Source organism: Bradyrhizobium sp. Mp27 (genome assembly GCF_029953005.1).
GTDB lineage: Bacteria > Pseudomonadota > Alphaproteobacteria > Rhizobiales > Xanthobacteraceae > Bradyrhizobium > Bradyrhizobium barranii.
Genome location: NZ_JASAUS010000006.1, coordinates 110,937 through 167,075, shown reverse-complemented (window position 1 = coordinate 167,075; position 56,139 = coordinate 110,937). Strand labels below are relative to the sequence as shown.

At 65.0% G+C, this 56,139-nt stretch carries 50 protein-coding genes and 3 pseudogenes (2 of these 53 running past the window's edge); 22 read left to right on the top strand and 31 right to left on the bottom strand.

Translation table 11 applies throughout. The annotated features are described in order from the left end of the window. Positions 1-488 carry the 3' portion of an MBL fold metallo-hydrolase gene (locus QJT78_RS06690; RefSeq protein ID WP_028147527.1) on the top strand. It extends 310 nt beyond the left edge of the window, so the window shows 488 of its 798 coding nt (coding positions 311-798); its start codon lies off the left edge, out of view; the stop codon is at positions 486-488. A 15-nt stretch (positions 489-503) separates the two neighbouring features. On the opposite strand, the gene QJT78_RS06685 is transcribed toward QJT78_RS06690, so the two are convergent. The 7 genes and pseudogenes from QJT78_RS06685 to QJT78_RS06655 all read right to left on the bottom strand — a co-directional run bounded on the left by QJT78_RS06685 (position 504) and on the right by QJT78_RS06655 (position 8,077). Next, entirely contained in the window at positions 504-2,153 is a 1,650-nt protein-coding gene (locus tag QJT78_RS06685; RefSeq protein ID WP_028147528.1) for an acyl-CoA synthetase, read from the bottom strand. A 22-nt stretch (positions 2,154-2,175) separates the two neighbouring features. After that, positions 2,176-4,065 (bottom strand): TRAP transporter large permease subunit, encoded by a 1,890-nt coding sequence (locus QJT78_RS06680; RefSeq protein WP_028147529.1) that lies wholly within the window; start codon positions 4,063-4,065, stop codon positions 2,176-2,178. Positions 4,066-4,080: 15 nt separating this feature from the next. Beyond that, a pseudogene (locus QJT78_RS06675) lies at positions 4,081-5,098 on the bottom strand (TRAP transporter substrate-binding protein). 505 nt (positions 5,099-5,603) lie between these two features. Then, positions 5,604-6,143, bottom strand: coding sequence for a DUF4863 family protein (locus QJT78_RS06670; RefSeq protein ID WP_028147531.1), 540 nt, complete (start codon positions 6,141-6,143; stop codon positions 5,604-5,606). Continuing rightward, complete coding sequence (locus QJT78_RS06665; RefSeq protein ID WP_253578962.1) at positions 6,122-6,628, bottom strand: nitroreductase family protein; 507 nt, start codon at positions 6,626-6,628, stop codon at positions 6,122-6,124. Before QJT78_RS06665 ends, QJT78_RS06670 begins: the two co-directional genes overlap by 22 nt. Positions 6,629-6,683: 55 nt before the next feature. Then, positions 6,684-6,872, bottom strand: a pseudogene (locus tag QJT78_RS06660) (nitroreductase family protein); the annotation flags it as partial. Continuing rightward, positions 6,869-8,077 carry an ABC transporter substrate-binding protein gene (locus QJT78_RS06655; RefSeq protein ID WP_038942890.1) on the bottom strand — a complete coding sequence of 403 codons (1,209 nt, stop codon included), beginning with the start codon at positions 8,075-8,077 and terminating at the stop codon, positions 6,869-6,871. The pseudogene QJT78_RS06660 and the gene QJT78_RS06655, both read right to left, overlap by 4 nt. Positions 8,078-8,305: 228 nt before the next feature. Between QJT78_RS06655 and QJT78_RS06650 the strand changes: the two genes are divergently transcribed. Next, positions 8,306-9,283: a LysR family transcriptional regulator gene (locus QJT78_RS06650; protein ID WP_281460197.1), complete on the top strand. Its 978-nt coding sequence runs from the start codon at positions 8,306-8,308 to the stop codon at positions 9,281-9,283. Between the two features lie 139 nt (positions 9,284-9,422). Further along, positions 9,423-10,622: a Xaa-Pro peptidase family protein gene (locus tag QJT78_RS06645; RefSeq protein ID WP_028147534.1), complete on the top strand. Its 1,200-nt coding sequence runs from the start codon at positions 9,423-9,425 to the stop codon at positions 10,620-10,622. A 240-nt stretch (positions 10,623-10,862) separates the two neighbouring features. Here the strand turns inward: QJT78_RS06645 and QJT78_RS06640 are convergent, their stop codons facing one another. Both QJT78_RS06640 and QJT78_RS06635 read right to left on the bottom strand, forming a co-directional pair. Further along, positions 10,863-11,147, bottom strand: a complete 285-nt coding sequence (locus tag QJT78_RS06640; RefSeq protein ID WP_240537560.1) for a helix-turn-helix domain-containing protein — start codon at positions 11,145-11,147, stop codon at positions 10,863-10,865. Beyond that, positions 11,116-11,688: a hypothetical protein gene (locus QJT78_RS06635; RefSeq protein ID WP_240537561.1), complete on the bottom strand. Its 573-nt coding sequence runs from the start codon at positions 11,686-11,688 to the stop codon at positions 11,116-11,118. Before QJT78_RS06635 ends, QJT78_RS06640 begins: the two co-directional genes overlap by 32 nt. 307 nt (positions 11,689-11,995) lie before the next feature. Between QJT78_RS06635 and QJT78_RS06630 the strand changes: the two genes are divergently transcribed. From QJT78_RS06630 to QJT78_RS06610, 5 genes are all read left to right on the top strand, one after another. After that, complete coding sequence (locus QJT78_RS06630) at positions 11,996-13,216, top strand: amino acid ABC transporter substrate-binding protein (protein ID WP_038942891.1); 1,221 nt, start codon at positions 11,996-11,998, stop codon at positions 13,214-13,216. Between the two features lie 63 nt (positions 13,217-13,279). Then, entirely contained in the window at positions 13,280-14,155 is an 876-nt protein-coding gene (locus tag QJT78_RS06625; RefSeq protein ID WP_028147536.1) for a branched-chain amino acid ABC transporter permease, read from the top strand. Further along, entirely contained in the window at positions 14,152-15,834 is a 1,683-nt protein-coding gene (locus tag QJT78_RS06620) for a branched-chain amino acid ABC transporter ATP-binding protein/permease (protein WP_028147537.1), read from the top strand. Before QJT78_RS06625 ends, QJT78_RS06620 begins: the two co-directional genes overlap by 4 nt. Then, positions 15,827-16,570, top strand: a complete 744-nt coding sequence (locus QJT78_RS06615; protein WP_028147538.1) for an ABC transporter ATP-binding protein — start codon at positions 15,827-15,829, stop codon at positions 16,568-16,570. Before QJT78_RS06620 ends, QJT78_RS06615 begins: the two co-directional genes overlap by 8 nt. Before the next feature lie 26 nt (positions 16,571-16,596). Next, on the top strand, positions 16,597-18,048 hold the full coding sequence (locus QJT78_RS06610; RefSeq protein WP_038942893.1) for an aldehyde dehydrogenase: 1,452 nt from the start codon (positions 16,597-16,599) through the stop codon (positions 18,046-18,048). A 72-nt stretch (positions 18,049-18,120) separates the two neighbouring features. Here the strand turns inward: QJT78_RS06610 and QJT78_RS06605 are convergent, their stop codons facing one another. Then, positions 18,121-18,936 (bottom strand): hypothetical protein, encoded by an 816-nt coding sequence (locus tag QJT78_RS06605; RefSeq protein ID WP_028147539.1) that lies wholly within the window; start codon positions 18,934-18,936, stop codon positions 18,121-18,123. 290 nt (positions 18,937-19,226) lie between these two features. On the opposite strand from QJT78_RS06605, the gene QJT78_RS53130 reads away from it, so the two are divergent. Beyond that, complete coding sequence (locus tag QJT78_RS53130) at positions 19,227-19,748, top strand: ClpX C4-type zinc finger protein (RefSeq protein WP_080586548.1); 522 nt, start codon at positions 19,227-19,229, stop codon at positions 19,746-19,748. A gap of 146 nt (positions 19,749-19,894) precedes the next feature. On the opposite strand, the gene fsrB is transcribed toward QJT78_RS53130, so the two are convergent. The 6 genes from fsrB to QJT78_RS06565 all read right to left on the bottom strand — a co-directional run bounded on the left by fsrB (position 19,895) and on the right by QJT78_RS06565 (position 29,254). After that, on the bottom strand, positions 19,895-21,187 hold the full coding sequence (gene fsrB, locus QJT78_RS06590; RefSeq protein WP_028147541.1) for a siderophore utilization protein FsrB: 1,293 nt from the start codon (positions 21,185-21,187) through the stop codon (positions 19,895-19,897). Positions 21,188-21,248: 61 nt separating this feature from the next. Further along, positions 21,249-23,240, bottom strand: a complete 1,992-nt coding sequence (locus QJT78_RS06585) for a TonB-dependent siderophore receptor (protein WP_038975473.1) — start codon at positions 23,238-23,240, stop codon at positions 21,249-21,251. A gap of 657 nt (positions 23,241-23,897) precedes the next feature. Next, entirely contained in the window at positions 23,898-25,298 is a 1,401-nt protein-coding gene (locus QJT78_RS06580; RefSeq protein WP_038942895.1) for a hypothetical protein, read from the bottom strand. A gap of 81 nt (positions 25,299-25,379) precedes the next feature. Next, complete coding sequence (locus QJT78_RS06575; RefSeq protein WP_028147544.1) at positions 25,380-25,838, bottom strand: hypothetical protein; 459 nt, start codon at positions 25,836-25,838, stop codon at positions 25,380-25,382. A 203-nt stretch (positions 25,839-26,041) separates the two neighbouring features. Continuing rightward, positions 26,042-28,042, bottom strand: a complete 2,001-nt coding sequence (locus tag QJT78_RS06570; protein WP_038942896.1) for a primary-amine oxidase — start codon at positions 28,040-28,042, stop codon at positions 26,042-26,044. 15 nt (positions 28,043-28,057) lie between these two features. Beyond that, positions 28,058-29,254: a serine hydrolase gene (locus tag QJT78_RS06565; RefSeq protein WP_028147546.1), complete on the bottom strand. Its 1,197-nt coding sequence runs from the start codon at positions 29,252-29,254 to the stop codon at positions 28,058-28,060. A 178-nt stretch (positions 29,255-29,432) separates the two neighbouring features. Between QJT78_RS06565 and QJT78_RS06560 the strand changes: the two genes are divergently transcribed. Beyond that, positions 29,433-30,422: a helix-turn-helix domain-containing protein gene (locus QJT78_RS06560; RefSeq protein ID WP_028147547.1), complete on the top strand. Its 990-nt coding sequence runs from the start codon at positions 29,433-29,435 to the stop codon at positions 30,420-30,422. 175 nt (positions 30,423-30,597) lie between these two features. On the opposite strand, the gene QJT78_RS06555 is transcribed toward QJT78_RS06560, so the two are convergent. The 5 genes from QJT78_RS06555 to QJT78_RS06535 form a co-directional block, all read right to left on the bottom strand. Beyond that, positions 30,598-31,371: a MetQ/NlpA family ABC transporter substrate-binding protein gene (locus QJT78_RS06555; protein ID WP_028147548.1), complete on the bottom strand. Its 774-nt coding sequence runs from the start codon at positions 31,369-31,371 to the stop codon at positions 30,598-30,600. Between the two features lie 28 nt (positions 31,372-31,399). After that, positions 31,400-32,065 (bottom strand): methionine ABC transporter permease, encoded by a 666-nt coding sequence (locus tag QJT78_RS06550; protein ID WP_028147549.1) that lies wholly within the window; start codon positions 32,063-32,065, stop codon positions 31,400-31,402. Continuing rightward, positions 32,055-33,194, bottom strand: a complete 1,140-nt coding sequence (locus QJT78_RS06545; protein ID WP_038942897.1) for a methionine ABC transporter ATP-binding protein — start codon at positions 33,192-33,194, stop codon at positions 32,055-32,057. Before QJT78_RS06545 ends, QJT78_RS06550 begins: the two co-directional genes overlap by 11 nt. Before the next feature lie 231 nt (positions 33,195-33,425). Further along, the gene (locus tag QJT78_RS06540; RefSeq protein ID WP_028147550.1) at positions 33,426-34,898 is read right to left on the bottom strand and encodes a DASS family sodium-coupled anion symporter; all 1,473 of its coding nucleotides are present in this window, start codon (positions 34,896-34,898) and stop codon (positions 33,426-33,428) included. Between the two features lie 128 nt (positions 34,899-35,026). Beyond that, positions 35,027-35,833 carry an enoyl-CoA hydratase/isomerase family protein gene (locus tag QJT78_RS06535; protein WP_028147551.1) on the bottom strand — a complete coding sequence of 269 codons (807 nt, stop codon included), beginning with the start codon at positions 35,831-35,833 and terminating at the stop codon, positions 35,027-35,029. 120 nt (positions 35,834-35,953) lie between these two features. Here QJT78_RS06535 and nthA point away from each other — a divergent pair, with 120 nt between their 5' ends. Genes nthA through QJT78_RS06520 form a run of 3 tightly spaced genes read left to right on the top strand, consistent with a single transcriptional unit; the run spans position 35,954 to position 37,610 of the window. Beyond that, positions 35,954-36,577 carry a nitrile hydratase subunit alpha gene (nthA, locus tag QJT78_RS06530; RefSeq protein WP_028147552.1) on the top strand — a complete coding sequence of 208 codons (624 nt, stop codon included), beginning with the start codon at positions 35,954-35,956 and terminating at the stop codon, positions 36,575-36,577. After that, positions 36,574-37,233: a nitrile hydratase subunit beta gene (nthB, locus tag QJT78_RS06525; RefSeq protein ID WP_028147553.1), complete on the top strand. Its 660-nt coding sequence runs from the start codon at positions 36,574-36,576 to the stop codon at positions 37,231-37,233. The genes nthA and nthB overlap by 4 nt, the downstream gene beginning before the upstream one ends. After that, on the top strand, positions 37,233-37,610 hold the full coding sequence (locus tag QJT78_RS06520; protein ID WP_212480353.1) for a nitrile hydratase accessory protein: 378 nt from the start codon (positions 37,233-37,235) through the stop codon (positions 37,608-37,610). Before nthB ends, QJT78_RS06520 begins: the two co-directional genes overlap by 1 nt. Before the next feature lie 243 nt (positions 37,611-37,853). On the opposite strand, the gene queC is transcribed toward QJT78_RS06520, so the two are convergent. Further along, entirely contained in the window at positions 37,854-38,570 is a 717-nt protein-coding gene (queC, locus tag QJT78_RS06515; RefSeq protein WP_038942900.1) for a 7-cyano-7-deazaguanine synthase QueC, read from the bottom strand. Between the two features lie 137 nt (positions 38,571-38,707). On the opposite strand from queC, the gene mazG reads away from it, so the two are divergent. Both mazG and QJT78_RS06505 read left to right on the top strand, forming a co-directional pair. Beyond that, the gene (gene mazG / locus QJT78_RS06510) at positions 38,708-39,562 is read left to right on the top strand and encodes a nucleoside triphosphate pyrophosphohydrolase (RefSeq protein WP_028147556.1); all 855 of its coding nucleotides are present in this window, start codon (positions 38,708-38,710) and stop codon (positions 39,560-39,562) included. Positions 39,563-39,755: 193 nt separating this feature from the next. Then, positions 39,756-40,778: a DUF2278 family protein gene (locus tag QJT78_RS06505; RefSeq protein WP_028147557.1), complete on the top strand. Its 1,023-nt coding sequence runs from the start codon at positions 39,756-39,758 to the stop codon at positions 40,776-40,778. 178 nt (positions 40,779-40,956) lie between these two features. Here the strand turns inward: QJT78_RS06505 and hflX are convergent, their stop codons facing one another. The 4 genes from hflX to QJT78_RS06485 all read right to left on the bottom strand — a co-directional run bounded on the left by hflX (position 40,957) and on the right by QJT78_RS06485 (position 46,623). Beyond that, a complete protein-coding gene (gene hflX / locus QJT78_RS06500; protein WP_028147558.1) occupies positions 40,957-42,339 on the bottom strand; it encodes a GTPase HflX in 1,383 nt (460 codons plus the stop codon). Positions 42,340-42,350: 11 nt separating this feature from the next. After that, a complete protein-coding gene (gene hfq / locus QJT78_RS06495) occupies positions 42,351-42,599 on the bottom strand; it encodes an RNA chaperone Hfq (protein WP_007591126.1) in 249 nt (82 codons plus the stop codon). A gap of 248 nt (positions 42,600-42,847) precedes the next feature. Continuing rightward, on the bottom strand, positions 42,848-44,218 hold the full coding sequence (locus tag QJT78_RS06490; RefSeq protein WP_014495332.1) for a sigma-54 dependent transcriptional regulator: 1,371 nt from the start codon (positions 44,216-44,218) through the stop codon (positions 42,848-42,850). A gap of 17 nt (positions 44,219-44,235) precedes the next feature. Continuing rightward, a complete protein-coding gene (locus QJT78_RS06485; protein ID WP_038942901.1) occupies positions 44,236-46,623 on the bottom strand; it encodes a PAS domain-containing sensor histidine kinase in 2,388 nt (795 codons plus the stop codon). 45 nt (positions 46,624-46,668) lie between these two features. Between QJT78_RS06485 and QJT78_RS06480 the strand changes: the two genes are divergently transcribed. After that, complete coding sequence (locus QJT78_RS06480; RefSeq protein ID WP_212480355.1) at positions 46,669-46,953, top strand: histidine kinase; 285 nt, start codon at positions 46,669-46,671, stop codon at positions 46,951-46,953. Positions 46,954-47,120: 167 nt separating this feature from the next. On the opposite strand, the gene ntrC is transcribed toward QJT78_RS06480, so the two are convergent. Genes ntrC through dusB form a run of 3 tightly spaced genes read right to left on the bottom strand, consistent with a single transcriptional unit; the run spans position 47,121 to position 50,746 of the window. Then, positions 47,121-48,563, bottom strand: coding sequence for a nitrogen regulation protein NR(I) (gene ntrC, locus QJT78_RS06475; protein WP_028147560.1), 1,443 nt, complete (start codon positions 48,561-48,563; stop codon positions 47,121-47,123). Between the two features lie 9 nt (positions 48,564-48,572). Beyond that, positions 48,573-49,748 carry a nitrogen regulation protein NR(II) gene (locus QJT78_RS06470; protein WP_028147561.1) on the bottom strand — a complete coding sequence of 392 codons (1,176 nt, stop codon included), beginning with the start codon at positions 49,746-49,748 and terminating at the stop codon, positions 48,573-48,575. Continuing rightward, a complete protein-coding gene (dusB, locus tag QJT78_RS06465; protein ID WP_028147562.1) occupies positions 49,745-50,746 on the bottom strand; it encodes a tRNA dihydrouridine synthase DusB in 1,002 nt (333 codons plus the stop codon). The genes QJT78_RS06470 and dusB overlap by 4 nt, the downstream gene beginning before the upstream one ends. A 282-nt stretch (positions 50,747-51,028) precedes the next feature. Between dusB and QJT78_RS06460 the strand changes: the two genes are divergently transcribed. Together QJT78_RS06460 and QJT78_RS06455 are read left to right on the top strand one after the other, a co-directional pair. Then, positions 51,029-52,210 (top strand): bifunctional 2-C-methyl-D-erythritol 4-phosphate cytidylyltransferase/2-C-methyl-D-erythritol 2,4-cyclodiphosphate synthase, encoded by a 1,182-nt coding sequence (locus QJT78_RS06460; protein WP_028147563.1) that lies wholly within the window; start codon positions 51,029-51,031, stop codon positions 52,208-52,210. A 3-nt stretch (positions 52,211-52,213) separates the two neighbouring features. Further along, entirely contained in the window at positions 52,214-52,825 is a 612-nt protein-coding gene (locus tag QJT78_RS06455) for a CinA family protein (protein ID WP_028147564.1), read from the top strand. A gap of 69 nt (positions 52,826-52,894) precedes the next feature. On the opposite strand, the pseudogene QJT78_RS06450 reads toward QJT78_RS06455, so the two are convergent. Both QJT78_RS06450 and QJT78_RS06445 read right to left on the bottom strand, forming a co-directional pair. After that, a pseudogene (locus QJT78_RS06450) lies at positions 52,895-52,996 on the bottom strand (mechanosensitive ion channel domain-containing protein); the annotation flags it as partial. Beyond that, entirely contained in the window at positions 52,997-53,176 is a 180-nt protein-coding gene (locus QJT78_RS06445; RefSeq protein WP_028147565.1) for a hypothetical protein, read from the bottom strand. It abuts the pseudogene before it with no gap. 478 nt (positions 53,177-53,654) lie between these two features. Here QJT78_RS06445 and QJT78_RS06440 point away from each other — a divergent pair, with 478 nt between their 5' ends. The 4 genes in view from QJT78_RS06440 to QJT78_RS06425 are tightly spaced (at most 19 nt apart) and all read left to right on the top strand, a layout consistent with a single transcriptional unit that may run on beyond the window. Further along, entirely contained in the window at positions 53,655-54,362 is a 708-nt protein-coding gene (locus QJT78_RS06440) for a c-type cytochrome (protein WP_028147566.1), read from the top strand. An 8-nt stretch (positions 54,363-54,370) separates the two neighbouring features. Continuing rightward, positions 54,371-55,627, top strand: a complete 1,257-nt coding sequence (locus QJT78_RS06435; protein WP_085965752.1) for a cytochrome c — start codon at positions 54,371-54,373, stop codon at positions 55,625-55,627. A gap of 19 nt (positions 55,628-55,646) precedes the next feature. After that, positions 55,647-55,823: a hypothetical protein gene (locus QJT78_RS06430; RefSeq protein WP_028147568.1), complete on the top strand. Its 177-nt coding sequence runs from the start codon at positions 55,647-55,649 to the stop codon at positions 55,821-55,823. After that, positions 55,820-56,139, top strand: the 5' portion of a protein-coding gene (locus tag QJT78_RS06425) for a cytochrome c oxidase subunit II (RefSeq protein WP_028147569.1). It continues 244 nt past the right edge of the window; 320 of the gene's 564 nt are visible here — the first part of the coding sequence; its start codon is at positions 55,820-55,822; its stop codon lies off the right edge, out of view. Before QJT78_RS06430 ends, QJT78_RS06425 begins: the two co-directional genes overlap by 4 nt.

Sequence of the window (56,139 nt, the reverse complement as noted above, 5' to 3'; positions counted from 1 at the left end):
CGGTCCATTTCAATCAGTCGACCGCGAAAGACATCATGGCGCGGTTCTCCTATTGCTTCATCTCGCCCGAGGGCAGTGACTACCCGCCGATCCTGCACCGGCATTCGATCGAGGCCGGCGAAAGCCGGACCATCAGCGGCAAGGGCGGCGACGTGACCATGACCGCCTTCCTGGTCCAGCACGGCCAGATCCCGGCGCTCGGCTATCGTATCGGCAATGCCGCCTACACGCCCGACCTCAACGACATCCCGCGCGAGAGCTGGGGCGCGCTGGAGAATCTCGATCTCTGGATCGTCGACGGCTTGCGCTACACCCAGCATTCCAGCCATTTCAGCATCAACGATGCGCTGTCCTGGATCGAGCGCTTCAAGCCCAAGCGCGCCGTCATCACCAATATGACGGCGGATGTCGATTACGAGGTGATCAGGCAGAAACTGCCCGCGGGCGTGGTGCCGGCTTACGACGGCATGCGGCTCGACACGCACTGACCGCGCCGGCTCGGTTCAGGCCGAGATCGCCTTCGACGAGCCGACGTCGTTACGCAGCAGGAATTTCTGGATCTTGCCCGTGGACGTCTTCGGGATCGGGCCGAAGATGACCGCCTTCGGCGTCTTGAAGCCGCTCATATGCGTGCGGCAGAAGGCGATGATCTCGGCTTCGGTCGCGCTGGCGCCGTCCTTCAGTTCGACGAAGGCGCAGGGCACCTCGCCCCATTTCGGATCGGGCTTTGCGACGACGGCTGCGAACAGCACGGCCGGATGCTTGTAGAGGATGTCCTCGACCTCGACGGAGGAAATGTTCTCGCCGCCGGAAATGATGATGTCCTTGGAGCGATCCTTGATGATGACGTAACCGTGCTCGTCGAGCACGCCGAGGTCGCCGGTGTGAAACCAGCCGCCCTCGAAAGCTTCCTTCGTCGCCTTCTCGTTCTTGAGGTAGCCCTTCATCACGATGTTGCCGCGGAACATGACCTCGCCGATGGTCTCGCCGTCGCGGGGCACCTCCTGCATCGTCTGCGGATTGATGACGGTGACGCCTTCCTCGAGCGGGTAGGGCACGCCCTGCCGCCGCTTCATGCTGGCGCGCTCGGCTGCGGGCAGATCGTCCCAGCCGGGTTGCTCGGCGCAGACGGAGGCGGGGCCGTAGACCTCGGTCAGGCCGTAGACGTGCGTGAGCCTGATGCCGATGCTCTCCGCGCCTTCGAGCACCGCGACCGGCGGTGCGGCGCCGGCGATCAGGCCGACGACGCGGCGCGCGGCACTGCCCTTCGGCGCATCGGGTGCGTTGATCAGCGTGTTGTAGACGATCGGCGCGCCGCACATGTGGGTGACGCCGTGCTGCTTGATCAGCTCGAAGATTTTTGTGGGCTCGACCTTGCGCAGGCAGACATTGATACCGGCGGCCGCCGCGATGGTCCATGGGAAGCACCAGCCGTTGCAGTGGAACATCGGCAGCGTCCAGAGATAGACTGGATGCTGGCCGAGCTGGCCGGCGAGGATGTTGCTGACGGCGTTGAGATAGGCGCCGCGATGATGGGTGACGACGCCCTTGGGATTGCCCGTGGTGCCCGAAGTATAGCTCAGCGCGATGGCGTCCCATTCGTCGCCCGGCGGGATCGCCGCGAAGTCCGGATCGCCTTGCGCAACCGCCGCCTCATACTCGATCTCGCCGATGCGCTTGCCGCCCTTGAAAGCGGCGTCGTCGACGTCGACGACGAGCGGCTTCGGCCCCTTCATCTGCGCGAGCGCGTCGGTGATGACGGTCGAAAACTCCGGATCGACCAGGATGATCCTGGCGCCGCCATGATCGAGCTGAAACGCGATCGAAGGCGCATCGAGACGGATGTTGAGCGCATTGAGGACGGCGCCGGTCATGGGGACGGCGAAGTGCACCTCGTTCATCGCCGGAATGTTCGGCAGCATCGCCGCGACGGTATCGCCGACGCCGATGCCCTTGCCGCCGAGCCAGGACGCAAAGCGCTTGCAGCGCTCATGCGTCTCGCGCCATGTAAAGCTGCGGCCCTCATAGACCGCGCTGACGTGGTTGGGATAGACGGCGGCGCTGCGCGCGAGGAAGCTCAGCGGGCTCAGGGGGACGTAGTTGGCGGGGGTCTTGTCGAGGCCGATATTGTATTGGTTCTGCCGCTCACTCATCGACACCCTCCTCAAAAGCGTCTCAAAGGAATCCGATCGAGATCCAGGGGAAGATCGCGACGATGATCAATCCCACCAGCAGCGCCAGCAGATAGCCCCAGATCGGCCTGATGCCTTCGGCCGGGTCGACGCGTCCGATGGCGCAGGCGGCATAATAGCCGACCCCGAAGGGCGGGGCGAATAGTCCGATACCCATGGCGAGAATGATCACCATGGCATAGTGCACCTCGTGCACGCCGACGGCACGGGCGATCGGAAACAGCAGCGGCCCGAACAGCACGATTGCCGGAATGCCCTCGAGCACGCTGCCGAGGATGGTGAAGGCCAGGATAGACACGGCGATGAAGGTCGCAGGCCCCCCGGGCAATCCGGTCATGGCTGAAGCCAGCGAGCGCGAGAAGCCGGATTGGGTGAGCCCCCAGGCCATGCCGGTCGCCGTGCCGATGATCAGGAGGATCGCGCCGGACAGTGCCGCGGTCTCGACCAGCATGGGAAACAGCCGCCGCCAGTCGAAGCGGCGGTAGACGAGGAGGCCGACCAGGGTGCCATAGACGATGCCGATGGTGGAGACTTCGGTCGCGGTCGCAATGCCCTCGACCACGGCGTAGCGGATCACGAAGGGCAGCGCGAGCGCGGGCAGGGCGATGATGAAGGTCTTGCCGATCTCGCCACCTGTGGCGCGGCGGACATGGCTCATGTCCTCGTGGCGGTAGCGCCACCACACCAGCATGCAGAGCGTGATGGCGAGCACGACGCCGGGCAGCAGGCCGCCGGTGAAGAGGGCGGCGATCGAGACGCCCGTGACCGAGCCGATCGTGATCAGCACGAGGCTCGGCGGAATGGTCTCGGTTTGGGCGCCCGTAGCCGCAAGAAGCGCCACGAGGTCGCCGGGCTTGGCGCCGCGCTGCTTCATTTCCGGGAACAGCACGGGCGCCACCGCCGCCATGTCGGCCGCCTTGGCACCGGAGATGCCGGAGACGAGGTACATCGCGCCGACCAGCACGTAATGCAGGCCGCCGCGGACATGGCCGAGCAGGCTCGCCAGGAACGCGACCATGGCCCGCGCCATGCCGGTCATCTCGATCAGGAGCCCCAGGAACACGAACAGCGGCACCGAGAGCAGGATGAGGTGGCTCATGCCCTCGTCCATCCGCCCGACCAGCACCATCACCGGCGTCCGCGTGGTCAGCGCCAGATAGCCGAAGATCGCGAGGCCAAACCCGAACGCAATGGGAACGCCGGCAAAGACGCAGAAGCCGGCTACGCCGACGAAGAAGATGACGAGGTTGAGGTTGCCGAGCGGCCGCAGATAAGGCTGCGCCAGCCAGAACAGACCGACGATGACGGCAACTGATACCACCGCCGTCAGCACCATGCGGTAATCGGCGGCGCGCAGCAGCCGCAGCAGCCCGAACACCGCCATCAGGCAGATGCCGGCCGGCAACGCCGTGGCGCGCCACATGTTCGAGATCTGGAGCGCCGGCGTGGTGATGAAGCTTTCCTCAAAGGCGTATTCGGCGGATGGCCAGACGATCAGCGCCAGGAAGGCCAGCGCCGCACAGGTCGCGACCACGTCCAGATAGGCGCGCATGGCCGGCCGCGCGCTTGCGACGAGCGCCGTCATGCGCATGTGCTCGGAGCGGCGGAATGCGACCGCCGCGCCCAGCATGGCGAGCCACAGGAACAGGATCGAGGCGAGCTCATCCGACCAGATCAGCGGCCGGTGCACGACATAGCGTGCGACCACGCCGGCAAACAGGATCACGATCTCGGCGACGACCAGGATTGCCGCGGGGATCTCGACGGCGAGGCCGAGGAGGCGCTCCAGCGAGGCCAGCACAGAGGATCGGCGAGGGGGCTGAACAGCCACCTCGCCCACCACTTCGGTCGCCTCAACCTCGACATGAGCCATGACGGCCCCAACGCGTTACGACAGCTTGCCGACGGCCTTTTCCAGGAGATCCCAGGCCTGGTCGCCATACTTGCCCTTCCACTCGGCATAGAAGCCGGCGGAGCGCAGCTTGTCGCGGAACGGCGCCACCGCAGGCTGGTTGAAGGTCAGGCCCTTGCCCGCGAGCTCCTGCTGGAGGTTCGCATTGAGCTTGGCGGTATCCGCACGCTCCTTAACGGCGGCGGCGTTGATGTTCTTGGCGACGATGGTGCGCACATCCTCCGGCAGCGCGCTCCAGGCGCGGCGGTTGGCCAGGAACCAGAAGCCGTCCCACATGTGGTTGGTCAGTGAGCAGTATTTCTGCACCTCGTACAGCTTGGCGGTCGAGATGATCGCCAGCGGGTTCTCCTGGCCCTCGACGATCTTGGTCTGGAGCGCGGAATAGACCTCGGCGAAATTGATCGAGGCGGGCGCGGCGTCGAACGCCTTGAACATCGAGGTCCACAGCGGCGACACCGGCACGCGGATCTTGAAGCCCTTGAGGTCGTCGGGACCGTTGATCGGCTTGCTCGACGACGTGGTCTGGCGGAACCCGTTGTCCCAGATCTTGTCCATGACCTCGAGGCCGGCCTTCTTGATCTCGCCGCGGACATGGGCGCCGAGGTCGCCGTCCATGGCCTTCCAGACCGTGCCGTAGTCCGGGAACGCGAAGCCGATGCCGTTGATGGACGCGGCCGGCACAAGGGTCGACAGGATCAGGCCTGACAGCGTGAAGAATTCGACGCCGCCGGACCGGATCTGGCTCAGCATGTCAGTGTCCGACCCGAGCTGGTTGTTCGGGAAGATCTGAAGGTCGAACTTGCCGTTGGTCTCGGCCTTGATCGCCGCCGCCATCTCCTTGGCGCGCACGTAGCGGATGGGTATCAGGCAGGTTGTTGGCGTACTTGTAGGTGAACTCGGCGCTCTGGGCGCGGGCCACATGGGGCGCACCGAGGCCGCCCAGGACCGCGGTCGCGGCGGAGGCCTTGAGAAGCGTGCGTCGGGAAAAACTCATGGGTCTGCTTCCTCGGAAGTTTGTTGTTGTTCTGAGATGCAAACCTATACGGACGGAAGGCCTGAAGGTCATCTGCGATCTCGCGAGGTCTCGCTTATTGCAGCCGGACACCGTCGCGGCAATATCGGCTTTCGGCAGATGGGCCGGATTCAAAATCTGAAAAACAACCCCATGCACAGTAGCCGTCAAGAGCCGAGAGGCCGGTCGCGGTGTAGACCGAAAACGAACGGCAAGCGAAGGCGCGGTGTCAGGAATTCGATCTAAATATCTGATCTAATTGTATATAAATATATTCCATAATATACCTTATGCGAATTGTGGATATGGCGGTCCAGACTGGCTGCCGCCTGGCGCATGGTCGCCGCAATCCCTCCCCACCGTTCATGAGTGAGCCGCCTTGCTGGCCGTGGCGTCGCGGCGCATCGCCGCGCGCGGACTCAGCTGTGCAGTCTTTTGAACGGGTGACGCTCGCGCACGGCGTCACCCGAGATGGTCCAGCCGGCGATTAGGACGGCGCGGCGAAGTCGTAGGAGATGCGTCCGGCGGGCAGATAGAACAGCGCGATGACAGCGCCGCCGCGGACCTCGGGATAGTGCCGGCTGCCGGGATCGGGCGCGGTCCAGCCGGGCCCTTGCCAGCCCTGCAGGCCCTTGAGCTCGGCGCCCTTGTCTAGCGGCACGACCAGGTTCAGTTCCCCATAGGGGTGACCGTGATATTGCCCGCGGAGCACGTCGTGGTCGTCCTCGTCCTTGAAGCGGCGCGGATCGGTGCTGTTCATGTAGACGGCCGTGATGCTGAACTGGAATGTCTCGGGCATCGGCTCCAGGATGCGGCTGCGCCGGTAGTTCGGACCGTCGACCTCCTGGTTGGCCGCCCAGCCTTCCTCGACGCCGCGCTTAATCAGCCGCGCCAGGTCCTGGTAGAGCTGGCTGCCCTCGCCGTATGTTTGGTTGAGCCACCGCTCCATCTCCGCACCGGGCGTCATGTCCTTGACCTCGCGGAGAAACGGAATGCTGCACTGAATCAATTCGTCTCGGCTTCCCATGGTGTTGTCCTTTCCATTTGGGTTGCACTTTGTTCTTCAAAGCCCGCGAACGAGGCGAAGTCCGCGATGTCCGCGCGCGGCATTAGCCTGCCCGCGATTTGGTCCCTGGCACGGCCGATCGAAATGCCGCACACGACCATTTGCTCCGCCGGGATCGACAGCAGCGGACGCAGGATCCGGTGGTATTTCGAGAACGTCTCCTGCGGACATGACTGGAGCCCATGGCCTGCCGCAGCCAGCAGCACGTTCTGGATGAACATGCCGAGGTCGAGCCAGCTGCCGACCTCCAGGCGCCGGTGGATCGTGACGATCAGGCCGACGGGCGCGCCGAAGAACGCATAGTTCTTGGCGGTTTGTCCGCTCCTGGCTTCGATATCGGTTTGGGCGATGCCGAGCGAGCCGTAGAACAACCGGCCGAACTCCTGTCGTCGTTGCAGGTAGGGTTCGGGCAGGTCGCTGGCCGTAATAGCGGTATTCCGACACATGCGCGTCGCGGGCCGTTTCGTGCGCCTCGCGCAGTGCCGTCGACACGCTGTCCTTGGCGGCGCCTGCCAGCACGTAGACGTGCCAGGGCTGGATGTTGGCGCCGCTTGGCGCAAACCGTGCCACGCGCAGAATCTGCTCGATGGTCCCTCGCCCGACCGGCGCGCTTGAGAAGTCGCGGCATGCAAAGCGACCTGCGATGATCTCGTCGATGCCGCTCTGCACGGCTGCGCCCTCGCCGATCATGGCTGCTTCAGGAGCGGACATCCGCCTTGCTCCATCGGCCGGAAGGCTTCCTCGCCAGGAATCGTCGCCAGCAGCTCGTAATAGTCGAACTTGTATTTGGACTGCTCGGGCGACTTGACGCGAAACAGATACATGTCGCGGACCAGCCGGCCGTCGTCGCGGATCCGGCCATTTTTCGTCATGAGATCGTTCACGGGCATGGCGCGCATCTTGGCGGCAACGGTCGGACCATCCAGCGTGCCTGCCGCCTGGACGGCTTTGAGGTAGTGCATCACCGCGCCATAGGTGCCGGCGTGGATCATGGTCGGGACCTTCTGGGTCTTGGCGATGAAGCGCTTCGACCATGCCCGAGTGTCCTCGTTCTGGTCCCAATAGAACGCCGAGCTCAGCATCAGGCCCTGGGCGCTCTGGAGCCCGAGACTGTGAATGTCGGCAATGAAGACGAGCAGCCCAACCAGCTTCTGCCGCTGCGTGATGCCGAATTCGCCGGCCTGCTTGACGACGTTGATGAAGTCGCCGCCGGTGTCGGCGAGCGCGATCACGTCCGCCTTCGAGGACTGTGCCTGGAGCAGGAAGGACGAAAAATCCGGCGTATTGAGCGGATGTTTCACGGCGCCGATCACCTTGCCACCCATGGCATCGACGACCTTGCGGCTATCAGCCTCGAGCTGGGCGCCGAGGGAATAGTCGACCGAGATGAAGTACCAGGAGTTTGCGCCGAGACGCGACATCGCGCGCGTCGATCCCTGCGACAGCGCATAGGTATCGTAGGTCCAGTGAATTCCGGTCGGCGAGCATTCGTCGCCAGTCAGGTGCGACGTGGCGGCGCCGGTGGCGAGGAAGAGCTTCTTCTTGTCGCGCGTGATGCCCTGCACCGCCAGCGCGACCGCAGAATTGGGCACGTCGAGGATGACCTCGACGTTTTCATTTTCGAGCCAGCGCCGCGCGATGGTCGCTCCCACATCGGCCTTGTTCTGGTGGTCTCCCGCGACGATCTGGATGCTGCGTCCCAGCACCTGACCGCCAAAATCGTCGACCGCCATTTGCGCCGCGACCACCGAGCCCTGGCCGCCATTGTCGGCGTAGAGCGAGGACATGTCGGTGAGGACGCCGAGCTTGACCGGACCATCCTGCGCAAGGGCCGGCGCCGAGAACAGCGCCAGTACCAGTGCGAAAGCTCCGATCGACATCCCGCAGGATTTCATTGCCCGTCTCCTCCAAATTCGGCGTCGGGATCATGACGGGATCGCGCGAATGCGGAAGTGAAACTCTTGCAGAGTGATCCTGAACCGCCTTCAGATTGGTGGCGCGAACGGCCGGGCGTCGCGGTCCGGGCGCCCTGCTCGGTTGCGTCGGCCGCGCGCATGGCCTTAACTGGAAACGATCGCAGGTACGCAACGGGCGCGCGATCCGCCTGCGACGGTGTTCTGAACGTGGCTGTTTCCTTCAAGACCCTGGACCTGAACCTGCTCAAGGTCTTCGACGCCGTCATGGAGGAGCGCAGCGTGCTGCGGGCGAGCCAGCGGGTTGCGCTCAGTCAATCCGCCGTGAGCCATTCGCTCGCCCGGCTCCGCGAGATGCTGGAAGACGATCTGTTCGTGCGCACGGCGACCGGCATGCAGCCGACAGCGCGCGCGTTGACGATGGCACCACAGGTTCGCGAAGCCCTACGATCTCTCGAGGCGGCGGTCGAGCAGCCGCGCTTCGTTCCGGCGGCCTCGACCCGACAGTTCACCCTGGCCGCCAACGACTTCACCACGATGGTGCTGGCGTCACCGCTCCTGAAGATCCTCAGGCTTGAGGCGCCGGCGATCGACCTGATCATCAAGCCGGTGACACGGATCGACCTTGCCGAGCAGATTGACCTTGGTCGCATCGACGTTGCGATCGGCGTCTTCTCGGATCCGCCGAGCCGCTTCCGCACGTCGCTGTTGTTCGAATATGACGATGTGCTGATCGTGGGCGGAAAGCGCAAGCTCGGCCCGATCGACAACGCGGCCCTGGCGCGCATGCCGCTGGTCGTTGTCTCCTTCGGCGGCGAGCAGGAGGGCGCAATCGGAGGCTTCATCTCTGAGCGCGGCCTCGCCCGGCGATCGGAGATGTATGACCGCGCGGCGCTCGAACGGGCATTGTCCGAAAGCGACCGGCCGCCGCGCATAGCTGTTTCGCTGCCGCATTTCCTTGCGCTGCCCGCCCTGCTCGCGGACTCTGAACTCGCGGCCATCGTTCCGCGTCCATTGGCGCGGGCGTTCGAACGTGAGCATGCCATCACCGCGTACGAGCTGCCTTACGCCACACCCCCGGTCGAGGTCCGGCTGCTGTGGCACGAACGTATCGAGGGCGAGCCATCGCATGACTGGCTTCACGATATTCTTCGGCGCGCGACCGCGGATCTCAGGCGTGGACGCTAGCTGGAGACGCTCTCAGTTCCATTTTCCATCGGGTCGTTCGGTTGGGGCGCGCGAGTGGAGGTTGTGCTAGACTAGGCGCCGCAGTCCTGAAGAGGTCAACGATACAAGGCGGTCTCAACCGCCGCTCAAGGAGCCCGTCATGCAGGAGAACGTCACCCGCGCGAACAGCTCGCGCGCCATTCCGTTCGACGCCGCCAAGCTCGACCGTCTCATGGAGGCCGCCGGCCTCGACGTGCTGGTCGTGACCTCCAAGCACAATGTGCAGTACTTGCTCGGCGCCGAGCGCGCGATCTTCTTCGACTACATGGACGCCATGGGCGTCAGCCGCTATCTGCCGGTCCTGGTCTATCCCAAGGGCGCACCTGATAAGGCGGTCTATATCGGCCACCGTCTGGAGACCCATCAACGCGCCGTGGCTCAGCCATGGGTACCGCAGGTCCGGACCGAGTCCAACGGCTCGGTGGATGCCGTGACGCGGGCCGTGGGCCTGATCCGGGATGCCGGCGTGCCCTTGAAGCGGGTCGGCGTCGAGATGGCGTTCCTGCCGATGGATGCAGGAAGGGCGCTCGCTGACGCCCTGCCCGGCGCCGAGCTCAAGGACGCGCTGCTGGTGCTGGAGCGGCTGCGGGCGGTCAAGTCGGCGGATGAGCTTGCCAAGCTCAAGACGGCGTCCGAGCTCGTCATTGCATCAATGCTGGAGGTGATCGCCGCGCACGGCCCGGGCACCACCAAGCAGCAATTGTCGGACAGCTTGCGTGTCGCCGAGGCCAATCGCGGCCTGACTTTCGAATATTGCCTGCTCGCCTGCGGCCGCAGCCACAACAGGGCACCGTCATCGCAGCGCTGGGAGCAAGGCGACGTGCTGTCGCTCGACTCCGGCGGCAATTATCACGGCTATATCGGCGACCTCGCCCGAATGGCCGTGCTGGGCGAGCCCGATGCCGAACTGAGAGACTGTCTGGCCGAGATCGAAGCCGTGCAGCGCGCCGCGTTCGCCGCGGTCCGGCCGGGCGCCCTGGGCGGCGACATCTACGTCGCGGCCGAACGGCAGCTTGCCCAGATCGCCCAGCGCGACTGCACGGATTTCCTGGCCCATGGCATGGGCCTTGTCAGCCACGAGGCCCCTCGCCTGACCGCCAAGGGACCGGTCCCCTACGACGACACCGACGCCCGGCTGCCGCTCGAAACAGGCATGGTGGTCTCGATCGAGACCACCATGAAGCATCCGAAGCGCGGCTTCATCAAGCTCGAGGACACGGTCGTGGTGACGCAGACGGGGTACGAGATCTTTGGCGAAGGTGGCCGTGGGTGGAATCGCGGCGGCAGCGCTTTGACCTGATAGCGTTGGTACCCCTCATGGTGAGGAGCGCGGAACGTTTGTCTGCGGCCACGCCGCGTCGCTGCCTGCCGGTTTCTCTTTCGTGTATATCTCGGTCTAGATCGACTTTTCGCATTGCCGCACGATACGTCAACGTCGCGCTGTAAAGCACAACCCCTGCGCCAATCGTCTCACCGCGGCGAGGAAGAACACCTTCGGCTGATCCCGATCCGAACCCGATCCACTCTGTCCGAGCGGCGTTTACGGCCAGTCGGAAAAATTCAGCGCCGGCCTCGATTGTCCGGCTCTCGCGCGGACCGCAACGCGGCGGCGCCACACGCCGGGCGCCTCGCCGGTATGCTTGCGAAAGAAGCGGCTGAAATACGCGGTGTCCTTGAAGCCAAGCGCGAATGCGATCTGCTTGACGGCAACGGCGCCGGCCTCGAGCCGTGTTGCGGCTTCCTTGACGACGCGCTGCTGGATCAACTCGCTCGGTGAGCGCTTCAGCTCGCGACTACAGAGTGCGTGCAGGCGATCCGGCGTCATGCCGAGGAGCTTGGCATAATCGCCGAACGCGTAGATGCTGCTGATAGCGTTCCTCGAGCAGCCTGCGGAAGCGGCTCAGAATCTCGGCACTGCTGCCCTCCTCGTCCCGGTCGCTGTCGCCGGCGAACAGGCGCCAAAAGCGCAGCACGCACAGCGTCAGCTCGGCCGACATGATCGATGCCGCACCGCTCCGTGCGGGCGAGGCGATCTCGGCGGCGATCGCCGCGATCGAACGCGCCATCGTGGTCACGAGATCAGGTTCGACGGGAAGCGCCATGATGCCGCCGGCACCTTCGAGCGCGAGATAGGCAGCCTCCGCCGACGGCGGCAGGTAGCGATGCCACACGCCGGCGCGCAGTTGCAGCAGCTCGGCGGTCGCCCCCGCCGACACCTCCAGATACTCGGCGGATCCCGCCGGAATCCAGACCATCGCGGGGCCGACTAGCGTCATCGCCTTGCCGGCATGGCCAAGCTCGGCGGCGGCGGCGCCGTGGAGACACAGCAGATGAATGAACGGCCGGGCGGCTTTGGACGTCAGCATCCAGCGCCGCCCAGCGTAATGCGATCCGATCAGCGCGGCGCCAACTGGCGCGGCGCCGCTCGCTGTGGCGGCGGGCGCCGGATTGGCGCCCGCGACGCCTCGACGCACTTGCCCGTCGCGACCAGAAACGTCCAATCTTTCGCCGGATTTGTCCATTGTGCGAACAAACCTTGGGGTGCTTGCTAGGTCAAGTCCTGATCGCGGCCGGCTCAACCAAGCCTGCCGAAAAGAAATCGGGACCAAGAGGAAACGACCCACTCACATCGTTGCGAACAATCGCTTGAGTGAAACACGAGGGAGGATCGACATGTTTTCGGCGAACCGTCGAACGTTTTTGCGCGTCACCAGCCTGGCCGCCTTGGCTGCGGCGCTGGGGACCTTTGCGTCCACGGCCGATGCGCAGGAGAAGATCCGGATCGGCTATGCCATCTCCAAGACCGGTCCCTATGCTGGCGGCGCCGGTATCACCACCCTGCCCAACTATGAGCTGTGGGTGAAGGACGTGAATGCCACCGGCGGCATCAAGCTCGGCGACAAGAAGCTCCCGATCGAGATTGTCGAATACGACGATCGCAGCAGCTCGGAAGAAGCGGTCAAGGCGATCGAGCGTCTCGCCAACCAGGACAAGGTCGATTTCATTCTTCCTCCCTGGAGCACGGGCCTCAACCTTGCGGTCGGCCCGACGCTGAACCGTCTCGGCTACCCGCACCTTGCGGTCACGTCGGTGACCGACAAGGCGCCGGAGCTTGCCAAGCGCTGGTCGAACGCGACGTTCTGGCTTGCCACCTCTGCACAGATCTCCGAGGGGCTGGCCGATCTGCTCGGCAAGCTGAAGAGCGAGGGGAAGATTGGCGCGAACGTTGCGATGGTCAGCGTCGCCGATCAGTTCGGCATCGAGCTCTCGGCCGCCGGACGTGAAGCCTTCAAGAAACATGGCTTCACGCTGGCCTATGACAAGACCTATCCGATGGGCGCGCAGGATCTTCAGCCGCTGCTGAAGGATGCGATCGCGTCGAATCCGGATGCGTTCGTCGCCTTCAGCTACCCGCCCGATACGATCGCGCTGACCGAGCAGGCGCAGCTCCTGAAGTTCAATCCGAAGATATTCTACGTCGGTGTCGGCACCGCCTTCCCGCTCTACAAGGGCAAGTTTGCCGCCAACAGCGACGGCGTAATGGGGATCGGCGGCTGGAACGCGGACTCGGCCCAGCTCAAGGACTATCTGGCGCGCCACAAGGCGGCCACCGGCAAAGAGCCGGATCGCTGGGCGAGCTCGATCACCTATGCGAGTCTGCAGGTGCTCCAGCAGGCGATCGAAAAGGTCGGCAAGGTGGACCGTGCCGCGGTTGCGGCCGAAATCCGCTCGGGCACGTTCGACACCATCATCGGCAAGGTCAAGCTGAAGGATGGGCTGCTTCAGGAGGTGTGGAGCGTCGGCCAATGGCAGAACGGCGAGTTCTACGCGCTCGCGCCTGCCTCGCTTCCGGGCGCGCGGGCGCCGGTCGTGCCCAAGGCGCAGTGGCAGTAGGCTTGGTTGGCAGGCCTTGCGCTGCAAGGCCTGCCTGCCGTCCGGTCCAGGGGACGTCGTTTCATGCTGCTTGTCGACATCGTCCTGCCGGGCCTCGTGCTTGGCGGCATGTATGCGCTGATCGCGCTCGGCCTGACGCTACAATATGGCGTGGCGCGGATTATGAACCTCTCCTATGGGGAGTCGCTGGTCGCGGCCGCCTTCGGCGCGTTCTCTCTCTATAGCGGTCTCGGCCTCAGCCCGTTGGCCGCGCTGCTGCTCGCGGTTCCGGTCGCGATGATGCTGAACTGGCTGCTCTATCGTTTCCTGCTGGAACGGCTGATGCGGCGGGGCAAGGACCGGGGCGCACAGGAGATCGACAGCATCCTCGTCACCTTCGGCGTGCTGTTCGTGATCCAGGGCGCCATGCTGGTTGCCTTCGGCGGCCAGTATTACAGCTATAGCTATCTCTCGATTCCCGTGGTCGTGCTGGGATCGACCCTCGCGGTCAATCGGCTCGTCGCGTTGCTGTTTGCGGCCTTGGTCGGCGGCGCCGTGTATCTCGCCCTCACCCGTACGCGGATCGGCACCGCCGTCCGCGCCGTCGCGGTCGATGCCAATGCCGCGCGCCTTGTCGGGATCGATGTGGCGGCCCTGTCAGGGCTGGCGTTCGCCTTCGGCGGCGGCCTCGTCGCCGTCGGCGGCGTGCTGGTCAGCATGTTCCTCACCTTCAACGCCGCGATGGGCGTGGTCTTCACCATGAAGGCGCTGGTCGTCGTCATCATGGGCGGCGTCGGTAACGTCATGGGTGCGCTGGTCGCCGGACTGCTGCTCGGCGTGGTCGAAACGGCAGTGGCGCGGCTGGTCGATCCCGGCCTGACGCTCGCCGCAACTTACGCGCTGTTTCTCGGCGTGCTCCTGATCAAGCCGACCGGTCTGTTCGGGAGAGCCGCGTCATGACGGCGCCTGTCCGGACATTGCTGTGGTGCGCCGGCCTTGCTTTGGCCGCGGCGATTGTCGCCTATCCGCTCTATGCCAACGGCTATTATCTCGCGCTCGGCATCAGCGTCCTCTATTTCACGATTCTGGCGACCGCTTGGGCGATGTTCTCGGGCCCGACCCGCTACATCTCGCTCGCGACAGTCGCGTTCTTCGGCCTCGGCGCCTACACCGCCGCGGTGCTCGGCGAGACGATGCCCTGGCCCGTCGTGCTGCTGGCCGCGGCCGGCGTGGGCGCACTCACCGCCGCCATCACCGGGCTTTCGACGCTGCGGCTATCAGGCATCTATTTCGTGATCTTCTCCTTCGGGCTTGCCGAGCTGATCCGGCAGCTGGTGATCTGGTACGAGGTCAACATCCACAAATCGGTCGGCCGCTATCTCTTCAGCGCCGTGACGCAGGACATTCTCTACTGGCAGCTCCTTGGCCTTGCCGCACTCGTCTTCCTGGTGGGCTGGCTGCTCGGGCGCTCGCGTTATGGGTTGGCCTTGCGCGCCATCGGCGCCGACGAGACCGCAGCGAGTCATTCCGGCATCGATGCCACGCGGGTCAAGCTCGGCGTGTTCATTCTGAGCGCGACATTCATGGCGATGACCGGTGCGGTGATGGCGCCGCGCTGGACCTATATCGATCCAGCGATCGCCTTCAATCCGACGATCTCGTTCCAGGTCGTGATCATGGCCCTGCTGGGCGGCGCAGGCTCGCTGTTCGGCCCCGTGCTCGGCGTCATTCCGCTGGTCCTGCTGTTCGAGGTCCTGACCGCGACGCTGCCCAACCATTTCAGCATCGTGCTCGGCATCATCTTCGTCCTCATCGTCATGGTGCTGCCGAACGGTGTGATCGGCCTGTTCGGCGCCGGACGCTGGCGCGTCTCGGCGGAGCGTCGCGCCGCCGCGTCCGCCCGCACGATGGATGCCCCGCTCCTCGGGGTCGAAGGCGTCAGCAAATCGTTCAGTGGATTGCGCGCGGTCGATGGCGTCAGCTTCACGGTGGCGCCGGGCGAGATCGTCGGCATCATCGGGCCCAACGGCTCCGGCAAGACGACGCTCCTGAACACGCTGTCCGGCGCCTTGCGGCCGTCGTCCGGCACGATCCGCCTTGGCGGCACCGTGCTCAACGGCCTGCGCGCACATCAGATCGCGCGGCTAGGCCTCGCCCGTACCTTCCAGCTGGTGCGCGTGATGCCTGATCTCACCGTCGCCGAGCACGTTGCAGCCGCCCGCCTGTTCTCGGCCGCGCCTGCATCCACAAGCGGTTCGGATCCGACGGGACGTGAGCTGCTCGATCTGGTCGGACTCGGCGCGATGCACGAAGCGCCCGCGGGCGAGCTGACCTATATCGACCAGAAGCGGCTGGAGCTTGCCCGCGCGCTGGCGCTTCAGCCACGCCTCGTGCTGCTCGACGAATGGCTGGCAGGTCTCAATCCGAGCGAGCTCGAAACCGGCATCGCCCTGATCGCAAAGCTGCGCGACCGGGGCCTCACCATCATCATGGTCGAGCACGTCATGGATGCGATCCGGGCGCTGTGCGGCCATTGCATCGTCATGAACGCCGGCAGCGTGATCGCGCGCGGCGCGCCGGACGAGGTGTTGTCCGATCCAAAGGTCGTTGCCGCCTATCTCGGGGGTGAGGATGCTTGAAGTCGCCGCCCTCTCCCACTTCTATGGCAAGCACCAGGCTTTGGCCGACGTCGCGCTCGGCATCAATCAGGGCGAGATCGTCGCGATCCTCGGCGCCAACGGGGCCGGCAAGTCGACCCTGCTCAAGAGCATCGCCGGCCTGGTCAGGCCCGCGCCGGGCGCAGTGATCCGGTTCGATGGGCAGAGCATTTTCGAGCTGCCGGCTCATCTGATTGTGGAGCGCGGCATCGCCCTGGTGCCTGAGGGACGCGGCGTCTTCGGCGACCTGACCGTTGCCGAGAATTTGCAGCTCGGTGCTTATCCGGCCCGGGCTCGCGCGGGCGAAGCGGACCGGCTCGCAAAGATACTGCAACTGTTCCCGCGCCTTGCCGAGCGCATGAGCCAGGCCGTCCGCACCATGAGCGGCGGCGAGCAGCAGATGGTTGCGATCGGCCGGGCGCTGATGTCGAACCCGTTGCTCCTCTTGCTCGACGAGCCCTCGCTCGGCCTGTCGCCTTTGCTCAGCCGCGAAGTGTTTCGCGCGCTGGCGCAGATCCGCAGCAGTGGTCTCAGTGTGCTGCTGGTTGAGCAGAATGCGCGGGCGAGCCTCGACATCGCCGATCGGGTCTACCTGATCGAGTCCGGCCGCAACGCCGGCAGTGGACCGGCAGCTGCAATGAAGAACGATCCCGAGATCCAGCGCGCCTATCTCGGCAAGGCGCGCGCCGCGTCACCTGCACCAAATTCACTCCCCTAACCCTCCTGCAATCCTTGGAGAGCTCCATGAACGCAATCGACCTTCTCATTGGCGGCAAGGACCAGTCGGCCAGCAACCAGCGTACCTTTCAGCGTCACAACCCGATCTCCGGCGAGGTCGCGACAACAGTGGCGGCAGCCTCGATCGACGATGCCATGCGCGCCGCCGACGCTGCGGCCGCCGCCTTTCCGGCCTGGTCGCAGCTCGGCCCGTCCGAGCGGCGCAAGCGGCTGAGCGCCGCCGCCGACATTCTCGCGCGCCGGGCGCCGGAGTTCACCGCGTTGATGGTCGCCGAGACCGGCGCCACCGCGGGCTGGGCCGGCTTCAACGTGCATCTTGCCGAAGGCATGCTGCGCGAAGCCGCCGCCATGACCACGCAAATCTCGGGCGAGGTCATCCCGACCGACAAGCCCGACAATCTCGCCATGGCCTTCCGCCAGCCGGTTGGCGTCGTGCTCGGCATTGCGCCGTGGAACGCGCCGGTGATTTTGGGCGTGCGCTCTGTCGCGATGCCCCTCGCCTGCGGCAATACTGTCGTGCTGAAGGCCTCCGAGATGAGCCCAGGCGTGCACCGCCTGATCGGAAGCTGCCTCGCTGAAGCAGGCCTCGGCGACGGCGTCGTCAACGTCGTGACCAACGCGCCCGAGGACGCGCAGGCCGTGGTCGAGGCGCTGATCGCCCATCCCGCCATCCGCCGCGTCAACTTCACCGGCTCGACCCGTGTCGGCCGCCTCATTGCGCTCGCCTGCGCAAAACATCTCAAGCGCGCGCTGCTGGAGCTTGGCGGCAAGGCGCCGCTCGTCATCCTCGACGACGCCGACCTGGACGCTGCCGTGAACGCCGCCGCCTTTGGCGCCTTCATGAACCAGGGCCAGATCTGCATGTCGACGGAACGGATCGTCGTTGACGACAAGGTCGCGGACGCCTTCATTGCCAAATTCGCTGCGAAAGCGAAGAGCCTGCCCCATGGCGATCCTGGCAACGGCAATGTCGTGCTCGGCTCGCTCGTCAGCGGCGCGGCCTGCGACCGCATCAGGGGCCTCATCGACGATGCCGTCGCCAAGGGCGCCACTGTCGTGGCGGGTGGGCACGGCAGCAGCACCATCATGCCGGCGACGATTGTCGATCACGTCACGCCGGCGATGCGCATCTATGGCGAGGAAAGTTTTGGTCCGGTCGTGACTGTGGTCCGCGTCAGCGGGGTGGACGAAGCCGTCCGGGTTGCCAACGACACCGAGTATGGCCTCTCCTCCGCCGTGTTCGGCCGCGACATCGCGCGCGCCCTTGGCGTTGCCAAGCGGATCGAGGCGGGCATCTGCCATGTCAACGCGCCCACCGTGCACGATGAGCCGCAGATGCCCTTCGGCGGCACCAAGGCGTCCGGCTACGGCCGCTTCGGCGGAAGGGCGGCCATCGACGAGTTCACCGAGCTGCGCTGGATCACCGTGCAGACCGGACCGCGCCACTATCCGTTCTGAACCGTGGCCTGCGCCCGGCGACCATCCGGTCGTCGGCAGGCGGCCGTGGCCCGAATCTCGACGGCAGTTCGCTTAGCGCAGCGGCAGCAGGTCGAGCTGGCTCTGCGCCTTCTTCGCCGCGCCCGCGAACCAGCTCTGGCTTGGCGCCTCCTTGGCGAAACATTTGGTGTAGGCGTCCATGGCCTGGTCTTCCTTGGCCATGGCGTCCTGCGGGGTGCTCCTGGCCATCATCTGCTTCCAGACTTTTTCGCAGGCCGGGATCTCGGCCGTCTTCACGGCGTCGGTTGCGGCGAGGAAGTAGACCTTGTCGCCCTGGATCGCGACGACATCGATTTCATGCGGCGCGCCCTTCAGGTCGCCGTTGCCGCGCACGCCGAGCACGGCGACCGCGGCACTGGCGGATGCGCGCTTCGTGATCGGCAGCTCGGCATATTTGGTGAAGGCCGAGTCCTGGATGGCTTGATAGTAGAAGCGATCCGATTTGAAGGCTGCGGCGATCTCCTGCGGCAGGCCGTCCTCGCGGTGCTCGCGCAGCCAATGCTTGAGCAGACCTGTGGTGGTCACCACGGCCTGCATCTTGTCGCCTTCGGAGGCAAAGCCCAGACCGTCGAGATGGCCGAAGCCCGAGTCGCCCTTGAACAGCGTGTCGGCGTTCGACTTGCCCTCGGCCGGCAGCCCCTTGATCGTGACCGGCCCGACCAGGCCGCGCAGCACGCCCGTCAGCTCGTTGAGCGCCGCGTCGTGCTGCTTAAAGGTCTCGTCGCTCTCCTTGGCTTTGGAGAATTTTGCGATGTAGCGATCGCGCAGGTCGAGATAGTGCTGCTCGGGCGTGGCGGCGTAGGTGGGCGTCGCGAAAACGAGCAGGCAGAGCAAGACGGGCAATCTCATTGCAATTTCCGGAAGACTGGGAGCGATCTCCAGTCTTTGTGCCGGTGCCGGACTGGAAGGTTCATCGGCTCCTGAACTGCGAACGTGCGTGGCGGCCGGAGGTGTCGATGTACCCGTTTCAGGTTGACAAGAGCGGCCGTCCAACGCCAAAATTCGATCGGGTCGATACACCCGCTGCCTGCACCCTTTGGGGATGGTGAACGTATCAAAGTCGCCCTCACCCTCGCTATTGGCGAGCGGGTCGGCAAGGCAGGCACCGATCTTTTCCGTTCGCCGATACGGGTGCTCTCATGCGCGATTTCCGCGATGCGAAGGCTATGGCTCGTTCCTTGCGCGATGCCTTGAATGCCAATGCCGTGCAAACCACTCATAGCGAAGCTTTGGAACTGATCGCGAAAGCGTTCGGGTACGAGAACTGGAATATTCTGTCGGCCAGGATTGATGCGGCGCAGCCGAGTGCTGGCGTGCAGAATCCTGCCCAGCAGGATCGTCCCATCTACTGTTCGTTCTGCGGCATGAACGAGCATGAAGTGAGCAAGCTGGTGGCTGGGCCGGCTGTCTTTATCTGCGACGAATGTATCGACCTATGTACCGATATCGTTGATGAGCAGCTGATTCGCCTCATCGAAGGAGATGCAGACAGTGCTCGCGCCATGCCCACCGATAGACTGCTTCACTATGTGGAGCACGCGAACAGAGGGTGGAGCGCAATCGGCTGTTGTCGCAGAACATCGAAAGTGCTTTTGCGCTTCGACAGAACGCCTTGGCGGCGAATGATGACGTGTTCAAGACATCCAACGTCGCGCGATTGAGAGGCAAGACGTCCGACGAGCTGCTGGCGATGAAGAAATTTTCGCTCAGTCAGTTGAAACGTTACGAGCAGGCGCTGCAGACAGCGATGCCCATCGTCAACGAGCGCACTCGGTAAACGCGCAGACGATCGAGCGGCACGCCGGCCCTACTCCGCCGGCGTGAGCTGCTGCCGGTTCAGGCGCATCGCCGCCGTCTCGCGCACCCGGACGCGGGCGCGGCGCTTGCGCCACCAGATCACGACGCCGGTGACCGACAGTGCCGCCACCACGAGGCCCATGATCGAGATCAGGATACGCCCAAAGAGCCCAACGATGCGGCCTGAATGCAGCGGGAATTGCGCCTGCACGAAGATGTCGGCGGCGGTGCCGACCCAGGGCAGCCGTTCGCCGATCGGGCGGCCGTCCTCGCTGTCGTAATAGAGCTGGGCCGGCCCGACGCCGCCGGCGCCGTGATCGTCGCCGGGATGGAAGAACGCCGCGGCATAAACGCCATGGGCCGGGCCGTAATTGATCGAGCCGACCGGGACGGTCCACCCTCGCCCCTTGCCGTCGGCCGCCGCGCGCGCAGCGATGTCGTCAAACGTCACCTTGGGCTCGATGGGATCGTCGAGATCGCGATATGGCCGCTGCTCATAGGGCGTCGGCGTGTAGTTCGACACCATCTTCATCATCGGCGAGAACACCTCGAAATAGAGGTTCAGCGAGAACGCCGTGAAGGCGATGATGAACAGCACGCCCCAGGTCCACAGGCTGAAGGCGCGATGGATGTCGAAATTGATCCGGTAGGCGCTGCCCGATGCCTTGATGGTCCAGGCCGGCGCCCAGCGCGCCCAGAAGCCGCGTTCGAGCTGGCGCGTGACCTGGGGCGCCCGCGCGGCCTTGGCGCGCCGTCGCGAGGGCAGCGTCAGATAGAAGCCGACGAAGCAATCGATGGTCCAGATGATGGCGATCACGCCGAGCACGCGCATGCCCCAGCGATCGCTGCCCCAGAATTCCGGAATGTGCATGGTGTAGTGGAGCTTGTAGAGGAACGAGACGAAGTTTTCGCGCGTCACCGGCCACACCGCGCCCCAATAGCGCCGGCCGAGCTCCGCGCCGGTGTTGGGGTCGAGGAAAATCTGGTTGTAGTCGATCGCGAAGCGTTTTCCCGTCGCCGGATCTATCCGCGGCATCACGAAGAACCACAGCGAGTGCCCCTCCTCCGGCGTCATGAAGAGATACACGACGCGCGCGCGGGGATCGCGCTGCTCGATCATCTTCGCGAGCTCGATCGAGGGAATCGCCGGGCCTTTGCTGGTGACATCGAACAGGTGGTGATTCAGCACCTCGTCGATCTCATGATCCCAGGAGATGATCGCCCCGGTGATGCCGGAGAAGAACAGGAAGCCGGCCGTGAGCAGTCCCGCCCAGCGATGCAGCCTGCCGAATAACGCTCTCATCGCTCAGGTCTCACTTCAGCAGGTCCGGCCCCCCAATGGCCGGACCCTCGTTACGTTGAATTCACCAGCGGTAGGTCAGCTTGCCGATGGCCTTGCGTCCCTCGGCGTAGAAGCAGCCGGACGCGGCGCCGTAGCAGGCGGCAACATAGCGCAGGTCGGTCAGGTTGGTGACGTTCAGCGACAGGCGCCAATTGTCACGGGTGTAGGCGAGCAGCGCGTCCAGCACGGTCGAAGAACCCACCTTGAACGTGTTGGCATCGTCACCCCAGGTCGCACCGACATAGCGGATGCCGCCGCCGAATTGAACGCCGGCGAGCGGACCGTTCTGGAGCGTGTAGTCACTCCACAGTCCGGCGCGGTTGAGCGGCACCGTCGTCGGCGCCTTGCCGAGATTGACCGGATCCTGCGACAGCATGGCATCGACATAGGCGTAGGCGGCCCGCAGGTTCCAGCCGTCGGCGAGCGACATGGTGCCTTCGAGCTCGATGCCGCGCGATTTGACCTGGCCGAGCTGCGAGGCAGTGTAGCTCGGCGGCGCATAGACGACGACGTTGTCGCGTGTCAGGTCGAAGGCCGCGAAGGTGAACAGCGCATTCCAGCCGAGCGGCTGGTATTTGACACCGACCTCGTACTGCACGCCGGTCTCGGGATTGAGCAGAGCGCCGGTCGCCGTCGTCGCAAGCACCGGCAGGAACGATTCCGAGTAGCTGAAGTAAGGCGCGATGCCGTTGTCGAAATTGTACATGACGGCGGCGCGGCCGGTGAAGGCCGAGGCATCGGTCGAGGCCGAGCTGTTGAAGAGGTCGGCGTTGACCTTCGTCGTCACGAAATCCTGGCGGCCGCCGAGCTGGAACGACAGCCGGCCGAGTTTGATCTGGTCCTGCAAATATAGGCCGACCTGCGATTGCTTGACGCCGGTGTTGTCGGTCATTCCGCCCAGGGCCCAGTCGTAACTGTAGACCGGGTTGAACACGTTGACCGTCGGCGACGAGGTCGTCACGCTGAAGGCGGTATCGCGGAAGTCGCTGTTGCGATAGTCGATGCCGGCCAGCACGGTATGACGCAGGAAGCCGGTGGTGAACTTGCCCTGGAGCTGATTGTCCACCGCGAACGAGTTGATATACGAGTTGCTGTAACTGCCGACGCGGGCGTAGCTGCCGGCGGCCTCGTCGGTATAGCCGGCGCCGTAGAAGACCTTTTCCTCGTTGTGCTGATAGGCGTAACGCAGGTTCTGCCGGAACGTCAGGTAGTCGTTGAAGTCGTGCGAGAGCTGGTAGCCGGCGGTCGCGATCTCAGTGTTGAAGGTGTCGAAGCTCGGCACGCCTGCGAAGAACGACACCGGGATGGTGCGCCCGTTGTTCGGCCACAGCGTGCCCGAGGCCGGCAGGAACTGGAGCCCCCACCCGGCCCGGTCGCGCTGGTAGTCGGCGAGGATCGTGATGGTCGTGTCCTCGTTCGGCTTGAAGGTAACGGCGGGCGCGATGAAGACGCGATTGTCCTTGGTGAAGTCGACCTGGGTCTCGCCGTCGCGGACGACGCCGGTCAGGCGCCACAGCACGGTGCCTTCCTTGTTGGCGGGGCCGCCCATGTCGAACTGGCCCTGATAGCGGTTGAAGCTGCCGCCGGAGATCGAGACTTCGCCGAACTGCTGCGCCGTCGGCAGCTTTGTCACGTAGTTGAGCAGGCCGCCGGTGCCGCTGCCGCCATACATTGCCGAGGACGGTCCCTTGAGGACCTCGAGACGTTCGGCGCCGTAGGGGTCGAGGCCGTTGAAGTGCACGTAATTGCTGGAGGGAATCCTGAGGCCGTCGATGTAAAGGCCCGGCATGGTCATGTCGAAGCCGCGGATCTGGAGGCCGCCGAAGCGGGTGTCCGAGCCGCCATTGACGTCGCCGCTGACGCCTGCGGTGTAGCGCAAGGCCTCCCCGATCGAGACCGCGCCCTGGTTTCTGATCTGGTCGGTGGTGACGACGGACACCGACTGCGGCGTTTCGATCAGCGGCGTGTCGGTCTTGGTGGCGGTGCCGCTCCGCGTCGCCACGAAGCCGCGCACCGGCCCATTGGCGCGTTCATCCGTGTCGCGATTCGCTGATGCCGACTGCGTCGGCATGGCTCGCTGCGCAGGAGAACGCCGGTTGGCGCGCGCGGTCCGTGCCGTCGCGGATCGCCGCGACGAGGCCGCCGCCGCGGGTCGGGCGCGCTGCGCCGGCGCCTCCACCGAGACCGTGGGAATTTGAGTCTGCGCCTGCACGCGCGCGAAGGGAACGCAGAGAGCGAATATGCTGACGGCGCCGAAGAAAAGCACCTGAAGCTGTCGAACACGCGCATTGGAGCACGAGCGAAGTTGGAAGTCTGACACGTCTATCGAGGTCCCACGCACTGCCGGCTTTGCCGGAATGATTTTTGGACTCTCGCCCTAACGCGGGAGCATTCTCAGTGCGAGAGACGCAGAGTTAGAATCTATCGAGACCGGGGAATAAATCGTGCGACCAATGCGCCCATCTGCGCGTCGAGGTGCATCGCCGGCTTCTGCGAGTGCTCGGATATGGAATGCTTCTAGAGTGAGAACATTCGCCGCTTGTCCGCGACCGCGTGGAAACGGCGGGCGTGCTGTCTCGCGCTGATCGCCGGAGCTTCGGCGATCAGCGCTGTCGCGAACGAATGGCTGCGACGACGATGCGACGGCTGACGGGAGCCCGGCAGTTCAACCTTACGCGGCAATCATCGTGTTGAGCGCTTTAACGCTCGGCGCAAACAGCACTGCAACGCCCTTGTAGCGGATAAATTGCTTCATCTGGAACGTCACGGAGGCGTCCCCCGCGAGCGGAACCTGGAACCGGGTCTCGGCCTTTGGATCTGCCCGGTTTCCGGTCAAGGCATCCTGCGCATTGGCTCCGTTCGGAAGGCGCATGTAGGCGTCGGCAAAGTCGGTCTGATGCATCCACCGCAGGATGGTATAGAATTGCTCGTTGATCCTGGCGAAGTAGAAAAGCCCTACGATGCCGCGGTCCTTGCCGTCGTCCTCCGTGCCCTCCAGACGAGGGCCGTAGGAAAATCCGCGGCGTATGACGCGCGGCGGCCCCTTGGGGAAACGAATCTGATTGGCAAATTTCAGCGGCTGATCGCGGCAATTGACGATGCGGATGTGAGCCCCGAGCGGGCATTTGACGCCGTTTGGATCGTCGCCATAGCCGAACGCATCGTTCAATTGCGGGGTCGATGGTGGTGCATCCGGAAAGCGTGACAGCGGCGACCCGTGTCGCCAGCGCCCCATCATCTTGGCCGCGATCCATTCCTCGGCCAGTTCCGGGCCGACATGCGGCGCCGCCTGCGGTGCATTCGCCTTCAGGAATTTGTTGAAGGCCGCGACGTCCTGATAAAGCCACGACAGGCCGACGAATGATCCATCGCGCGCGAAGTCCTGCCATGGACCGGGCTTGAACGGTGCAGTGGGAAAATCGCTGTTCGGATAGCCGACGACGATCTCGCGACAATCGACGGCGTCGGAAGCCCTGGCACCCGGCGCATCCTGCCAGTCAACATTGGGCGCGGTGATTCCATCGCGATAGCCAAAATGCAGGCGGCCGTCGGCTGGTCGACAACCGGACAGCGCACGGTCGTCCCAACTGTCGAGCGACAATTCCCGGACACCGAGGCCTGTCGCCGACTGCCGCACTTGCGCGAGGCAATCTGCTTTCTGCTCGGGCGTATCGAACCCGATATGGATGGCGAGATCGATATCGCTCGACTTGAACTTGCCGTCCCACCATCCGGCCGGAGCGCTGGCGTCGAAGAAACCAAGCTGTGTCGCAATGCCGCCATCCGGCGCCTGCGCTGGGTCGACGAACGATACCTCGAACTGCTGCCGCCCCTGCGCGACGTCAAGTTCGGCGCGACCCGACATCAACGTCGCGATGCCGTTCCAACTGAACATGAAGTGGAACGCGGGACCATCGGGATCTGGGCCTGCCCCCACCGCTGCTCGCGGTATCCATTGCCGCAGGAAGGACCTGGCACCGCCGGCGTCGCCAAACCTAAACAGCAGAACCGCGAGTAGCGGCTTGGCGGAGCTTCGAGCGACGATCGCCTGCAAATTGCCGAGATCCACCATGGCGCCTGTCCTGCAAGAACGGTCAGCCGATAGGCAGCCTCAAAGCCGGCCTATCTCGAAAGCGCAAATACGCTCTGAAAGCTATTTCCCGAGCTTTGCCAGAATGTCTGCGACAGTCATTCCGTCGTAAGCCGAGAACAGCCAGCCGGACGGGTTGCCGCTGATGTCGGTTGAGCCGTCGGTCGCAGTGCCCAGCGAGCGCGCGTTGTGGTTCTTCGAGAATTCGAAGAACGCATTGGGATCGTTGATGTCCAGGCCAGTCGTATCTGCCAGGGAAAATATCGCGGCAAATATCGGCGTGAGCGCTCGCCGGAAAAACTCCGTGTATTCCTGGTGCGTTCCCTCATATTCGGTGATGACCTGGATGTACTTGTCCTCGATGACGACGACCCGGGCGAAATGAACGATCCTGGACTGCTTCAGCGCCGCCGCGATGGCGGGCTGAACCTTCTCAGTGAAGCTCGCCTCGAGATTCCGCAGCTTTGCCAGGGTCTCGGCATCCTGCTTGATCGGCAGCGTGAGATTGAGTGCATGGGTCATGGGAAATCTCCTTAAGGAATACAACCTTAAGATGGTATCACTCTCGAAAGGAATTGGAAGGGATCTTTTCGACCTGCGGCCGTCGCGTCGCGGGCCCTTCGAAAGGGGCAGCAATACTCCCCTGACAATTCGACCGCGAGCGCATGCGACCAGCGAACCAGCGCTGGTCGGCCTGCTGCGAACGTTGTTGTCGCGCGACGAGCCTAAGCTTTGCCGGCGTGGCAGCACGCGCCGCCGGCGGCGTCCTTCGGGTCGCCCGCTAGCACGCTGCGGCTGTTGCGCTCCGGCGGAATGTCGCCGGCGGCATTGGCCGAAAAAAATCCGGTCGGCTTCAGCATGAAGCCGGCATATTCGACCGGCATGATCGGAAAATCCTCGGGCTTGCAGACATGGGTGTGGCCGAAGGAGTGCCACACCACGAGATCGGTATTCTCGATGTTGCGGTTCTGCGCGGCGTAGCGCGGCAGGCCGTCGCCGCCGGCATGGACGTTGGGATAATCGCCGCTGGCGTATTTCTCGTCCTTGTCGAAGGCCGTGACCCAGACATGCTTCGTCGCAAAGCCGCCGCGCTTGCGCACATAGCTGCCCTCTTGCGCCAGCATCAGCGGGCTCGGATTGACGACCAGCTTGTAGGCCGGCGCGTTGCCGACCGAGTTGGTCTCGTTGGGATTGCTGATCTTCCAGAACCGGCCGGTCTCGCCGTTCGCAATGGCAGCCGCATCACGCTCGCGCGATAGGATGCGTGTGGTGGTATCGAACGCATTGCCGTGCGGATTGTCCGCGCCCCAGGGCCGCGGCACGAACTCGTGCTCGGTGACGGTATTGCCGCCGCCGTCGAGATCCATGTGCAGGCGCACGTTGAAGAAATGCTGGTGCGTTGGGCCGCCCAGATTGTCGTCGACCATGCCGCCCCATTTGTATTTTTCGCCCGATGGCACGGCGGCGGTCTGGATGATGCCGGTGAGTTTGGTCTCGAGCTGGATCGTGCCGTCCTGGTACAGGTACCAGTAGAAGCCATAGTCGTAATTGCCGACGGTGGCGAAGAACGAGATGACGAGCCGCCGCGAGCGGCGGACCTCGAACAGGCCGTTGCGGAATTCGTAATGCTTCCAGGCAATTCCGTAGTCTTCTTCATGCATGCAGATGGCGTTCTGCATGACGAAGGGCTCGCCCTTGTTGTCGGCGGCCGGCACGTCGAAATAATGGATGTTGCCGAGGCAGTCGCAGCCGAGCTCGAGCGCGTTGGCGAGCATGCCGAGCCCGTATTCCCCGGCATCGAACGCCGACTTCCAGAAATGGTTCTCGGTCGGATCGGCATAGGGCACCACCATCTCGGTAACGCTGGCGCGATGGATCAGCGAGCGCTTGCGATCACCGTCCTGGTAGGCGAGCTGATGCAACACCAGGCCCTCGCGCGGCGTGAAGCCGACGCGAAAATTCCATTTCTGCCAGTCGACCTTCCAGCCATCGACCTTGAAGCTCGCGCCCTCCGGCTGTTCGATATGCAGCGGCTTGATGTCGGTGCGCGGATTTTTGACTTCATGCGCGCCGTAATTCCGCTTCTTGCGCGGGATCGGCACGATCGGATCGGCGTCCGTGAGGTCGATGACCTTGCCGGCGATCAGGTCGACCACGGCCACCACGCCCTCGATCGGATGGGCGTAGCCGTTGTCCTGCAGATGTTCGCGGAAAAAGCTGACGGCGCGCACGATACGGGCGCCGCGCTCGTACTCAAAATCGAAGAAGCCCGAGGAGAACGGATCGACCTGGACCAGCTCGATATCCTTGTCGGTGAGCCCGCGGCGGACCATCGCCGCGCGCCAGCCTGGATCGGCCTTCACCACGGCCTCGCACTTGAAAAATTCTTCCAGCATCACCGGCGGCTGCCCATAGGGCGCCTCGCGGTTCGGAATGACCTTGCGCGCGACGATCTCGTTGCGGTCGAGATCGACGATGTGCTCGATCGCCTCGCCCGTGGTGACGTCGAGCGTCAGCGCGAAGGCGCGGCGCCCTGCTCCGCCCGTAGCCAATTCCTGTTTGGTCGGCTCCTCCAGCCGGACGGTCGGGAAGCGGCAGTTCTCCGGCGAGGTCGTGGCGGCACGAACCAGCGTGCAGGCGGCCGTGATCTCTTCGGCTGTCAGGGGATCGAGCGGATGCGGTGCGGCCGCTTGAATCGGTGATTTGGCTTTGACGGTATCGGGCATGATGATGACCAGAAATCAGCGCGGGGCGAGATGCGCGGTGACGGCGCGGAAGGCGGCGAGCCAGCGGTGGTCGAGCGGAACGTCCATCGCCTTCGGCTGCGTCGCGAGCTTGACGATGACGGTGTCGGTGGCCGCGTCGATGTAGAGCCACTGGCCGTGAATTCCGATCCCCGCGAGATCGTTCCGCGACGGATCGATCGTGTACCATTTGCTGCGGTAGCGGGCGCTCGGGAAGATGTCGGCGAGGTCGCCGTCTTTCCACGCCTGGGGATCGCCGTTCTCGTGGATGTCGTCGATCCACCAGCCCGGCACCACCTGCCGTCCCTCGACCACGCCGCGGCAGCGGATCATTTCGCCGAAGCGCAGCAGATCGCGTGCGGTGACGGAAAGCCCGCCGGCGATGCGGCCCATGCCGTGGCTGTCGAGCGTGAGGGAGCCATCCTCCTCGGCGCCCATCGGCTGCCAGAGATAGTCGGAGAGGATGCGATGGTAGGGCATGCCGCAGGCGCGCTCGTAGACCCAGCCGAGCACTTCCGTATTGGTCGAGACGTAGTGGAACACCTTGCCGTGCGGCTTTCCTGACCCGCGCAGCGTGGTGAGATAGGCGCGCTGATGGCCGGCTTCGACGCCCGGCGGCGGCACGTCCCAGCCCGAGGAGAAACGATAGCGTGCGACGTCGCCGGCCGGATCCTCGTAATCCTCCTCGAACTTGATCGCGACGGCCATGTCGAGGACGTTACGGACGGTGCAGCTGCCATAGACCGAGCTCTCCAGCTCCGGCACGTAGCGCACCACCCTCGCCTCCGGATCGAGCAGGCCGCGCGCGGCCAGCACGCCGCCGAGCGTGCCGGCGATCGACTTGCTGATGGAGCAGATCAGATGCGGCGTCGTCGCGCTCATGCCGTCGCCGTACCATTCGTGGATCAGCGTGCCCCGGTGCATGACGAGCAGCACATCGGAAAAGGTCTCGCGCAGTGTGGCCTCGATCGTGGTCGGCTTGCCGTCCGGCGCGGTGAAGCTGAGCTTTTGCAGCTCGCGCGGCGCGCTTGCCATCTGTGTGGGATGCGCGGAGCGACGGACTTCCGCGGTCGGCAGCACTTCGCGGGTGTGGGTGAAACCCCAGCGGATGGCGGGAAAGCTGCGCCAATTGGCACGGGTCACTTGGGCCTCGGGCGCAGGCGGGCTGCCGCGCATGATGTCCGTCGGTCGCATCTCGATCCTCCGCAAGGCCATCCTGACTGCGATGTCGGAACGGCAAGGGAGAAGACTGCACACAGGCCGCATCGGGCGTTATCGAGATCCGGCAATATTTTGCTGGACAGCGGCCATGGCCGTGCCAGTCTGGCGTGGTTCTTGCTAGCTCCGGGCTAGCAAATTTCGACGTGATGTCATGGCCTTAAGCGCAACTCTTCCGACTCCGGACTCGGCTGCGAACCTGTTTCAGGCGCGCAGTACCGACGTCGACGAGCATTGCGCCGCTCTCGGTCGCTGGCGGTTGAGCTACGACCAGATCAGCGCCGGCGCCTTCCGCGGCAGCTTCACGCAACTCTCCCTGCCCCGCCTCGAAGTCTTCCGCGAAATCACCAGCCAGCAAGTCCGCCAATACGGCCAGCTCGGTGCCGACAGTTTTGGCATCGGTCTGCCCTGGCACGGCGACGGCGAAGTCAATTGCAACGGGGCCAGTGTTGCAGGCTCCCAGGTAATCGCCAGCATCGATGCCGAGATCGACATGTGTACGCCGAAGGCCTTCGAGCTGCGCGGTGTCGTCGCCAGCGCGGCCCTGATCGCGGAGCTTGCGGCACGGCTCGACATCGAATTGCCGCGCGCCGTCTGGCACCAGTTGCTGGTGATCGAGATGGCGGCGGCGCCGGTCGCGCGGCTGCGCGCCCACCTCGCCGCCATTCACGAGACCATCACGGCCGCACCCGAACGGTTCGACGATCCGGCCGCGCGGCAAGCGCTGGAGGACGCCCTCCTCGTCGAGATCATGGACATGCTGCCGACGGCCCAGCCCAGCGATCCCGGCCGCAGCGCCACGGCGCGCAAGCGCACCGTGGATCGCGCCCGCGAGCTGATGCATGGCAGCGGCGATCGCTCGCTGTCGCTGCTGGAGGTCTGCAAGGCGGTCGGCGCGAGCCCGCGCAAGCTCGGCTATTGCTTTCAGGAAGTCGTGGGCACGAGCCCGATGCGTTACTGGCGCGCGATGCGGCTGAACCGGGTGCGGCGGGACCTGAAGCGCGCCAGCGGCACCGAGACGTCGATCTACGACGTCGCCGTGCAACACGGCTTCTGGCACTTCAGCCAGTTCTCGCTCGACTACAAGCGCCACTTCTCCGAGCTGCCCTCGGAGACACTGCGGCGCGCGAGGCTTGTCGCCTGACGCGCGCGTCTTCTACTCCAGGACAAGTCGTGGCTAGCAGCTCGCTTGCGGCCATCCTTCGAGACGCCCGCCTCTGGCGGGCCCTCAGGATGAGGTCATTTTGCAGCGAGATATCAGACCCTCGTGGTGAGGAGCCCGCGCAAGCGGGCGTCTCGAACCATGCAGGCCGGGCACGTTACCAGGTCGGCAAATACGTACCCTTGAAGCGCGTCTCAAGAAACGCCTTCACGGGATCGGAGTGATAGACCGTGATCAACTGCTTCACCCACGGCTTGTCCTTGTCCTCCTCGCGGACGGCGAGGATGTTGACCCACGGACCATCGGGGTTCTCGCGCGCGATCGCATCGGTCGCCGGATTGAGGCCGGCCTGCACGGCGTAATTGTTGTTGATCGAGACGACGTCGACGTCCTGCAGCGCGCGCGGAAGCTGGGCGGCATCGAGCTCGACGAAGCGCAGCTTCTTCGGGTTGTCGGCGATATCAGCGATGGTCGAAGCGACGTTGGTCGGGTCCTTCAGCTTGATCACGCCGTGCAGCGCCAGGATCATCAGGCCGCGCGCGCCGTTGGAGGGATCGTTGGCAATTGCAACGCGGGCGCCTTCCGGCAAATCGGCGAGCTTCTTGAATTTCTGCGAATAGACGCCCTGCGGCGAGCCGATCGTGTTCGCGACCTTGACGATTTTCCAGCCGGTCTTGGAGATCTGGTTCTTCAGGTAAGGCTCGTGTTGGAACGAGTTGGCTTCGAGGTCCTTCAGCGCCAGCGCCTGGTTCGGAATGACGTAGTCGGTGAACTCGACCACCTTGATGTCGAGGCCGCGCTCGGCGCCGACCTTCTTCACCACGTCCAGGATCTCGGCATGGGGGCCGGCGGTGACGCCGACGCGGATGGTTTCAGCTTGAGCGGTGGTCGCAAGCAAGGCTGCAGCCGCAAGGGTTGCGAGAAAACGCATTGAAGTCTCCAGTTTCAGAAAATGTGTATCAGCGCTGCCGCAGCCGGCGGTTGACCCGACGTGCCAGATAATCGCCCGCGCTCTGCACGAGCTGCACCAGCGCGATCAGCACGACCACGACAGCCAGCATCATCTCCGGCATGAAGCGCTGATAGCCGTAGCGGATGCCGAGATCGCCGAGCCCGCCGCCGCCGACGGCACCGACCATGGCGGAGTAGCCGAGCAGGCTGACCACCGCGAGCGTCAGCGCCAGCAGCAGGCCGGGCAGCGCCTCGGGGATCAGCACCTTGAGCACGATCTGGATCGGCGATGCCCCGAACGAGGACGCGGTCTCGATCAGGCCGCCGTCGACCTCGCGGATCGCAGCTTCGACCAGGCGCGCGATAAACGGCGTCGATGCGATGACCAGCGGCACGATCGCTGCGGTCGAGCCGATCGAGGTGCCGGCAATGAGCCGGGTGAACGGGATGATGGCGACGACCAGGATGATGAAGGGCGTGGAGCGCGTCGCATTGACGACGATGCCGAGCACGCGATTGATGGTGGGCGCCGCGAACAGCTCGCCTTTCCGGCTGGTCGCGAGGAACACGCCGAGCGGCAGGCCGAAGGCGGTGCCGACCAGTGCCGCGATGCCGACCATGTACAGGCTTTCGCCTGTTGCCTGGACGATGAGGTTGATGAGTTCAGGCGACATAGCCGAGACGCTCCGCCGGGAGTTGATATTGAGAGAGCCAGGCGAGCGTGCGCGTCACCGCGTCCTCGCCACCGGGAATACCGAGGGTCAACGAGCCCACATGCTGGCCGCCGATCTCGTCGATGCGCGCCGACAGCAGCGCCACGTCGAGACCGAGCTCGCGGGCAAGCCGCGCCACCACCGTGTCGCCGGCCCCTGCCCCGCGCACCTGGACGCGGATCACGGCCTGCCCGCCGGCGGACGGCTCCGCCACGATCCGGCTCGCAAGCGACACCGGCAGGCTGTCGCCGATGACTTCGGCGAGGAAGGACTGCGTGATCGGATGCTTGGGGTGCGTGAAGATGTCGGCGACATGGCCGCTCTCGACGACATGGCCGGCGTCGAGCACCACCACTTCCTTGGCGAGCTGTCGCACCACGGACATTTCGTGGGTGATCAGCACGATGGTCACGCCAAGCTCGCGGTTGATGTTGGCGAGCAGATCGAGGATCGCGCGCGTGGTCTGCGGGTCGAGCGCCGAGGTCGCCTCGTCCGACAGCAGCACGCTCGGCCGCGTCGCCAGCGCACGGGCAATGCCGACGCGCTGCTTCTGGCCGCCAGAGAGTTCAGAAGGGTAGCGGTCGTGCTTGTCGGCGATGCCGACCAGCGCCAGCAGCTCGGCGACGCGGGCCTTGATGTCGGCCTTGGCCCAGCCGGCGATCTCCAGCGGCAGCGCGATGTTGTCGGCCGCCGTGCGCGACGACAGCAGGTTGAAATGCTGGAAGATCATCCCGATCGAGCGCTGCGCCAGCCGCAATTCGCGGCCTGCCAGCGCCGAGATATCGCTGTTGTCGACGATCACGCGGCCCGTGGTCGGCTTCTCCAGCCCGTTGATCAGCCGGACCAGGCTCGACTTGCCGGCGCCGGAGCGGCCGATGACGCCGGTGATCGAGCCGCGCGCAATCGCGAAGTCGATGTCTTGCAGCGCGTTGACGCCGGGCTTGCCGCGATAGGCCGGATAGATCTTCGAGATGCCCTCGAAACGGACCATCGCGTCAGCGTTCCGAGCGGCAGGTGAAATCGCTTCAAGCGTTTCGATCTTCTGTCCGATCGCGAGCGATTGGTGGGCGTTCATGGAGGCGGCCTTCATGCACAACAGTTCCTGCTGCCCCCTGGGCATGCGGGAACCGGTCGCGTCAAGCGACGGAGAGTGAAATCGCCGTGAGGGTTCGGGTGGAACACGCTGCACTGCAGCACGCACCATCGCCTTTTCAGGTCTTCCTTGCAATGTCAGATATTTGCGGGGAGTTGGACGAAGTTTTCCCAATCCCACCCCGGCGAAGAAAATTCGTCTGCCGGGGGTATGAGCTTCCGGCCCCGCTCAACTGATCTGCAACCAGGGCAGCACGATCAGCAGCAGTCCCGCGAAATAGAGCAGCCCGAACAGCAGCCCAAAGCCCCAGAACTGGCCCTTCCCGATGTAGCCGCTGCCGAAATACATCGGCGCGGGTCCCGTCGCGTAAGGCGAGATCACGCCCATCAGGCCGAGCGAATACATGCAGAGCATGGCGAGCGTCGTGACCGGCAGGCCGGGGATGCCCGATCCGACCGCGAGCACCACCGGCAGCACGGCCGCGGCATGCGAGGTGATGCTCGAGAAGAAGTAGTGGATCCAGAAGAACAGCGCGACCAGCAGGAGCATCGCGGTCGACGGCGACAGCCCCGCGAGCGGTTTGGCGTATTCGGTCGCGAACCATTTGATGAAGCCGATTTCGTTGAGGCCCGAGGCCAGCGTCAGCAGCGAGGTGAAATAGAAGAACACCTCCCAGGCGCTCTTCTCGCTGACGATGTCGGCGAACTCGATCACGCCCGTCACCAGCATCAGGGAGATCACGATGAACACGACGGTGGTGGCGTTGACGAAGTTCGAGCCGAGCAGCGGCACGTGGATGTCCGGGCTCGAGCCCGCGATCCACAGGAACATCGCGAGGACGATCAGAGCCAGCATGATCCACTCGTTGCGCGACATCGGGCCCATCTCGCTGACCTCCTTGGCCGCCCACTCGGAGATCTCCGGGCTGTGCTTCACCTCGGGACGGCAGACCACATAGCTGAGCAGCGGCACGAGGATCATCAGGAGGATGCCGAGCGGCGCAAAGCCGACGAACCACTGCGCCCAGCTCACCTCGACGCCGGCGGTCCTCTTGGCGATCGAAAGCGCGGCCGCATTGGGCGCGAGCGCGGTGAAGAACAGCGAGCTGGTAATCGCGGTTGCCGCAAACGCAGTCCACATCACATAGGTGCCGATCTTGCCGGCAGTCGGCCCGGGCTCGGAGCCGTAGATGCGCGGGATGTTGCTGATGATGGGATAGACGATGCCGCCGCTGCGCGCGGTGTTGGATGGCGTCGCTGGCGCCAGCAGGAAGTCCGACATCGCGACCGCATAGCCGAGACCGAGCGTGTTGCGGCCGAGCTTCTGCACCAGCACCAGCGCGATGCGGCGGCCGAGCTGGCTCTTGCGATAACCGATCGAGAATACGAAGGCGCCAACGATCAGCCACACCGTGCTCTCGGCAAATCCCGCCAGCATCCAGCGCAGCGACTTGCCGGGATCGGGATCGATATAGCCGGCGACGCCCGCGACCGTCAGCCCGATGAACCCGACCGCGCCGACCGGCATCGATTCCAGGATGAGCCCGGTGATGACGGCCGCGAACACGGCAAAATAGTGCCACTGATTGGCGTTGAGACCCGTCGGCACCGGCCACAGATAGATGGCCAGCCACACCACGAGCGGCGCGATCAGCTTCCAGCTAAACCCTTTTGCCTGAGGCGTCTGCGAGCTAGCGGCCATGGGCCCTCCCCCCTCGATTGTCGTCGCATTGGACCGCCCGTTGGCCGAGCCGTTTTTGTCCTAGCGCGGCGTATACGGACTGTCCGCGGCGCGATCAATGGCCTGACTTCACGTTTTACCGCCCCTTGCTACCGCCCCTTGAAGCGTGGTTTGCGGCGGGTCAGGAACGCCTCGATGCCCTCCTTGTGGTCTTCGCTGAGACTCGCCAGCGCGAACTGGTCGACGTCCATGTGGCTGGCGAGATCGTCCAGCGCATGCGCGAGCCGGTTGACGGTCAGCTTGGTCATGGCGACCGAGAGCGGCGGCTGCGCGGCGACCTTCCGGGCAAGCTCCATGGCGGCATCGAACGCATGGCCGGGATCGGCCACCTGCTCCACCAAACCCCACTCGTAAGCTTCATCGGCCGAGATGCGCTGGTCGGCCAGGATCACCGCCTGCTTGGTGCGGGCCGGCCCAATCAGATGCAGCATGCGCGGGATGCTCTGCCAGCTCATGTTCATGCCGAGCCCGATCTCGGGCACGCGCAGATGCGCGTCGTGCCCCATCACACGGAAGTCGAGCGCCACGGCCAGCGCGACGCCGCCGCCGACGCAAAAACCCTCGATGGCCGCGATCGTGATCTGCTCCATCTCATGCCAGGCATGGGTCAGACGCGGCCCGAGCTTGAGATGCCGCCGCAGCGTGCCGAGATCCATGTCCTTGCGCGAGCGGCCCTCGGCATCCTTGAGGTCGAAGCCGGCGCTGAAGGCGCTGGTGCTGCCCGTCAGAACCACGACGGACGTTGCGGCATCATCCTCGAAGCTGCGCGCGGTCGCAGTGAGCTGGCGCAGCGCCTCCGGCGAGAGCGCGTTGATGCCGTCGCCGCGGTCGAACCGCACCACCGCAATCCGCCCCTCCGGTCCGAGGCCCTTCTCGATCGTCACGAAGTTCGTCACCAATGTCTCCTTATCCGCTTTGCGGCGAGGCTAGCCTACATCCGGCCTCACGAATATGGGACCCGGTTGCGCCCCAGCGCATACTCGACAGGCAGGGACCATTGCGCCTATCTTTGCGCCATGAGCCACGATCACGACCATCATCACGACCATTCCGAGCTGTCGGAGACCGAGCTGCGCGTGCGCGCGCTCGAGACGATCTTGACAGAAAAAGGCTATGTCGAGCCGGCCGCGCTCGACGCCATCATCCAGGCCTATGAGACCAGGATCGGGCCGCACAATGGCGCGCGCGTCGTCGCCAAGGCCTGGACCGATCCTGCGTTCAAAAAGGCGCTGCTGGAGGATGGCTCGAAGGCCATCGGCACGCTCGGCCATGTCAGCCGCGTCGGCGACCATCTCGTCGTGGTCGAGAATACGCCGGAGCGACACAACATGGTCGTGTGCACGCTGTGCTCCTGCTACCCCTGGGAGATGCTGGGGCTGCCGCCGGTCTGGTACAAGGCCGCGCCCTATCGCTCGCGCGCGGTGAAGGACCCGCGCGGCGTGCTCGCCGATTTCGACGTCACGTTGCCCAAGGAGATGGAAATCCGAGTGTGGGATTCCACCGCCGAGACCCGCTTCCTGGTGCTGCCGATGCGTCCCGCGGGCACCGAAGGCTGGAATGAGGAGCAGCTCGCCGAGCTTGTTACGCGCGATTCCATGATCGGCACCGGCTTTCCAAAGACGCCTGGAGCGCCCTCGTGAACGGCGTGCACGACATGGGCGGCATGGACGGGTTCGGCAAGGTCGAGGCCGAGCCGAACGAGCCGATGTTTCACGAGGAGTGGGAATCGCGTGTTCTCGCCATGGTGCGCGCGATGGGCGCGGCGGGCGCGTTCAACATCGACACCTCACGCTTCTATCGCGAGACGCTGCCGCCGCACGTCTATCTGTCGAGCTCCTACTACAAGAAATGGTTTCTCGGGCTCGAGGAGATGCTGATCGAGAAGGGATACCTGACCCGGGAGGAGGTCGCTGCCGGCCACGCGATGCAGCCTGCAAAGGCGCTCAAGCACGGCAAGTTCGACCTCGCCAATGTCGAGCGCGTCATGGTGCGCGGCAAGTTCGCCCGCTCTGCTCCGGCGCCGGCAAAATTCAACATCGGCGACCGCGTCCGCGCCAGGAACATTCATCCGACCACGCATACGCGGCTGCCGCGCTATGTGCGCGGCCATGTCGGTGTCGTCGAGCTGAACCACGGCTGCCACGTATTTCCGGATTCGGCGGCGATGGAGCTCGGCGAAAATCCGCAATGGCTTTACACGGTCGTCTTCGAGGGCCGCGATCTCTGGGGCGCAGACGGTGATCCGACCTTGAAGGTGTCGATCGACGCCTTCGAACCTTATCTGGACCCGGCGTGATGAGCAGCACGGCTGCGGCCGCCGCGACGGCGGCCATTCCGAGCATTCCGCGCGATGACGACGGTCCGGTGTTCCGCGCGCCCTGGGAAGCGCATGCGTTTGCGATGGCGCTGACGCTGCACGAGCGCGGTGTGTTCACCTGGCCGGAATGGGCCGCAGCCTTGGCCTCCGAGATCAAGCGCGCGCAAGCCGCCGGCGATCCTGATACGGGCGAGACCTATTACCTGCACTGGCTCGCCACGCTGGAATGTTTGGTCGCAAGCAAGGGCGTCGCATCGACGGAGACGCTGCACCGCTACCGCGACGCCTGGGACCACGCCGCGGATCGTACGCCGCACGGTAAGCCGATCGAGCTGCGGGAAGAAGATTTTCGGTAGGTCTTGCCTCACCCGTCGTTGCGAGCGCAGCGAAGCAATCCAGTATCTCTCCGCGGTGACAGTCTGGATTGCTTCTTCGCTTCGCTCCTCGCAATGACGACGTTGAGAGGGCGCAAGCTCTCTCCTCCGTCGTCGCCCGGCTTGACCGGGCGACCCAGTACGCCGCGGCTTCTCGGCTCAAGCACCTTCTCTGGAATACCGGATCGCCCGCTTTCGCGGGCGATGACGGCGGAGATTGGAGCGCTATTTGCGCCTCGCCGCAAACTTCCGCCACCCCTTCGCCCGCAAACTGCACGCCGGGCACTCGCCGCACCCGAAGCCCCACTCATGCTGCGCGCCGCGTTCGCCGAGATAGCAGGTGTGCGAGTGCTCGCGGATGAGATCGACCAGTCCTGCGCCGCCGAGGTCGTGGGCGAGCTTCCACGTTGCCGCCTTGTCGATCCACATCAGCGGCGTATGCAGCTCGAATTGTCTGGCCATGCCGAGCGAGAGCGCGGCCTGCATGGCGCGGATGGTGTCGTCGCGGCAATCGGGATAGCCGGAATAATCGGTCTCGCACATGCCGCCGACGATGTGGGTGATGCCGCGCCGGTAGGCGAGCGCCGCGGCAAACGTCAGGAACACCAGATTGCGGCCGGGCACGAACGTGTTCGGCAGACCGTCGGCGCCCATCGCGATCGCGACGTCGCGCGTCAGCGCCGTCTCGGACACGGCCGCCAGCGTCGGGATCGACAGCGTGTGGCTCTCGCCGAGCCTTGCGGCCCAGTCTGCGCGCAGGCCCTTGATGCCGTCGAACAGCCGGTCGCGGCAGGCAAGCTCGATGGCATGGCGCTGGCCATACTCGAACCCCAGCGTCTCCACGCGCGCAAAGCGGCTGAGCGCCCAGGCGAGGCAGGTCGTGGAATCCTGGCCGCCGGAAAACAGCACCAAGGCGGTTTGTGATGAAAATGCGTCACTCATGGCCCGCGCTTTAGCACTGCGGGCGCTGCTCGCCAATCTGCCGCCAATCGGTGGAAATCGGCCTGTTCCGCCGCGCCGCGCTGGGAACGGCGGGCCGCTTTTGGCATAAGGCTTTGGAGCCAGGAGACTGCCCCGCAATGACCCCTTCCCGTGACATTTCCCGCCTGATCGAGATCATGGCGGCGCTGCGTACGCCGGTGACCGGCTGCCCCTGGGACCTCGAGCAGGATTTTGCGACGATCGCGCCCTACACGATCGAGGAGGCCTATGAGGTGGTCGAGGCCATCAGCCGCGGCGATCTCGACGATCTCAGAGAGGAGCTCGGCGACCTCCTGCTCCAGGTCGTGTTTCACGCCCAGATGGCTTCGGAGCAGAATGCCTTTGCCTTCGGCGACGTCGTGGAAGCCATCACCCGCAAGATGATCCGGCGCCATCCTCATGTCTTCGCCGACAAGGACGGCAATCTCGCCGCCTCCCACGTCAAGGAGGTCTGGGACCGCATCAAGGCCGAGGAGAAAGCCGAACGTGCGGCGCGCCGGCCGCCGGAGGAAACGCCGACGCACAAGTCGTTACTCTCGGGTGTCAAGGCCGGCCAGCCCGCGTTGACGCGTGCGATGGAGCTCCAGCGCAAGGCCTCGACCGTCGGCTTCGACTGGAACGACCCGCGCGCGGTGCTGGCGAAAATCCGCGAAGAAGCCGACGAGATCGAGGCGGCGCTCGACCGCAACGACAGCGAGGGGCTGGCGGAAGAGACCGGCGATCTGATGTTTGCGCTGGTCAACCTCGCCCGCCATGTCGATGCCGATCCGGAAAGTGCACTCCGCGCGACCAACGCGAAATTCGAGCGGCGCTTCGCCTTCATCGAGCGCGCGCTCGAGGCGCAGGGCCGGACGCTCGAGCAGGCGTCGCTGGCGGAGATGGACGCGCTGTGGAATGCGGCGAAGAGTGAGGCGAAACCGGTATCAGAGACTCGCTCGCAGGCCCGCCGCTAGCGTCGTGGCCCGCTCCATCGGCGTACCCGCAAGGATCGAAGCGGTCGCGAAGGAGACATAGGTCAGCATCTTTTCCCGAATGCAGCGAGGCGGTCATGGCGGATTGCAGTCAAGCCATGAAACCGTCACGACAAGCAGTCTAAAGTTGAGCGACGGAGCCCGCGCAGCCGAAATCCGACCTCAGGTGAGTGCGATGCCATTAAAGCACTATTCGGTCCTCAAGGGACGCCCGATCGCAATGCGTTTCGGCACCGGCCAGTCGCCGCACTATCAAGTCCATGTCGTGGCCGACAACGCGGATTTCCGCATCGCCGTCAATGTGCAGTCAGGCGACGGAAGCGAAGTCGAGTTCCTGGTGCGATCGCACTTTGTCCATCCGATCACCGATCATCTCGCGGCGCTACCGGAGGGCCTGCACCCGCAGCCGCCGAAGCCGGCCAGCATCGCGCTGGACTTCATTCGCGGCAATCTGATGCAGCCCCAGGAGATGATCCCGCTGCAGCTGTCGGTGCCCGGACCCGACAATGACCTCAACGAGAAGCTCGACCAGTTCGTCCAGCGCGCGCTCTCCAACGAAAGCGCGATGGTGTACGCATTCGGTGAGACATGGGGGCCGGAGACCAAGGCGGACAATTATTTCGGCTTCCGGCCGGGGCGCGGCATTCACGACATCCATATGAATCAGGGAAATCCGATCGGAAGGTTCTCGGGCGACAACGGGCCATGGCAAGACGGCGGGCTGGTGTTCGAATTCCCGGATCAGAAGCTATGGACGGCGGTCTTCCTCAAATTCCAGACGCAGGCCTGGCACACCGACGACAAGACCGGTGCCCCCATCGATCTCGGCGCGCCGACACAGCCGCCAGATCCGACCGCTCCTCCGACCGGGCAAATGCCTGACGGACTCGTGCGCATCATCGCAGCACTCGTCAACGCCGTGAAGACGCCCGAGCGGGAAGTCGTCACGCTGCTCAATACGGCCGATCGCGACATCGATCTCACCGGCTGGATGCTGGCCGACAAGCAGAAGAACAAGATGGTCCTGTCAGGGAAGATCGAGGCCGGGGGCACGCTCGCCGTCGTCGTGCAGAAGCCGATGGAATTGTCGAACCAGGGCGGCATCATTTCGCTGCTGGACGAGCGCGGGATCAAGATCCACGGCGTCGCCTATACCAAGGCGCAAGCGAAGAATCCGGGCCTGACCATTCCGTTCTGATGAGCCGCAAGGCGTCAGAGGCACGCAGGGAAGTCCGCGCTAACTCGCTGTCGTCGGCTTACGCGGAAAGTGCGTAGCCCGGATGGAGCGCAGCGCAATCCGGGGCGCATCGTGTCGCGATTTCCCGGATTTCGCTTCGCTCCATCCGGGCTACGAGGTCGCGCTATAATTGTCCGCCTTACGCCGACAGACGCGGCACGGCATCGAACCGGTTCACCACGATATCGCGCTTGGTCTCGTCGACCCGCACCGTCATGTCGAAGCGGCCGTCGTGCAGCTCTTTGGCCAGCACCTCCGCATTTCGATGCAGCCAGCTGATGCCGGCACCATCGGCGGCGTCGATGGAGAGATCGAGCGTGGTGCGTTTTGCGGCGAGCCGTTCCTCGATCGCCGCAAGCAGAGCGTCGATCCCCTCGCCTGACACGGCTGACACCAGCATCGCCGGATGATCCTCCGGCCGGCGCGCGGCGATGTTCAAAAGCTCTTCGCGCTGTTCGGCATCGTAACGGTCGATCTTGTTCCAGACCTCGATGATGCGGCCGGAATCGTCGGGGTTGATGCCGAGCTGGCGCAGCACGGCGTCGACGTCGCTCTGCTGGGCCTCGGCATCCTCGTGCGAGATGTCGCGCACGTGCAGGATGACGTCGGCTTCCAGCACCTCCTCCAGCGTTGCGCGGAAGGCGGCGACGAGCTGGGTCGGCAGGTTGGAAATGAAGCCGACGGTGTCGGACAGCATCGCCTTGCCGCCATGTGGCAAAGTGAGCGCGCGCAGGGTCGGATCGAGTGTGGCGAACAGCATGTCGGCGGCCTGAACGTCGGCGCGGGTCAGGCGGTTGAATAGCGTCGACTTGCCGGCATTGGTGTAGCCGACCAGCGCGACGACGCGATACGGCACGCGCTGGCGTCCGGCGCGATGCAGCCGCCGCGTCGCCTGCACCTTCTTCAGCTCGCCCTCGAGTTTCGAGATGCGCTCCTGGATCAGGCGGCGGTCGGCCTCGATCTGCGTCTCGCCGGGACCGCCCATGAAGCCGAAGCCGCCGCGCTGACGTTCGAGATGGGTCCAGGAGCGGACGAGGCGCGAGCGCTGGTAGTTGAGATGCGCAAGCTCGACCTGGAGCGAGCCTTCCTTGGTCTTTGCGCGGCGGCCGAAGATCTCCAGGATGAGGCCGGTGCGGTCGAGCACCTTGGCGTGCAACTCCTTCTCGAGATTGCGCTGCTGGATCGGCGCCAGCGCGCAATCCATCACCACGAGCTCGACGTCGAGGCTCTTGGCCAGCGCGGCGATCTCCTCGACCTTGCCCTTGCCGATATAGGTCGCGGGGCGGATCTGGCTGATCGGCGCGATGATGGCGTCGGCAATGACGAGGTCGATCGCCCGCGCGAGGCCGGCGGCCTCATCGAGCCGGGCTTCCGCGTCACGCTGAACATGGTTTTCCGATTGCGTGTCGGCACCGCCCGCGCGCGCACGCAAGTAGGGGCCGATGACAAGCACCCGCCCCGTCTGCTTCGCCCCTGCCGACCGCGGACGGTCAGCCTCCCCGTCGAAATTCCGGGGTTCCAATCAGATCACTCTCAAGCCGGCTGATCCTCGCCGCCTTCGAACAACTGGATCGGAGCGCCCGGCATGATGGTCGAGATCGCATGCTTGTAGACAAGCTGCGAGTGACCGTCGCGCCGAAGCAGCAAACAGAAATTGTCGAACCAGGTCACGATGCCCTGGAGCTTCACTCCGTTGACCAGAAAGATCGTCAGTGGCGTCTTGGTTTTGCGAACGTGATTGAGGAAGGTGTCCTGTAGGTTTTGTGCGCGGTCTGCCGCCATTGTTTTTTTCTCGCTTTGAGTTTCTTTTTATTGCGCCGGTTGCGGCCCTCTTTGTGACATTCGGGGCCTCTTCCGGTTGCTATTCCTCATGAGATCCCCCTCGGAGGAACAGCGGTTCGATTAGAGGACAGGACGGGTTATTAGGCAAGCCGCTTCACGCGGCAGGCCACGCCCAATTGCCCCGAAAAACTACGGAAATCGATGATTTTCCTCGCTAATCCCTGAACTGCGGCCGCGACGTCGCGGTCTCAGCCAACGCCGAGCGCCTTCAGCTTCCGGTGCAACGCCGAACGTTCCATGCCAACAAACTCAGCCGTGCGAGAAATATTTCCTGAAAAACGGCTGATCTGTGCAATCAAATAGTCGCGCTCGAACACTTCGCGCGCTTCGCGCAGCGGCAGCCCCATGATGTGCTCGCCATTGTTGCTGGTCGGCATCGCCGGCACCATCGAGCCGACGTCCTGCGGCAGCATGTCGGCGGTGATGATCACCTCCGGTCCGCCTGCGGCCAGAATCATGACTCTCTCAACGTTGTTGCGGAGCTGGCGCACGTTGCCGGGCCAGACATGCGATTGCAGCACCGCCATCGCGTCCTGCCCGATCTGCCGCTTGGGCAAGCCGCTGCCGGCCGAGATCTGCTCCATGAAATAGTCGATCAATTCCGGAATGTCCTCGCGCCGCTCCGAGAGCGCGGGCACGCGGATCGGCACTACCGAGAGCCGATGATAGAGGTCTTCGCGGAAATGGCCGGCCGCGATCTCCTCTTCGAGATTTCGCGCGGTGGAGGAGATGATGCGGACGTCGACCTGCACCTTGGCGGTGCCGCCGACGCGCTGGAACGACTGCTCGACCAGCACGCGCAAGATCTTGTTCTGGGTTTCGCGCGGCATGTCCGCGATCTCGTCGATGAACAGCGTGCCGCCATGGGCCTCCTCGAGCGCGCCGGGCTTGCGCGGCTGCTCGCCATTGGACTGTTCGACGCCGAACATCTCGTGCTCCATGCGCTCCGGCGTGATCGCGGCGGCATTGATCACGACGAACGGACCATCGGCGCGACCCGAGGCCGTATGCAGCGTGCGCGCGGTCAGCTCCTTGCCGGCGCCGGCCGGGCCGACGATCAGGATGCGGCTGTTGGCCTTGGCTGCGCGGTCGATGGTCTGGCGCAGCTGGTTCATGCTCGGCGAGCGGCCAACGAGCGAGCTTGCGCTCGGCGCGAGCTGTTTCAGCTCCTTGACCTCGCGCTTGAGCCGCGAGTTCTCCAGCGCTCTGTTCGCGACCAGGATCAGCCGGTCGGCCTTGAACGGCTTCTCGATGAAGTCGTAGGCGCCGCGCTTGATCGCGGCGACCGCGGTCTCGATGTTGCCGTGGCCGGAGATCATCACGACCGGCAGATCGGCATTGTCCTTCTTGACCTGCTCCAGCAGCTGCAAGCCGTCGAGCTTGGAGCCCTGGAGCCAGATGTCGAGAAACACCAGATGCGGCCTGCGATTGGCGATCTCGGCAAGCGCCGTATCGCTGTCGCGGGCGGTCCGGGTCACGAAGCCCTCGTCTTCGAGAATGCCCGCGACGAGATCGCGAATATCGGCCTCATCATCGACAATCAGAATTTCACTTGCCATGGTTCGCGCCTGTCTTGTCAGATGCCTGTTGAGGCTTCGATCTTCGTTGAATCATTGGTCATTTCAGCCGGCTCTTTGGTTTCGGCGGCCGGCTGTTTTGTTTCGGGGGGCTTGGCGATGTCCGTGACCGCGTTTGCGGCCGGCGATGCCTGCACGGTCCCCTCGCTCTTCGCGGGGGCACCGGAGATCGCAAAGCGCATCCGCATCCACGCGCCGCGCTGGCCCTCGCGGAAGTCGGAAGCGTCCTTCAGCTCGATACGCCCGCCATGGTCTTCGAGCACGCGGCCGACGATCGCCAAGCCAAGGCCGGTGCCCTTGGCCCGCGTCGTCACATAAGGCTCGAGGAGGCGCGAGCGCGCGACCTTGGGCAGGCCGATGCCGTTGTCGATGACGTCGATCAGCACGTCCTCGCCCTCGCGCGAGACCACGACGTCGATGCGGCCCTTGCCGTAATCCTTGCCGAGCTCCTCCGGCGGCACCTGCTCGATCGCCTCGGTGGCGTTCTTGACGATGTTGGTGACCGCCTGCGAGATCAGCCGCCGGTCGAACTGGGCGCGCAGCGGATCTTCCTTGAATTCGGCCTCGATATCGATCTCGGGATGGGCGACCTTCATCAGGAACACCGCCTGCCGCACGGTGTCGGCGACGTCCTCGCCCTCCATCACCGGCTTCGGCATCCGTGCGAAACGCGAGAACTCGTCGACCATGCGGCGGATATCATCGACCTGGCGCACGATGGTGTCGGTGCACTGCTCGAAGATCTGCTTGTCCTTGGTCTCGGTGATGTCCTTGCCGAACTTGCGGCGGATGCGCTCGGCCGAGAGCTGGATCGGCGTCAGCGGATTCTTGATCTCATGCGCGATGCGGCGCGCGACGTCGCCCCAGGCCGAGGTGCGCTGCGCCGAGACCAGCTCGGTGATGTCGTCGAGCGTGATGATGTAGCTGTCGTGCGGCTGGCTGGCCTTCTCGGCGCTGACGCGGACCGACAGGTTGCGCTCGGTGCCGTCGCGCGTGATCGTGATCTGGCCCTGTACCAGGCGCTGGGTCCCTTCCCGCGCCGTCTTCATCATCTCTTCGAGCTCGGGCAGCACGTCGGAGAGCGGATGGCCGAGCGTCTCGGCTTCGGAGTGCCCAATCAGCTTCTCGGCGGAGCGGTTGAGGATGCCGACGCTGCCCGAATTGTCGACGCCGATGATGCCGGCGCTCGCCGAGGACAGCACGGCCTCGATGAAGCGGCGGCGGCTGTCGATGAGATCGCTGGCGTTGACGAGCTCGTCGCGCTGGCTGCGCAATTCCTGCGTCATCTTGTTGAAGGTCTCACCCAGCTGGGCAAGGTCGCCTTCCGACTGATGCACGGGCACCTTCACATGGAGGTCGCCGGTCGAGACCGTGTGGGCCGCGTTCATCAGCCGCCGGATCGGGGCCACCAGCGAGTTGGCGAAGTTGAGGCCGATCAGCACCGAGGCCATCAGGATGGTGAGCGCGATCACCGCGAACATCAGCGCGAGGGCGACCTGGATGCCGAGCCGGCGCGACTCGATCTGGGCGTATTCGGCGACGCTGACCTCGGTCTGCTTGAGCTGGTTGACCACGTTCGGATCGAGCGGCCGCGCGACATAAAGGAAGGTGTCGCTGAAGGCGCGCAGGCGGATCACGGCGGCGACGAAGCTCGCATCCGGCAGCACCGCGATCTCGGGCTCGGATTCGTTGACGTTACTGAGGAAGTCCGGCGCCGGCGGCGAATAAGCGAGCCGCATGCCGGTGTCGGCCGATTCCAGGATATTGGTGTTCTTGTCGATGATCATCGCGCCCGGCAGGTTGCGGGAGCCGGCGCTGGCGGTCAGCAGCTCGCGGAACGAGCGGCGGTCCTGGTCGTAGAGCGGCCGGGCGTGGGCGATGTCATTGGCCATGCCGAGAATATCGCCGCGGATCAGCTGCGCGTGGTCCTGCATGTAGGCCCGCGCGATCGTCAACGAATTCTGGATCACCTCCTTGGTCGGACCGGAAAACAGCCGGTCGAGGCCACGCTCGATGGTGACGTTGGCTACGACGGCGACCAGCACCGCCGGCAGCACCGCCACGATCGAGAACAGGCTGACGATCTGGACATGGAGGCGCGCCGCCGCCCGGCCCCGCCGACGCGCCAGGATCAGCTGCCAGAGCTCGCGGACGATGATGCCGACCAGCAGCAGGATCGTGGCCGCATTGATCAGATAGAACGAGCGGACCACCTCCGGCGTCGGCTCGATCCTCGTGAGACCGGTCAGGACTAGGAAGGTCAGGAGGGCCGACAGCAACGCCATCGCCACGGCAAGGGGTGCCAGCCAGCGTCGCACCGACCAACGCCGGGGCTCTTCCGCTGGGGCCGTGTCGAAGTGTGCGGCCGAGGTATCTGCGCTGGTCATTCCGGCAATGGTGCTGAAAACGGGGTCCGCGGCGGGCGGATACTGATGTATTCGTACCACATTGTTGCCGAATTGCGACAATTCCGCGGCGCCCTCGCCGCGACGGACCGGCGCATCCACAGGCCGCTGTTCTGGCAAACCTCGCTTGCGGGAACGGATTCCCGCCCCTGCGGCTTGACCGCCATGGACAGGTTCTTTCTCGCGATGATGGTGTCGGCCGTGCTGCTGCTGATCGTAGCCGCCGACCTCCTGGTCAACGGTCTCGGGGTGCAGCAGCCGCTGGCGAATGTCGCCAGCGCCCAGCCGGCTTCGGGGCGGCTGATCAGATGAGCGCGACGCAGCGCCCTGCGGTTGAATAACAATTCATACGTTCCAGCGGAACGTTTCGGCCCGATTCGGACTTTTGCTCATCGCGCCAGCCACAACGGCCAGCGCGATCCGGACAGGCTCAGCTCCGCTTTGGTAGGGGGAGCTGAGCCACCGTCCGTTCGGGAAGACTAGCCCCCGCTCCGATACACCTGGATATCGAGATCCCGGATCTTCTTCCGCAGCGTGTTGCGGTTGAGGCCGAGCAAATCGGCGGCGCGGATCTGGTTGCCGCGGGTGGCGGCGAGCGCGGCCGTGAGCAGCGGCACCTCGATCTCCTTGAGGATGCGGTGATAGAGGCCCGGCGGCGGCACACCGTTCGGGAAGCCCTGGAAGTGCGAGGAAAGATAGGCCTCCACGGCGCCGCCGAGATTGTCGACGCCCTGCTGGACCGCGGCGCCCGGGCTGACCGTGGGCGGCGCGAGCTCGCCGTCGATGACGGAGCCGGTGATCACGTCCTGCGGATAGAGCGCGGCGAGGCGCCGGGCGAGATTCTCGAGCTCGCGCACGTTGCCGGGCCAGCGGTGCTGCTTCATCCGCTCCAGCGCCAGCGCATCGAGCTTCTTCGGCGGCAGGCCGTCCTTCTCGGCCAGCGTGAAGAAGTGCCGCACGAGGTCCGGCAGGTCTTCGATGCGCTCGCGCAAGGGAGGCAGCCGCAGCGGCACGACGTTGAGGCGGAAGAACAGATCTTCGCGGAACAGGCCCTGCTGGATCAGGACGCGCAGGTCCTTGTTGGACGCCGCGACGATCCGCACGTCGGTCTTGATCGGGGTGCGGCCGCCGACGGTGGTGTATTCGCCCTGCTGGAGCACGCGCAGCAGGCGGGTCTGCGCCTCCATCGGCATGTCGCCGATCTCGTCCAGGAACAGCGTGCCGCCCTCGGCCTGCTCGAACCGGCCCGAGGCGCGGGTGTTGGCGCCGGTGAAGGCGCCGCGCTCGTGGCCGAACAGTTCGGACTCGATGAGGTCACGCGGGATCGCCGCCATGTTGACCGCGACGAATGGGCCGTTGCGGCGCTTGCCGTAATCGTGCAGCGCGCGCGCCACCAGCTCCTTGCCGGTGCCGGACTCGCCCGTGATCATCACGGTGAGGTCGGTCTGCATCAGACGCGCCAGCACGCGGTAGATTTCCTGCATCGCCGGCGAGCGGCCGACCAGCGGGATCGCCTCCATCTCGGCGTCCTCGTCCGGCGTCGAGACCCGTTCCTTTGGCTCGGCCAGCGCACGGCCGACGATGGCGATCAGCTCCTTCAGGTCGAAGGGCTTTGGCAGATATTCGTATGCCCCGCGTTCGGAGGCGCGGATCGCGGTCATGAACGTGTTCTGCGCGCTCATGACGATGACGGGCAGATTCGGCCGCATCTTCTTGATCCGCGGCAGCAGGTCGAAGGCGTTCTCGTCCGGCATCACCACGTCGGTGATGACGAGATCGCCCTCCCCCTGGCTGACCCAGCGCCACAGCGTTGCGGCATTGCCGGTAAGCCGGACTTCATAGCCGGCGCGGGATAGCGCCTGATTGAGAACCGTGCGGATGGCGGTGTCGTCATCAGCAACGAGAATGCTACCTGCGGGCATCGTTAATCCTCATTTCGCCCCCTGTGATGCAGACGACGACTTCCCGGCAGAGCCGTCGCGGCTGCTTTGATCGGCATGTTTGACCGATGTGGAATACATCGGCATCAGCACGCGGAAGGTGGTCTTGCGCGGCTGAGACTCGCATTCGATGATGCCCCCGTGATCTCCGATGATCTTTGCGACCAGCGCCAGGCCAAGACCCGAGCCGGTCTGCTTGGTGGTCACGAAGGGATCGAACAGGTTGGGCAGAAGATCGTCCGGCACGCCTGGTCCGTTGTCCTTCACGCAGAACTCAAGCGGCAGCGATACACGGGATTTTTGACCGGGGACTGACAGGCGCACGCCGGGACGGAACGCGGTGGTGAGCTGGATCTCGGCGTCGGGGACGTCGATCAGCGCTTCGGCGGCGTTCTTCACGAGGTTGAGGAACACCTGGACGAGCTGATCCTGGTTCGCCAGGACCGGTGGCAGCGAAGGATCATAATCCTCGATGAAGCGGATGTTGCGGGCAAAGCCCGACTGCGCCAGTCGCTTCACGTGATCGAGCACGGAATGGATGTTGACGGGACCGCGCACCACGGGACGTTCGTCGCCGAACACCTCCATGCGGTCGACCAGCGTCACGATGCGGTCGGCCTCGTCGCAGATCAGCCGCGTCAGCATGCGGTCCTCGGACGAGGCCTGCTGCTCCAGCAGCTGCGCCGCGCCGCGGATGCCGGAGAGCGGATTCTTGATCTCATGCGCGAGCATGGCGGCCAGCGCGATCACCGAGCGCGCGGCGCTGCGATGGGTGAGCTGGCGGTCCATCTTGTCGGCGATGGAGCGCTCCTGGAGCATCACCACGATATGCCCGGGCCGCTCCGTCAGCGGGGCGACATGCAGATCGACCTGGCGGTCGCCGCCCATGCGCGGCGTGCCCAGATCGACCTTGTATTCGTTGACCGGCGAGTTCGACGAACGAACCTGGTCGATCAGCGCCAGCAAGGGGCTGCCGAACGGCACCAGCTCCTTCAGCGACTGCCGCTTCAGGAACTGCGTCGAGATGTCGAAGAAGGCTTCGGTCGCAATGTTGGCGGCGACGATCTTGCCGTCCGGCCCGATCATGAGCACGGGATTGGGCAGCGCATCCAGGATCGCATCGCTCTCGGACGGAAGCGGCCGGCGATGGTCAGCAACTGAGCTCATGCAGCAGCGCTCCATGCGAAATCGTCGAAGGCATCTTGCAGCGACTGGTGGACGAGGCGCGGATCCTCGGAGGTGAGAATCTTCTGGCGCCAGGCTTTCAGCTTCTCGGCCGGCGCACGGCTCACATCGGCCGCGACGTCGAGCGCCCAGCCGAGATGTTTGCGCGCGTGCCGGAGGCCGATGCGCAGGCCGTAGAGCGCGCAGACGCCCTCATAGAGCGTACGGACATAATGCAGCTGGGTCTCGAGCGACGGCGCGGCTTCGACCGCCCCGCCCTTCAGGCGCCGGCCGATCTCGCCGGGCAACCAGGGCTGCCCCTGCGCGCCGCGGCCGATCATCACGGCATCGGCGCCGGAGGCCTCCAACGCCGCGAGCGCCTTCTCGTAAGTGGTGATGTCGCCATTGACGACGAGCGGAACGGAGATCGCTTCGCGCACCGCGCGGATCGCATCCCAATCGGCCTCGCCCTTGTAGAACTGGCAGCGGGTGCGGCCGTGCACGGTGACGAGCTTGATGCCGGCGGCTTCCGCACGCCGCGCCAATTCCGGCGCGTTGCGGGTGTGATCGTCCCAGCCGAGCCGCATCTTCAGGGTCACCGGCACCTTCACCGCCGCAATCGTCGCATCGATCAGGCTGACGGCATGGTCGAGATCGCGCATCAGGGCGGAGCCGGACTGGCCGCCGGTGACGTGCCGGGCCGGACAGCCCATGTTGATGTCGATGATGTCGGCGCCTCCGGCTTCCGCGATCCGGGCCCCTTCGGCCATCCAGTGCGCCTCGCAGCCGGCGAGCTGGACCACATGAGGCCCGATCCCGGTCGCTTCGCAGCGCAACCGAGACATCTTGTGGCCATTCGCGAGCTCATCGCTGGCGGTCATTTCGGACACGACCAGACCGGCCCCGAGCTCGGCGGCAAGCCGGCGGACGGGCGAGTCGGTGACCCCCGACATCGGCGCCAGGAAGACCGGGGTGGCGACCTCGATATCGCCAATTTTCAACGGCTTAGAGCCTGATACTGCCGAGCCGGTCACAGGGGTCTCGTTGCGTAGGCAGGGCCTCATCGCGCCTGCCATGACCTATCTTGCGCACAATTCTTGTGCAGTCAAGCGTCATGCCTACAGTTTAGACAGTTCTGCAAATCTTTCAAGTGCAGTGCAGCAAAATGCTGTTTCCCACAATCCGGGGAAACCCCCTTTTTTTGCGGGCCTGCCGTGCTAGAGGCATGCGGCAATCACCCCACTCCCCGACTCTCTTCATCACCAACTGAGTATTTGAGTCCTATGGCGAAATCACAGCGCACCGCAGTCGTCCTCGTCGCGGCCGGACGCGGCCTGCGGGCTGGCGCCGGTGGTCCCAAGCAATATCGCGAGATCGGCGGCGTTCCCGTGATCTATCGCGCCATGGAGGCCTTCAGCCGCCACCCCGACGTGTTCGCCGTGCAGCCGGTGGTGAACCCCGACGACAGCGCCATGTTCACGACAGCGGTCGCAGGTCTCAGCCACGAGCCGCCGACCAATGGCGGTGCGACGCGGCAGGCCTCCGTGCTCGCAGGGCTCGAAGCACTCGCCAAGCATAAGCCCGATATCGTGCTCATCCACGACGCCGCGCGCCCCTTCGTCTCGGCAGGCGTGATCTCGCGCGCAATCGAGGCGGCGAGCCGCACCGGCGCTGCGCTCCCCGTCGTTGCCGTCACCGACACCATCAAGGTCACCGGCGAGAGCGGCAATGTCGAGGACACGCCGGACCGCTCAGCCTTGCGAATCGCGCAGACGCCGCAATCCTTTCGTTTCGACGTCATCCTCGAGGCGCATCGTCGTGCGGCGAAGGACGGGCGCAGCGATTTCACCGACGATGCCGCGATTGCCGAATGGGCGGGATTGACGGTCGCAACCTTTGAAGGCGATGTTGCCAATATGAAGCTCACCACTCCCGAGGATTTCGTGCGCGAGGAAGCGCGCCTGGCCAGCCTGCTCGGCGACATCAGGACCGGCACCGGCTATGACGTGCACGCCTTCGGCGAGGGCGACCACGTGATGATCTGTGGCGTACGGGTGCCGCACACCAAAGGCTTCCTCGCCCATTCCGACGGCGATGTCGGCCTGCATGCGCTGGTCGACGCCATCCTCGGCGCACTCGCCGACGGCGATATCGGCTCGCACTTTCCGCCAAGCGATGCGAAATGGAAGGGGGCGTCCTCCGACCAGTTCCTGAAATACGCCATCGAGCGCGTTGCGCAGCGCGGCGGCCGCGTCGCCAACCTCGAGGTGACGATGATCTGCGAGCGGCCGAAGATCGGCCCCTTGCGCGACACCATGCGCGCCCGCATCGCCGAGATCTCCGGGGTGGACATCTCCCGCGTCGCGGTGAAGGCGACCACCAGCGAGCGGCTCGGCTTCACCGGCCGCGAGGAAGGCATCGCGGCCACCGCGAGCGCCACCATCCGCCTGCCCTGGAGCGTCTAGGTCATGGGCGGCAGCGACGCACGCGCCCTCTCCCGCTCGCTGCTCGATCTGTGCCGGATGCGCAAGCTGACGATTGCCACCGCCGAGTCCTGCACCGGCGGGCTCGTCGCGGGCGCGCTGACCGACATTCCTGGCTCCTCCGACGTGATCGACCGCGGCTTCGTCACTTATTCCAATGACGCCAAGCGCGCGATGCTAGGGGTCGAGGCGAGCACGCTCGCGAATTTCGGCGCCGTCAGCAAGGAGACCGCAACCGCGATGGCGGTCGGCGCGCTGGAGCGGGCCGGCGTCGATCTCGCCGTTGCCATCACCGGTATCGCCGGCCCCGGCGGCGCCACTCCCGGCAAGCCGGTCGGCCTCGTGCATTTTGCGGTTGCCGCGCGCGACGGCCGCATCGTCCACCGCGAGCATCGCTTTGGCGCGATCGGCCGGACCGCGGTGCGCCAGCGCTCGGTGGTCGAGGCATTGCGCATGCTGATGGATCTCGCCCGCGGCCCGAAGGCCCAGCCCAAGCCCCGGCGCGCCGCCGCGGCAACCCGCCTGCGGCCTCGCGTGACCCGCTCGCCGCGCCGGCATTCGGTGAAGCGCAGGACGCCGCGGTCACCGCGCGGCTGAAACTCGTCATGCCGCCGCCAGCAGTGCGCTTGCATGGTCGAGCACGCGCTGCTTGACGGCCTCGGCGTCGTCACCGATGCGGAAGGGCCGGAACAGCAGCAGCATCACGCCGGCGGCGAGATTGGACAGCGTGCCCTGTAACGCCAGACCGATCGCGAGCGATGTCGCGCCCTATTGTTCCTGGCGCTTCGTCCGACAAATGACGGGGAGCTTCTGCTCAATCGCCTTCGCCAGCACCGTGCCGCTGGTCCGGCCGAGCTCTTTCGCTATCAGCGCAATCGGCTTGGTGCCTGCCAGTACCTTCAGCCTGCCAAGGTCTTCTTCGCTCCATGCCTGCTTCCAGCGTCCCATCTCCCCGATCCCGCGATAAAGCGCCCGCGCCCGACTCGGATTGTAGTCGAACCCTTCGCGAAGGGCAGAGCTCGGGGTGCGCCGTTTGCGGCAAGGGGTGTTGCGTCAGCGCGCTGCGTTTTGGCACAAACTGCACTTGTCGCCTGATGTGAAGATGCGCTCTGATGGCAGGTCGTCTGCCCGGCCCAAGCGGCAGAACATCCGCGCGCGCGAACGGATTCCACATTGCCGCGCTTCCCGCTTGTGAAGCAAAGCTCGGGCGGAATACGCCGCGAGATCGCGGCGTCATGCCCAGTTTTCAAAAAGCACGCAATTCTTGTCGAATTTCTTGTCGAATTCGATCAGGATCGCAAATGTGCAACCGCGACCAAGCGTCATCGCTCACGTCCGATCTTGCGCGCGACTGTATTGGCGCAATAATGCGGCTCTACGCTGTGGCCAGGAATCAACCCGGTCCTGCTTTCTGGAGGGCGACGGCGTGTTCGCTCGCGACGCTGCACTGGCAATCGCCATTGCTACCTTGGCCGCCATAGATGGTACTGCCGCACAAACGGCCAACCAGCCGCCGGATACGATGGCAGCGCGGGTGGAGGCGTGCACGCCCTGTCACGGCAACAAGGGCGAAGGCACCAGCGACGTCTATTTCCCGCGGCTTGCCGGCAAGCCGGCCGGCTATCTCTACAACCAGCTCCTCGCCTTCCGCAGTGGCCGGCGCAAATACCCGCCGATGAACTATCTGCTGGAGTTTCTGCCTGATCCGTATCTGGAGGCGATGGCCGAATATTTCGCCAGCGAGCATCCGCCGCTGCCGCAGCCCGCGCCGAGCGAAGTCAGCAAGGAAGTCCTGGCGCAGGGCGAGCTGCTCGCAACCAGCGGCGATGCCGGTCGTAACATACCGGCGTGTGTGAGCTGTCACGGCCCGGGCCTCACCGGCATGCAGCCCGGCATCCCCGGTCTGCTGGGCTTGCGCGCCGCTTACGTCAGCGCGCAGCTCGGCGCATGGCGCTACGGCACGCGGACGGCAAAATCGCCGGACTGCATGCAGCTCGTCGCCGGCCATCTGACGGAAGCAGATGTTACCGCCGTCGCTGCCTGGCTCGCGACGCGCCCCGCGCCCACCAATCCGGCCCCCGTACCGAAGGGCACCTACGCGCTGCCGTTCGGCTGCGGCAGCCAGCCCAACTGACGAGGCGCATGATGGGCTCAAGACTGTCGATCACGCTGCTCTCGATCAAGCTGCTGGCCCTCGCCGCGCTCACCACGGCCGCGCAGGCGCAGGACAAGAGCAGCGATGTCATCGCGCGCGGCGAATATCTCGCCCGCGCCGGCGATTGCACGGCCTGCCATACTGCGGCCGAGGGCCGACTGTTTGCCGGCGGGCGCCCGATGCCGACCCCGTTCGGAACGATCTACACCTCCAACATCACGCCCGATCCGGAGACCGGCATCGGCAAGTGGAGCGCGGACGATTTCTACAGAACCATGCACAACGGCCGTTTCCCGGATGGCGGGCTGATCTATCCGGCGATGCCGTTCGCGTCCTACACCAAGGTGACGCGTGCCGACAGCGACGCGATCTTCGCCTATCTGCGCTCGATTCAGCCGGTGAACCAGAAGAACAAGGCGCACGAGCTGCGGTTTCCCTATGACAACCGCCAGCTCATCCTCGGCTGGCGCACGCTGTTCTTCCGCGAGGGTGAGTTCAAACCCGACCCCACCAAGTCGGCGGAATGGAATCGCGGCGCCTATCTGGTCGAGGGGCTCGGTCATTGCGGCATGTGCCATTCGCCGATCAACGCGCTCGGCGGCACCTCGCAATCGGACGCCTTCAAGGGCGGCCTGATCCCGATGCAGAACTGGTACGCGCCGTCCCTCACCTCGAACCGTGAGGCGGGTCTCGGCGACTGGAGCATCAAGGACATCACCGATCTGCTCCAGACCGGCGTCTCCATGCGCGGCGTGGTCTACGGCCCGATGGCCGAGGTCGTGCACAACAGCCTGCAATATCTCAACGACGAGGACACGCGCGCCATGGCGGTGTACCTCAAGGGCATCGCGGAGCCCTCGCCTCCGCCGGCGCCGAGCTCGGCCCTGCCGACCACCGAGAGCAGCCTGCTGTTCAGCCTCGGCAAGACCGTCTACGACAAGAACTGTGCGAGCTGTCATGGGGCGCAGGGCGAAGGCAAGCCGCCGCACTGGCCGCCACTCGCCAACAACCAGTCGATCGAGATGCAGTCGGCGGTCAATCCGATCCGCATGGTACTCAATGGCGGCTATCCGCCGGGCACCAAGGGCAATCCGATGCCCTACGGCATGCCGCCTTTCGCCGGCCTGCTCTCCGACAACGAGGTCGCCGCCGTCGTCTCTTACATCCGCACCGCCTGGGGCAATCGCGGCACGCCGGTGTCGGCGCGCGAGGCCAACGAGCTGCGCTCCGCACCGCTGAACTGAGAGGCGCCAGAGAACCGTCATGATCAATTCCGATCCGCCGACCAGCCCAGCCGCCGCCGACCAGGCCGTCGAGGAGGTCGTTGCCCGGGGACCGTCAGGCGCGATCATGCTTGCCGGCATCGCAACGGCCTGCGTGGTCGCGATGTGGCTCGCGTTCTATCTGTTCGTCTTCCTGCCGCGCGGATCACTGCAATGAGCGCAGAGGACACCCATGGCAGCGCCGAGGTCGCCGCCCGCGTCGAGCGACGCTGGGCCACCGTCGCCGTGATCATCATCGTGATGATGGCGCTGCTGGCGGCGTTCGCCGGCATCCATCGCGCGACCATGCCGCAGCCGCGTGTCGAAACCACCGATCCATCGCGGATTCATCTCTCCGGCGAGTTCGTCGAGAGTAATCTCGGCAGCGTGCTGGAGGCCAATGGCAATGTGACGGTGCGCGCGATCGGCCAGCAATATTCCTTCACGCCGGCCTGCATCGTGGTGCCCGTGGACACGCCGATCACCATGCGCGC

What these genes read in the sequence shown, in the direction of transcription:
- QJT78_RS06685 (WP_028147528.1), bottom strand. Translation starts at nt 2,153, where the DNA reads ATGAGTGAGCGGCAGAACCAATACAATATCGGCCTCGACAAGACCCCC.
- QJT78_RS06680 (WP_028147529.1), bottom strand. Translation starts at nt 4,065, where the DNA reads ATGGCTCATGTCGAGGTTGAGGCGACCGAAGTGGTGGGCGAGGTGGCT.
- QJT78_RS06670 (WP_028147531.1), bottom strand. Translation starts at nt 6,143, where the DNA reads ATGGGAAGCCGAGACGAATTGATTCAGTGCAGCATTCCGTTTCTCCGC.
- QJT78_RS06665 (WP_253578962.1), bottom strand. Translation starts at nt 6,628, where the DNA reads ATGTGTCGGAATACCGCTATTACGGCCAGCGACCTGCCCGAACCCTAC.
- QJT78_RS06655 (WP_038942890.1), bottom strand. Translation starts at nt 8,077, where the DNA reads ATGAAATCCTGCGGGATGTCGATCGGAGCTTTCGCACTGGTACTGGCG.
- QJT78_RS06645 (WP_028147534.1), top strand. Translation starts at nt 9,423, where the DNA reads ATGCAGGAGAACGTCACCCGCGCGAACAGCTCGCGCGCCATTCCGTTC.
- QJT78_RS06640 (WP_240537560.1), bottom strand. Translation starts at nt 11,147, where the DNA reads ATGACGCCGGATCGCCTGCACGCACTCTGTAGTCGCGAGCTGAAGCGC.
- QJT78_RS06635 (WP_240537561.1), bottom strand. Translation starts at nt 11,688, where the DNA reads ATGCTGACGTCCAAAGCCGCCCGGCCGTTCATTCATCTGCTGTGTCTC.
- QJT78_RS06630 (WP_038942891.1), top strand. Translation starts at nt 11,996, where the DNA reads ATGTTTTCGGCGAACCGTCGAACGTTTTTGCGCGTCACCAGCCTGGCC.
- QJT78_RS06625 (WP_028147536.1), top strand. Translation starts at nt 13,280, where the DNA reads ATGCTGCTTGTCGACATCGTCCTGCCGGGCCTCGTGCTTGGCGGCATG.
- QJT78_RS06620 (WP_028147537.1), top strand. Translation starts at nt 14,152, where the DNA reads ATGACGGCGCCTGTCCGGACATTGCTGTGGTGCGCCGGCCTTGCTTTG.
- QJT78_RS06615 (WP_028147538.1), top strand. Translation starts at nt 15,827, where the DNA reads ATGCTTGAAGTCGCCGCCCTCTCCCACTTCTATGGCAAGCACCAGGCT.
- QJT78_RS06610 (WP_038942893.1), top strand. Translation starts at nt 16,597, where the DNA reads ATGAACGCAATCGACCTTCTCATTGGCGGCAAGGACCAGTCGGCCAGC.
- QJT78_RS06605 (WP_028147539.1), bottom strand. Translation starts at nt 18,936, where the DNA reads ATGAGATTGCCCGTCTTGCTCTGCCTGCTCGTTTTCGCGACGCCCACC.
- QJT78_RS53130 (WP_080586548.1), top strand. Translation starts at nt 19,227, where the DNA reads ATGCGCGATTTCCGCGATGCGAAGGCTATGGCTCGTTCCTTGCGCGAT.
- fsrB (WP_028147541.1), bottom strand. Translation starts at nt 21,187, where the DNA reads ATGAGAGCGTTATTCGGCAGGCTGCATCGCTGGGCGGGACTGCTCACG.
- QJT78_RS06580 (WP_038942895.1), bottom strand. Translation starts at nt 25,298, where the DNA reads ATGGTGGATCTCGGCAATTTGCAGGCGATCGTCGCTCGAAGCTCCGCC.
- QJT78_RS06575 (WP_028147544.1), bottom strand. Translation starts at nt 25,838, where the DNA reads ATGACCCATGCACTCAATCTCACGCTGCCGATCAAGCAGGATGCCGAG.
- QJT78_RS06570 (WP_038942896.1), bottom strand. Translation starts at nt 28,042, where the DNA reads ATGCCCGATACCGTCAAAGCCAAATCACCGATTCAAGCGGCCGCACCG.
- QJT78_RS06565 (WP_028147546.1), bottom strand. Translation starts at nt 29,254, where the DNA reads ATGCGACCGACGGACATCATGCGCGGCAGCCCGCCTGCGCCCGAGGCC.
- QJT78_RS06560 (WP_028147547.1), top strand. Translation starts at nt 29,433, where the DNA reads ATGGCCTTAAGCGCAACTCTTCCGACTCCGGACTCGGCTGCGAACCTG.
- QJT78_RS06555 (WP_028147548.1), bottom strand. Translation starts at nt 31,371, where the DNA reads ATGCGTTTTCTCGCAACCCTTGCGGCTGCAGCCTTGCTTGCGACCACC.
- QJT78_RS06550 (WP_028147549.1), bottom strand. Translation starts at nt 32,065, where the DNA reads ATGTCGCCTGAACTCATCAACCTCATCGTCCAGGCAACAGGCGAAAGC.
- QJT78_RS06545 (WP_038942897.1), bottom strand. Translation starts at nt 33,194, where the DNA reads ATGAAGGCCGCCTCCATGAACGCCCACCAATCGCTCGCGATCGGACAG.
- QJT78_RS06540 (WP_028147550.1), bottom strand. Translation starts at nt 34,898, where the DNA reads ATGGCCGCTAGCTCGCAGACGCCTCAGGCAAAAGGGTTTAGCTGGAAG.
- nthA (WP_028147552.1), top strand. Translation starts at nt 35,954, where the DNA reads ATGAGCCACGATCACGACCATCATCACGACCATTCCGAGCTGTCGGAG.
- QJT78_RS06520 (WP_212480353.1), top strand. Translation starts at nt 37,233, where the DNA reads ATGAGCAGCACGGCTGCGGCCGCCGCGACGGCGGCCATTCCGAGCATT.
- queC (WP_038942900.1), bottom strand. Translation starts at nt 38,570, where the DNA reads ATGAGTGACGCATTTTCATCACAAACCGCCTTGGTGCTGTTTTCCGGC.
- mazG (WP_028147556.1), top strand. Translation starts at nt 38,708, where the DNA reads ATGACCCCTTCCCGTGACATTTCCCGCCTGATCGAGATCATGGCGGCG.
- QJT78_RS06505 (WP_028147557.1), top strand. Translation starts at nt 39,756, where the DNA reads ATGCCATTAAAGCACTATTCGGTCCTCAAGGGACGCCCGATCGCAATG.
- hfq (WP_007591126.1), bottom strand. Translation starts at nt 42,599, where the DNA reads ATGGCGGCAGACCGCGCACAAAACCTACAGGACACCTTCCTCAATCAC.
- QJT78_RS06490 (WP_014495332.1), bottom strand. Translation starts at nt 44,218, where the DNA reads ATGGCAAGTGAAATTCTGATTGTCGATGATGAGGCCGATATTCGCGAT.
- QJT78_RS06485 (WP_038942901.1), bottom strand. Translation starts at nt 46,623, where the DNA reads ATGACCAGCGCAGATACCTCGGCCGCACACTTCGACACGGCCCCAGCG.
- QJT78_RS06480 (WP_212480355.1), top strand. Translation starts at nt 46,669, where the DNA reads ATGTATTCGTACCACATTGTTGCCGAATTGCGACAATTCCGCGGCGCC.
- ntrC (WP_028147560.1), bottom strand. Translation starts at nt 48,563, where the DNA reads ATGCCCGCAGGTAGCATTCTCGTTGCTGATGACGACACCGCCATCCGC.
- QJT78_RS06470 (WP_028147561.1), bottom strand. Translation starts at nt 49,748, where the DNA reads ATGAGCTCAGTTGCTGACCATCGCCGGCCGCTTCCGTCCGAGAGCGAT.
- QJT78_RS06460 (WP_028147563.1), top strand. Translation starts at nt 51,029, where the DNA reads ATGGCGAAATCACAGCGCACCGCAGTCGTCCTCGTCGCGGCCGGACGC.
- QJT78_RS06455 (WP_028147564.1), top strand. Translation starts at nt 52,214, where the DNA reads ATGGGCGGCAGCGACGCACGCGCCCTCTCCCGCTCGCTGCTCGATCTG.
- QJT78_RS06445 (WP_028147565.1), bottom strand. Translation starts at nt 53,176, where the DNA reads ATGGGACGCTGGAAGCAGGCATGGAGCGAAGAAGACCTTGGCAGGCTG.
- QJT78_RS06435 (WP_085965752.1), top strand. Translation starts at nt 54,371, where the DNA reads ATGATGGGCTCAAGACTGTCGATCACGCTGCTCTCGATCAAGCTGCTG.
- QJT78_RS06430 (WP_028147568.1), top strand. Translation starts at nt 55,647, where the DNA reads ATGATCAATTCCGATCCGCCGACCAGCCCAGCCGCCGCCGACCAGGCC.